The organism is uncultured Chloroflexus sp., assembly GCF_937129525.1.
Classification (GTDB): domain Bacteria; phylum Chloroflexota; class Chloroflexia; order Chloroflexales; family Chloroflexaceae; genus Chloroflexus.
The window spans coordinates 1-57,671 of the sequence record NZ_CAKZNK010000083.1; the positions used below are offsets into that span (position 1 = coordinate 1).

General features: G+C 58.4%; 52 protein-coding genes (1 of these 52 running past the window's edge). 17 read left to right on the forward strand and 35 right to left on the reverse strand.

What is annotated here, in order from left to right:
* Positions 1-275: 275 nt before the first annotated feature.
* On the reverse strand, positions 276-569 hold the full coding sequence (locus Q0650_RS10330; RefSeq protein WP_298818642.1) for a hypothetical protein: 294 nt from the start codon (positions 567-569) through the stop codon (positions 276-278).
* Between the two features lie 26 nt (positions 570-595).
* A complete protein-coding gene (locus Q0650_RS10335) occupies positions 596-3,730 on the reverse strand; it encodes a histidine kinase N-terminal 7TM domain-containing protein (protein ID WP_298818643.1) in 3,135 nt (1,044 codons plus the stop codon).
* A 298-nt stretch (positions 3,731-4,028) separates the two neighbouring features.
* Between Q0650_RS10335 and Q0650_RS10340 the strand changes: the two genes are divergently transcribed.
* On the forward strand, positions 4,029-4,571 hold the full coding sequence (locus Q0650_RS10340; protein WP_298818644.1) for an OsmC family protein: 543 nt from the start codon (positions 4,029-4,031) through the stop codon (positions 4,569-4,571).
* A 39-nt stretch (positions 4,572-4,610) separates the two neighbouring features.
* Entirely contained in the window at positions 4,611-5,438 is an 828-nt protein-coding gene (locus tag Q0650_RS10345; RefSeq protein ID WP_298818645.1) for a cyclase family protein, read from the forward strand.
* A gap of 45 nt (positions 5,439-5,483) precedes the next feature.
* Here the strand turns inward: Q0650_RS10345 and Q0650_RS10350 are convergent, their stop codons facing one another.
* From Q0650_RS10350 to Q0650_RS10365, 4 genes are all read right to left on the reverse strand, one after another.
* Positions 5,484-6,401, reverse strand: coding sequence for a prenyltransferase (locus Q0650_RS10350; protein ID WP_298818647.1), 918 nt, complete (start codon positions 6,399-6,401; stop codon positions 5,484-5,486).
* 42 nt (positions 6,402-6,443) lie between these two features.
* Positions 6,444-7,340, reverse strand: coding sequence for a homogentisate phytyltransferase (locus Q0650_RS10355; protein WP_298818648.1), 897 nt, complete (start codon positions 7,338-7,340; stop codon positions 6,444-6,446).
* Positions 7,341-7,509: 169 nt separating this feature from the next.
* Complete coding sequence (locus Q0650_RS10360; protein ID WP_298818650.1) at positions 7,510-8,727, reverse strand: aminotransferase class I/II-fold pyridoxal phosphate-dependent enzyme; 1,218 nt, start codon at positions 8,725-8,727, stop codon at positions 7,510-7,512.
* Between the two features lie 60 nt (positions 8,728-8,787).
* Positions 8,788-9,729 (reverse strand): NAD-dependent epimerase/dehydratase family protein, encoded by a 942-nt coding sequence (locus Q0650_RS10365; RefSeq protein ID WP_298818652.1) that lies wholly within the window; start codon positions 9,727-9,729, stop codon positions 8,788-8,790.
* Positions 9,730-10,025: 296 nt separating this feature from the next.
* On the opposite strand from Q0650_RS10365, the gene Q0650_RS10370 reads away from it, so the two are divergent.
* The 3 genes from Q0650_RS10370 to Q0650_RS10380 all read left to right on the forward strand — a co-directional run bounded on the left by Q0650_RS10370 (position 10,026) and on the right by Q0650_RS10380 (position 12,646).
* On the forward strand, positions 10,026-10,397 hold the full coding sequence (locus tag Q0650_RS10370) for a hypothetical protein (protein WP_298818654.1): 372 nt from the start codon (positions 10,026-10,028) through the stop codon (positions 10,395-10,397).
* Between the two features lie 156 nt (positions 10,398-10,553).
* Entirely contained in the window at positions 10,554-12,287 is a 1,734-nt protein-coding gene (locus Q0650_RS10375) for a signal peptidase I (RefSeq protein ID WP_298818656.1), read from the forward strand.
* A complete protein-coding gene (locus Q0650_RS10380; protein WP_298818658.1) occupies positions 12,284-12,646 on the forward strand; it encodes a hypothetical protein in 363 nt (120 codons plus the stop codon). Before Q0650_RS10375 ends, Q0650_RS10380 begins: the two co-directional genes overlap by 4 nt.
* Positions 12,647-12,650: 4 nt before the next feature.
* Here the strand turns inward: Q0650_RS10380 and Q0650_RS10385 are convergent, their stop codons facing one another.
* From Q0650_RS10385 to Q0650_RS10415, 7 genes are all read right to left on the reverse strand, one after another.
* Complete coding sequence (locus tag Q0650_RS10385; RefSeq protein ID WP_298818660.1) at positions 12,651-13,088, reverse strand: CBS domain-containing protein; 438 nt, start codon at positions 13,086-13,088, stop codon at positions 12,651-12,653.
* A gap of 78 nt (positions 13,089-13,166) precedes the next feature.
* Positions 13,167-14,285 (reverse strand): sodium ion-translocating decarboxylase subunit beta, encoded by a 1,119-nt coding sequence (locus tag Q0650_RS10390; protein ID WP_298818661.1) that lies wholly within the window; start codon positions 14,283-14,285, stop codon positions 13,167-13,169.
* A gap of 79 nt (positions 14,286-14,364) precedes the next feature.
* On the reverse strand, positions 14,365-14,829 hold the full coding sequence (locus Q0650_RS10395) for a biotin/lipoyl-containing protein (protein WP_298818664.1): 465 nt from the start codon (positions 14,827-14,829) through the stop codon (positions 14,365-14,367).
* A 7-nt stretch (positions 14,830-14,836) separates the two neighbouring features.
* Complete coding sequence (locus tag Q0650_RS10400; protein WP_298818666.1) at positions 14,837-15,190, reverse strand: OadG family protein; 354 nt, start codon at positions 15,188-15,190, stop codon at positions 14,837-14,839.
* A gap of 18 nt (positions 15,191-15,208) precedes the next feature.
* Positions 15,209-16,753, reverse strand: coding sequence for an acyl-CoA carboxylase subunit beta (locus Q0650_RS10405; RefSeq protein ID WP_298818668.1), 1,545 nt, complete (start codon positions 16,751-16,753; stop codon positions 15,209-15,211).
* 204 nt (positions 16,754-16,957) lie between these two features.
* On the reverse strand, positions 16,958-17,704 hold the full coding sequence (locus Q0650_RS10410; protein ID WP_298818670.1) for a CPBP family intramembrane glutamic endopeptidase: 747 nt from the start codon (positions 17,702-17,704) through the stop codon (positions 16,958-16,960).
* Positions 17,697-18,755, reverse strand: coding sequence for a histone deacetylase family protein (locus tag Q0650_RS10415; RefSeq protein ID WP_298818672.1), 1,059 nt, complete (start codon positions 18,753-18,755; stop codon positions 17,697-17,699). Before Q0650_RS10415 ends, Q0650_RS10410 begins: the two co-directional genes overlap by 8 nt.
* Positions 18,756-18,902: 147 nt before the next feature.
* On the opposite strand from Q0650_RS10415, the gene Q0650_RS10420 reads away from it, so the two are divergent.
* Complete coding sequence (locus Q0650_RS10420) at positions 18,903-19,928, forward strand: GHMP kinase (RefSeq protein WP_298818674.1); 1,026 nt, start codon at positions 18,903-18,905, stop codon at positions 19,926-19,928.
* A gap of 377 nt (positions 19,929-20,305) precedes the next feature.
* Here Q0650_RS10420 and Q0650_RS10425 read toward each other — a convergent pair whose 3' ends face one another.
* The 13 genes from Q0650_RS10425 to Q0650_RS10485 all read right to left on the reverse strand — a co-directional run bounded on the left by Q0650_RS10425 (position 20,306) and on the right by Q0650_RS10485 (position 35,401).
* Positions 20,306-21,331: a branched-chain amino acid ABC transporter permease gene (locus tag Q0650_RS10425; protein ID WP_298818678.1), complete on the reverse strand. Its 1,026-nt coding sequence runs from the start codon at positions 21,329-21,331 to the stop codon at positions 20,306-20,308.
* A gap of 3 nt (positions 21,332-21,334) precedes the next feature.
* A complete protein-coding gene (locus tag Q0650_RS10430; RefSeq protein ID WP_298818680.1) occupies positions 21,335-22,813 on the reverse strand; it encodes a branched-chain amino acid ABC transporter permease in 1,479 nt (492 codons plus the stop codon).
* 132 nt (positions 22,814-22,945) lie between these two features.
* Positions 22,946-23,653: an ABC transporter ATP-binding protein gene (locus tag Q0650_RS10435; protein ID WP_298818682.1), complete on the reverse strand. Its 708-nt coding sequence runs from the start codon at positions 23,651-23,653 to the stop codon at positions 22,946-22,948.
* The gene (locus Q0650_RS10440; protein ID WP_298818684.1) at positions 23,650-24,420 is read right to left on the reverse strand and encodes an ABC transporter ATP-binding protein; all 771 of its coding nucleotides are present in this window, start codon (positions 24,418-24,420) and stop codon (positions 23,650-23,652) included. The genes Q0650_RS10435 and Q0650_RS10440 overlap by 4 nt, the downstream gene beginning before the upstream one ends.
* Before the next feature lie 109 nt (positions 24,421-24,529).
* On the reverse strand, positions 24,530-25,891 hold the full coding sequence (locus Q0650_RS10445; protein ID WP_298818686.1) for a substrate-binding domain-containing protein: 1,362 nt from the start codon (positions 25,889-25,891) through the stop codon (positions 24,530-24,532).
* A gap of 69 nt (positions 25,892-25,960) precedes the next feature.
* Positions 25,961-26,317 (reverse strand): hypothetical protein, encoded by a 357-nt coding sequence (locus Q0650_RS10450; RefSeq protein WP_298818688.1) that lies wholly within the window; start codon positions 26,315-26,317, stop codon positions 25,961-25,963.
* Positions 26,314-27,105, reverse strand: a complete 792-nt coding sequence (locus Q0650_RS10455) for an enoyl-CoA hydratase/isomerase family protein (RefSeq protein ID WP_298818689.1) — start codon at positions 27,103-27,105, stop codon at positions 26,314-26,316. The genes Q0650_RS10450 and Q0650_RS10455 overlap by 4 nt, the downstream gene beginning before the upstream one ends.
* Positions 27,098-27,490, reverse strand: coding sequence for a MaoC/PaaZ C-terminal domain-containing protein (locus Q0650_RS10460; protein ID WP_298818690.1), 393 nt, complete (start codon positions 27,488-27,490; stop codon positions 27,098-27,100). Before Q0650_RS10460 ends, Q0650_RS10455 begins: the two co-directional genes overlap by 8 nt.
* 55 nt (positions 27,491-27,545) lie before the next feature.
* Positions 27,546-28,313, reverse strand: coding sequence for an alpha/beta fold hydrolase (locus Q0650_RS10465; RefSeq protein WP_298818691.1), 768 nt, complete (start codon positions 28,311-28,313; stop codon positions 27,546-27,548).
* 27 nt (positions 28,314-28,340) lie between these two features.
* Positions 28,341-29,411, reverse strand: a complete 1,071-nt coding sequence (locus Q0650_RS10470; RefSeq protein WP_298818693.1) for an alpha/beta hydrolase — start codon at positions 29,409-29,411, stop codon at positions 28,341-28,343.
* A 74-nt stretch (positions 29,412-29,485) separates the two neighbouring features.
* On the reverse strand, positions 29,486-31,024 hold the full coding sequence (locus Q0650_RS10475; RefSeq protein WP_367280812.1) for a long-chain fatty acid--CoA ligase: 1,539 nt from the start codon (positions 31,022-31,024) through the stop codon (positions 29,486-29,488).
* 96 nt (positions 31,025-31,120) lie between these two features.
* Positions 31,121-34,402, reverse strand: coding sequence for a BTAD domain-containing putative transcriptional regulator (locus Q0650_RS10480; RefSeq protein ID WP_298818697.1), 3,282 nt, complete (start codon positions 34,400-34,402; stop codon positions 31,121-31,123).
* A 261-nt stretch (positions 34,403-34,663) separates the two neighbouring features.
* A complete protein-coding gene (locus tag Q0650_RS10485) occupies positions 34,664-35,401 on the reverse strand; it encodes a thermonuclease family protein (RefSeq protein WP_298818699.1) in 738 nt (245 codons plus the stop codon).
* A gap of 191 nt (positions 35,402-35,592) precedes the next feature.
* Between Q0650_RS10485 and mtnP the strand changes: the two genes are divergently transcribed.
* The 4 genes from mtnP (at position 35,593) to Q0650_RS10505 (ending at position 39,891) form a co-directional block, all read left to right on the forward strand.
* The gene (gene mtnP, locus Q0650_RS10490; RefSeq protein WP_298818702.1) at positions 35,593-36,459 is read left to right on the forward strand and encodes an S-methyl-5'-thioadenosine phosphorylase; all 867 of its coding nucleotides are present in this window, start codon (positions 35,593-35,595) and stop codon (positions 36,457-36,459) included.
* 58 nt (positions 36,460-36,517) lie between these two features.
* The gene (gene cofE / locus Q0650_RS10495) at positions 36,518-37,276 is read left to right on the forward strand and encodes a coenzyme F420-0:L-glutamate ligase (RefSeq protein ID WP_298818705.1); all 759 of its coding nucleotides are present in this window, start codon (positions 36,518-36,520) and stop codon (positions 37,274-37,276) included.
* Positions 37,277-37,353: 77 nt separating this feature from the next.
* Entirely contained in the window at positions 37,354-37,956 is a 603-nt protein-coding gene (locus Q0650_RS10500) for a nitroreductase family protein (protein ID WP_298818707.1), read from the forward strand.
* Positions 37,957-37,977: 21 nt separating this feature from the next.
* Positions 37,978-39,891, forward strand: coding sequence for a monovalent cation:proton antiporter family protein (locus Q0650_RS10505; RefSeq protein ID WP_298818709.1), 1,914 nt, complete (start codon positions 37,978-37,980; stop codon positions 39,889-39,891).
* A 2-nt stretch (positions 39,892-39,893) separates the two neighbouring features.
* Here Q0650_RS10505 and Q0650_RS10510 read toward each other — a convergent pair whose 3' ends face one another.
* The 7 genes from Q0650_RS10510 to Q0650_RS10540 all read right to left on the reverse strand — a co-directional run bounded on the left by Q0650_RS10510 (position 39,894) and on the right by Q0650_RS10540 (position 48,748).
* Positions 39,894-40,811: an ABC transporter permease subunit gene (locus Q0650_RS10510; RefSeq protein ID WP_298818711.1), complete on the reverse strand. Its 918-nt coding sequence runs from the start codon at positions 40,809-40,811 to the stop codon at positions 39,894-39,896.
* Between the two features lie 37 nt (positions 40,812-40,848).
* On the reverse strand, positions 40,849-41,751 hold the full coding sequence (locus Q0650_RS10515) for an ABC transporter ATP-binding protein (RefSeq protein ID WP_298818713.1): 903 nt from the start codon (positions 41,749-41,751) through the stop codon (positions 40,849-40,851).
* Positions 41,752-41,844: 93 nt separating this feature from the next.
* The gene (locus Q0650_RS10520) at positions 41,845-42,825 is read right to left on the reverse strand and encodes an FAD-binding oxidoreductase (protein WP_298818715.1); all 981 of its coding nucleotides are present in this window, start codon (positions 42,823-42,825) and stop codon (positions 41,845-41,847) included.
* Positions 42,806-42,976: a hypothetical protein gene (locus tag Q0650_RS10525; protein WP_298818718.1), complete on the reverse strand. Its 171-nt coding sequence runs from the start codon at positions 42,974-42,976 to the stop codon at positions 42,806-42,808. The genes Q0650_RS10520 and Q0650_RS10525 overlap by 20 nt, the downstream gene beginning before the upstream one ends.
* 38 nt (positions 42,977-43,014) lie before the next feature.
* Positions 43,015-43,659, reverse strand: a complete 645-nt coding sequence (locus Q0650_RS10530) for a TetR/AcrR family transcriptional regulator (RefSeq protein ID WP_298818720.1) — start codon at positions 43,657-43,659, stop codon at positions 43,015-43,017.
* A gap of 117 nt (positions 43,660-43,776) precedes the next feature.
* Entirely contained in the window at positions 43,777-45,333 is a 1,557-nt protein-coding gene (locus Q0650_RS10535; RefSeq protein WP_298818722.1) for an HlyD family secretion protein, read from the reverse strand.
* A 106-nt stretch (positions 45,334-45,439) separates the two neighbouring features.
* Positions 45,440-48,748 (reverse strand): efflux RND transporter permease subunit, encoded by a 3,309-nt coding sequence (locus Q0650_RS10540; protein ID WP_298818724.1) that lies wholly within the window; start codon positions 48,746-48,748, stop codon positions 45,440-45,442.
* 92 nt (positions 48,749-48,840) lie between these two features.
* On the opposite strand from Q0650_RS10540, the gene Q0650_RS10545 reads away from it, so the two are divergent.
* The 6 genes from Q0650_RS10545 to Q0650_RS10570 all read left to right on the forward strand — a co-directional run bounded on the left by Q0650_RS10545 (position 48,841) and on the right by Q0650_RS10570 (position 54,273).
* Positions 48,841-49,824: a DUF4129 domain-containing protein gene (locus Q0650_RS10545; protein ID WP_298818726.1), complete on the forward strand. Its 984-nt coding sequence runs from the start codon at positions 48,841-48,843 to the stop codon at positions 49,822-49,824.
* A complete protein-coding gene (locus Q0650_RS10550) occupies positions 49,808-50,953 on the forward strand; it encodes a DUF4350 domain-containing protein (RefSeq protein WP_298818728.1) in 1,146 nt (381 codons plus the stop codon). The genes Q0650_RS10545 and Q0650_RS10550 overlap by 17 nt, the downstream gene beginning before the upstream one ends.
* Complete coding sequence (locus Q0650_RS10555) at positions 50,946-51,935, forward strand: hypothetical protein (protein WP_298818730.1); 990 nt, start codon at positions 50,946-50,948, stop codon at positions 51,933-51,935. Before Q0650_RS10550 ends, Q0650_RS10555 begins: the two co-directional genes overlap by 8 nt.
* A 105-nt stretch (positions 51,936-52,040) precedes the next feature.
* Entirely contained in the window at positions 52,041-52,805 is a 765-nt protein-coding gene (gene argB, locus Q0650_RS10560; protein ID WP_298818732.1) for an acetylglutamate kinase, read from the forward strand.
* The gene (locus Q0650_RS10565; protein ID WP_298818734.1) at positions 52,802-53,461 is read left to right on the forward strand and encodes a Crp/Fnr family transcriptional regulator; all 660 of its coding nucleotides are present in this window, start codon (positions 52,802-52,804) and stop codon (positions 53,459-53,461) included. Before argB ends, Q0650_RS10565 begins: the two co-directional genes overlap by 4 nt.
* Positions 53,462-53,646: 185 nt before the next feature.
* Positions 53,647-54,273 (forward strand): hypothetical protein, encoded by a 627-nt coding sequence (locus Q0650_RS10570; protein ID WP_298818736.1) that lies wholly within the window; start codon positions 53,647-53,649, stop codon positions 54,271-54,273.
* Positions 54,274-54,458: 185 nt separating this feature from the next.
* On the opposite strand, the gene Q0650_RS10575 is transcribed toward Q0650_RS10570, so the two are convergent.
* Complete coding sequence (locus Q0650_RS10575; RefSeq protein ID WP_298818738.1) at positions 54,459-55,169, reverse strand: hypothetical protein; 711 nt, start codon at positions 55,167-55,169, stop codon at positions 54,459-54,461.
* Between the two features lie 99 nt (positions 55,170-55,268).
* Positions 55,269-56,504 (reverse strand): hypothetical protein, encoded by a 1,236-nt coding sequence (locus Q0650_RS10580; protein ID WP_298818739.1) that lies wholly within the window; start codon positions 56,502-56,504, stop codon positions 55,269-55,271.
* Positions 56,505-56,605: 101 nt separating this feature from the next.
* Between Q0650_RS10580 and Q0650_RS10585 the strand changes: the two genes are divergently transcribed.
* A protein-coding gene (locus Q0650_RS10585; RefSeq protein ID WP_298818741.1) for an STAS domain-containing protein crosses the window boundary here: on the forward strand, positions 56,606-57,671 show its 5' portion. Its footprint extends 53 nt past the window's final position; 1,066 of the gene's 1,119 nt are visible here — the first part of the coding sequence; its start codon is at positions 56,606-56,608; its stop codon lies off the right edge, out of view.

Sequence of the window (57,671 nt, forward strand, 5' to 3'; positions counted from 1 at the left end):
GGGATGACGGAATGGCCGGATGGCGGGATGACGGAATGGTGGGATGGTGGATGGCGGGATGGCGGGATGGCGGGATGGCGTCCCGGCGTCCCGGCGTCCCGTAGGGGCGAATAATTATTCGCCCCTACGGGACGTTATCGATAATGCAACGTTCGCGGCAACGGGACGTTATCGGTAATGCAACGTTCGCGACAACGGGACGTTCGCGGCAACGGGACATTGCCGCATCGTTTCGTCACGATTGTCGTCACGGTCATTGACGCCAACGATACGGGTCATCGGGATCGATCCCGTAAACGATCACCGGTGGAATGGGGACGGCGGCGCATATTCCGTCCACGTTGAACCATTATCCGCCACGCTTCATCAGGATCAATCCCGGAACGAAGACGCTGATCGCTGATCCGGTTGGCCTGTCGGTCATTGAGCTCGGCAATTTCGCGCATCAATTCTTCGTCCTCAGGCGAAATATTAACCTGCTCGCGCCAGTAGCGCCAGGCTGCAAAGCCGATCATCCCCAACAGTAGGGTGACCAGTATAGCTATCAGCACACCGCCGAGTTGTTCCATAGGTTGCCTCCAGCCGTCATCACAGGTTACCGTTCGTTTGAATTTGGTAATGGTTGATTAATCACCTTCCGAATCGCTCCTAACAGTTGATACCGTGTAAACGGTTTACTCAATATCGGATAGGGTGACTCATCTCCATTTGCCAGAATCCGTTGCACATAGCCTGACATCAAAATGACGCGCACGTGTGGCAGTAATTGCTGTAACTGCCGGCCCAGTGAAATACCATCGGTGTGAGGCAAAACCACATCGCTGATGAGCAGACGCAGATCGTCGCCATAACTTAATGCCAGATCAATCGCCTCTTGCGCATGGGTTGCTTCCAAAACAGTATAACCCTGTTCACGCAACAACCGTGCCGCTGATTGCCTCACCTCAGGTTCATCTTCAACCAGCAAGATAGTCTCGTGACCGGTATAATCGACATTCTGAGCGACGGTTGGTTGCTCATCGTCGAGCGGGATCGCTTCGCGGGCAATCGCCGGCAGCGCGACAGTAAAGCAACTGCCAGCATTAGGCTGACTTTCCACTGCAAAAAAACCACCATGCTGGGTCACTATCCCATCGCAGATGGCCAGACCGAGGCCACTACCCTTACCGATCGGCTTGGTTGTAAAGTATGGTTCGAAGAGATGGGGGAGTATTGCAGCATCGATCCCGATACCGGTATCACACACCGACAGAAGCACATACTTACCCGCTTGCGCTTTGCTAAAGGATGGGATCTCGCTGGCAGAAAGGTATGTCATCGCTGTGCGAATGATCAAGTCACCTCCATCAGGCATCGCATCGCGCGCATTGACCACCAGGTTAATTAACACCTGTTCAAATTGATGCGGATCGATCATCACCTGGTCAATTGGCTCACTCAATTCTAACCGCAGACGAATATGTTCTCCGATCAATCGCCGCATCATATTCATCGTATCATTAATCTGGCGATTCACATCAATCGGTCGAGGCTGTCCGGGCTGGCGGCGAGCAAAGGTGAGCAACTGGCGCACCAGCTCACTGGCGCGGGCTGCGCTCTGACGGATCAGCTCAAGCTCAGCATGGATGGGATGATCTGGCTCGATCTCGAGCATGGCCAGCTCAACATTTCCGGTAATGACGGTCAAAATGTTGTTAAAATCATGCGCAATACCGCCAGCCAGTTGACCAATCGCCTCCATCTTCTGCGCCTGCAACAACTGCTGCTGCAATTTAGCCTGCTGCTGTTCAGCAAGTTTGCGTTCGGCAATCTCGCGCTGGGCAGCAGTGTACAGATTCGAATTGTCGAGCACGAGCGCAGCCAGTTGCGTTAGCAGCATCGCATGCTGAATTTCATCAGGCGTAAATGGCGCGCCATCCTGATCACGCGCCATTCCCAACACACCCAAACATTCATCGCCAACCACAATCGGCAAAACCATGGCCGGCCCAAAGTTGAGCTGCGCATAATCGGGGGGGTGATCCGGCCACTGCGTATAATTGAGCACGATTGCAGGCTGGCGGGTCTGAAAGGCGCGCCAGGAGAGCGGCGCGCTGGCCGGCGTTTCAGAACGCAACAGATGATCGGGTAGTGATGGCGTACATGCGCGCACAACCAGGGTATGCTCGCCTTCAGCCATCAAAAGTTCGGTATAGCTGACGTTGAGCAGACGATAGGCACTATCGGTAATCGCTTGCAACAAATCCTTCATCTCGCGGCGATTGAGCCAGTCGAACGTGAGCCGATGAAGCGCTGCCAGTTGATCGTGTTGACGACGCAGATTCTCTTCGGCGCGGCGGATGTCGGTGATGTCAACATCCATGCAGACAACGTCGGTCACCTGCCCGCGCATAAACAGCGGGAACATAGCCGAGTAGAGCCAGCGTTGCTCGCCAGTTTTGGTGTGGATCTGCCACGCGCGTGGTGGCAATGCCTGTCCGGTTGTCCAGATTTGCTCAAGCTCATGTTCAAACTCAACCACTTCATCGCCGCTCAGAATGAGATCCTGGATGCGGCGACCGCAAGCTTCAGCGGCGGTATAGCCGTAAAACTGCTCGCAGACCCGGTTCCATTCCAGCACAATACCGTTGCGGTCAAAGCGCTGGATCGCCACAAGCGGCGTTTGCTCAATAATATCGGTGAAGCGCCGAAGAGCTTCTTGCAGTTGTCGCTCAGCCTGTTTGCGTTCGGTAATTTCACGAAAGACCAGGATCCGACCACTTGATCGGCCACTACGATCGAAGATGAGATCGAGAGTAATATCGAAGAAACGCTCAGGATGCTCAGGGCAATTCAGCTCGATACGTTGCGACTGCGCGATTTGTAACGCGGACAGTAATGCAGGCCATTTGAGCGTGTCTGACAATAGTCGGTTGCGTTCGAGCAACCGACCGAAGAGACGTTGCGCAGCAGGATTGAAATCAACGATGCGATCCTGGCGGTCGGTCACAATCATTGCATCCGCCATTGCTTCAATGACGCGATCGCGGGCAACAGGCACCAGATTGAGAAACTGGTGGCGGTATAGCCCTGCAATGATGAATGGAGCTGAGAGCAAAAAAGAGATGGGAGTAAAATCGATACCCAGCGCAGTAACCTGACTCAAGAATGCGCCATTCGAGAGAAAAGGAAACAGGAAACCTGCACCGATCAACAAAGCCTGACGCCGAAAGAGCGGCGATGCCTGCCAGAAAGCGCCGACAATCAGAGCCAGTCCGACCGTGAGACAGATGTATGAATAGCCGATATGTACCCAAAACCAGCGACCGGGCACAATTTCGAGCTGGCTGTTCGGTGGCTGACTGAGACGCAGTTCCTGGAAGAAAAGATGATGCCAGTCATTCGTTAGCGCAAGTAGCAATGTTGTCGCCGGGAGCGCGAAGAGTAACCAGCGCGCGCGTGAGCGACTCCACGGTTGAAAATCAAGATAAGATACCGCGAAGAGGAGCCAGCCTGGCGGTAGTACCACAATCCCAACCTGTTGGGCAAGACGCCAAAAGACCTTGGCTTCGAGCGTTGTCACCAGTAGTTCGATTGCGTCAGCCCCGGCCCAAACCGTGATGGACACCAACATCAGGATAAATTCGGCCCCGCTTGGCACAGTTCGGCGCGGCCAGAGGTATATGGCTACGCCAGCAGCCACAAGGCAGACGACAATTAGCGAGCCGACCAGTATTTCAATCGTCAGCATGGTTTTTCCTCCGGCGCAGTGAACGACAGCGTGAGTGATGTTGCGCCGACTGCTATTGTATGTCGATATTGTAGCCGGAAATGGACAGTTTCGGATAGCATTAGTATAGCTTGACAGAAAAAGCAATCCGTTTAATATATAGATTACGTTCCCGATAAATAAAATCACAGTTGAAAGATTGCGCGGCAAAGGCTGCCGCAAATGTTCATGGCAGCGCGGTTGCGCTTATCGGTGGCGTACCGGGTACATTTGTTCAGCGACGTTACGCGAGTGTATCTCGCGACGCGGGGAGACAGGTATGGCGCCTATTTGGGGTTTGCGCGAATTTTTGCGCCGCAAGCGGCAGGCACTGGCCTCGTTTCGCGCTCGCCTGCGCGAACAACCACCGACGCCAGTTGCGTTGCGCGCTACGGTAACTGTGGCAGCCGGCACCGGTTTGCGTCCAGTGCGGGTGCGTGAGCATAGCGTATTGAGTGATTCAGGCCCTGCTCTCGGCGGCTATGATCTGGGACCGAATGCGCCAGAGCTGTTGCTCGCGGCAATGGCGAGCTGCATTGCCCATTCGGCGCTGGCGCTGGCCGCCGATCGCGAGCTGGAACTTGACGATTTGCGTGTTGAAGTGACCGGCCAGATCGACTATCGTGGCGCAATGGGAGTGAGCGCTGATGCGCCGGTTGCGCCAACCGGCCTTAGCTACACCCTGCACTACCGCGGTGAGGTGAGTGATAGCGAGATGGCTGCGCTGCAAGCCGATCTGGAACGTTTGTGCCCGGTATTGCTGGCGGTATTGCAGCCGCAACCGTTGCGCGGTCGCGTTGAGCGGTTGCCGGAACATACATAACAGGATCCGCCTGATTGCAATTGTGAAGGAGTGCTGTCTATGTGTCCACCACGCTTCATCGACTCGCTGCAGTCACCTGAGATCAGCCGGCGTAGCCTGCTCAAATTCGGTCTTGGCGCAGCAGTTGCTGCCGTCGCGGCGCCGTTCACAGCCGAGGCTGCAACTACCAGCCGGGTGAGCTTCAACAATGTCGCCGATCTCACGCACCTCCTTGGAACGCAATTTCCACTCTTCCCCGGCGCGGCGCCATTTCAGATCACGCCGGTCGTCTTCCACGACCGTGATGGCTACTATGGAAGCATTCTCAACTACTGGGAACATTCAGGCACTCATATGGATGCGCCAGTACACTTTGCTCCCAACGGTCTCTTCGTTGACCAGATACCGGCGCGGTCGCTGGTTGTGCCGGCAGTGGTAATCAATATCACCGAGCGGGCAGCGCGCGATCCCGATACGGTGGTGACGCCAGACGATATTCGAGCCTGGGAGCGACGCTATGGGCGGATTCCAAACAATGCGGCTGTCTTAATGGCGAGCGGTTGGGGAGCGCGGGCACACTCGGTTGAGCTGTTTCGCAATACCGATTCTAGTGGCGTGATGCATTTTCTAGGTTTTGGCAAAGATGCAATCGATTTCCTGTTGACTGAGCGCAGTATCAGTGGAATTGGCGTCGATACGCTGAGTCTCGATCACGGTCCTTCGACCTCGTTTGCTGTGCATTATACGTTGTTGCCAACCAATCGCTGGGGACTGGAAAATCTGGCCAATCTCGAATCGATCCCGCCGAGTGGGGCAACTCTGGTGGTCGGTGCGCCGAAGATTGCTGCCGGTTCAGGCGGGCCGAGCCGGGTGTTTGCTTTGTGGTGATAGCGTAATGCCAGGGCGTACATTCGCGCGCCCTGGCAATATTTGTTAATTTATCGCCAGAAACGCCAGTAACATCATGCCGGCGCTTCCAACTAATTGCCCAATACTCCAGAAACCCAAAACATCCCAACTGGAGGGATCGGCCCATGCCCCCTTCCGTAGCCGGTTGATCAGCCAGATACCGATGGGAGCGGTTGTGAGCGGCGCGACGGCGACCAGCCAAGGCACTCCACCGGCAGTGATAAGCGGCAGTGAGGTGAAAGCCGCCACAATCGCGCCAATCTGCCACTGCACGACCCGCTGCGGGCCAACGATGACGGCCAGTGTGCGCTTTCCGACTGCTCGATCACCGGTAACATCCGGCAAGCTAACCGCAACCAGCATGGCAAATTGCAGGCAGCAGAGGGGAATAACGGCCAGGACGATGATTGGCTGGATCGTGCCGGTCTGGAGCGTAAATCCGGCAATCGCTGTCATTCCCGGCACTAGTAGCGCGCCGATGACCTCACCCCAACCGCGTCGGTGCAGATAGAGCGGCGGCCCGCTGTAGACCCACGCCAGCGCAATGGCGATGCCAAACACGCCAATACTTAGCGTCGGATCAGGTGAGCGCACTGCGCTCAGCAGCGCCAAAAGGAGGGCCAGTCCACCCCAGCCTAACGCCGCCACCAGCGCTACCTGTGCCGGCAAGCGACCTGCGGGCAAGACACGACTCCCGCCTGACCAGCGAGTTGGCGTCGTGTTGGCACAGTCGGCATCACGATCAAAATAATCGTTACTGTAATGGTTCATAAGCTGCGCGCTCAAGGTAGTTAACAGACCGAGCAGCGCCAGCCCGCTGTCGCGTGGCGCGACTCCTGCTGCAGCAACGCCGACGCCATAAAAGATGGCGCCGCCGAGCAAGTGTAGCGGACGACCGAGCCGAATGAGATCGATTGAGGTCTGCAACCAGTTGGCGTGCATAGCCAGAAACCCGCTATTCCGCTTCGCTTTACCGCGCGCCGGTCAATTGGTCAGTTGATAGATACTGAGCAAAGCAAACTCAGTATAGAAAATACCCCACAGAAACATGTAAAAATTTGTAATCGACTGTTGTTGCCGTAGATCGACCCGTAGACTCACCAGCCAGAAGAGTGCGATCACTATCGTGTGGCTTAAGGCCAGGAAACCGGCGGCAAAAGCGGGCAGCGACCAGATCCCAACCCCGATTGGCAACAGATAACACATCGTCAACAATAGCCGGCCAAGTTGCAACACCCGTTGTGGCCCCAACCGGGTGGTCAACGTCTCGATCTGGTAGAGACGGTCGCCGCGGTCGTCAGGCAAATCTTTGTAGAGCGCAATCACCAGCGCGAAGCCGAAGAAGAAGACGCCGGCCAGAATAAGGGTAGTCAGTGGCAGTTCGACTTGCAGCCAATGCTGATAATGGAGCGCCAGACCGATATTGGCAATCACTCCGCGCGCGCTGGCGATACTCAACGCAGCGGCAAACGGTCGTCGCTTCAGCCGCAGCGGGGGTAGCGAGTAGAGTGAACCGATCAGCGCAATGATCGCCACCGTCCACCACAAGGGAGGACTCAGGAAGAGCGCGCCGATGAGCGCAATCGTTAGCGCTACAGCAACAATGCGCATACCAGCACGCGCGCTCAGCCTGCCGGCGGCTATCGGCAACCATGGCTTGTTAATGCGGTCAATTGCCACATCGGTCAACTGGTTGATCCCAACCACGTAAAGATTCAGGGCCAGACAGACGATCAGAGTCGCAAATGCTAATCCGATCAGATCAGGCGAGAGTAGACGCCACCCGGCGACGATAATCAACATGGTCACAACTTGCACGCTGGTGGCAATGATAGTATGTGGGCGAGCAAAATCGTAGAGCAGGCGCAGTTGCTGCGTCATGAGAAATGACCTGTACATTCAGTTGATATAATCGATTGCAGATAAAGGTGAAGATTTAATTATTGATATTTGTATCATACGTTGGAGGCTGAGGCGTTGTCAATAGAAGATCGGGGAACAGAGACGCAGCGACACCATCGACCCGTTCACGCTGCGTCTCCGCAAGAAGTTAACGCGCGTTCTGCAAAGCCGCCAGTGCCTCGTCGATGTCGGCGGCAGTATGTTCAGCGCTAATCTGAAAACGAATGCTATCATCACCGCGGGGCACGACCGGGTACATAATGGCGGTGGCGAGCACGCCGCGAGCGAAGAGCTGATCGACCAGCGCCGCTGTTGCTGCTGGATCACGCACAAAGAGCGGCGCTACCGGATGGTCACCGGGTAGCGTCTCGAAACCGTTGTCGCGCAATCCCTGCCGGAAACGCGCTGTCATTGCGCGGAGATGGGCCAGACGCTCTTGCCCCTCAGCGCTATCGAGAATAGCAAGCGCGGTAATTGCCGCGCTCGCTTCAGCCGCCGTAATCGGATTGGAATAGATGTACGTTGGGCTGGTTTCACGCAGACTATCGATCAACACCTGTGGGCCGGTGACATAACCACCGTTAGCGCCAAACGCTTTGCCAAGCGTGCCGATCAGCAGATCGGCTTGCGCGCCGCAGTATTCCTCACAACCGCGACCGGTTGCGCCGAACGCTCCCACTCCGTGCGAGTCATCAACGATCAGAAGCACATTTTCGGCAAAAGCGACATCGTGGCGGGCCACAATGTCGGCGATGCGGTCGAGCGGCGCATGCACACCGCGCATCGAGAAGATGCCATCGGTGATCACGATGGCGCGCCGGCACGAACGGGATGCCTGCGCCAATGCCGCATCAAGCTGATCGAGATCGAGATGGCGGTAGACCAGTTTCTCGCGCGGACGAGCCAGCCGGATGGCGTTAATGATGCAGTTGTGGTTTAGTTCATCGCTGATGATAGCTGTATCGGGCGTGGTCAGTGATGTGATGACGCTCAAAACTGTCGCATAGGCGCTGGAGAAGAGCATAGCAGACTCGCGATGGTGAAAAGCCGCCAAACGTTGTTCTAGCTCGACGTGCGGCGCAAGTGTGCCACTGATAAAGCGGACAGCGCCAGGCCCGACACCGAAGCGGTGGGTGGCCGATTCGGCGGCTTCAATCAGGCGCGGATCGCTGGCTAACCCCAGGTAGCTGTTTGAATTCATGCGAATAAACACCTGATCGTAGCCGGCGACACGGTAGCGCGGCCCGCGGATGCCATCACCTGGAATTCGCTCAGTGATGACGCGCTCAAACCCTTTGCGCCGCCGTTCGGCGCTCAACTGGTCAAGCTGGCGTTGCAGCAGATCGGTAAGGCGGTCGTATGGCATGGCAGTCTCCATCTCGCTCTGGCCTGACAACAAGCTGGTAACAATCTACACCCCAACGGGCTACGTATGCTGGCAACGGATCGCGTTCAACATCTCATCGACCGTCGCTTCCAGATCATATTGCGGTCGCCAACCCCAATCTTCGCGGGCGGCGCTATCATCGAGCGCGCGCGGCCACGAGTCGGCGATGGCCTGCCGGTCGGGCTGAATATCGTAGGTAATTTGTGCATGAGGGATCCGCCGGGCAATTGCGGCGGCGAGTTCGGCAGGCGTGGCGCTAAAACCCTGGATATTGTAAGCGCTTGCATAGCGCAGGCGCGATCGGTCGGCGGCCATTAATTCCAGGATAGCGCGAATACCATCGGCCATATACATCAAGGGTAGGCGAGTGTCTGGTCGCAGATAACAGGTATAAGCGCCGGTTTCGAGCGCTGCATGAAAGATCTCAACCGCGTAATCGGTAGTGCCTCCACCGGGCGGGGCTGTGGCTGAAATGAGACCGGGGAAGCGCAGGCCGCGCGCATCGACGTTGTAGCGGGTTGCGTAGTACGCGCAGAGTAGCTCACCGATCACCTTACTGATGCCGTATATGGTGGTTGGACGCTGGATCGTGATTTGTGGCGTGGGATCGCGTGGTGTCTCTGGACCGAAAGCGGCAATGCTGCTGGGAACGAAAATCTGACACTGATGGATTCGAGCCACTTCCAGCACGGTATACAGACCGTCAACGTTTAGACGCCATGCCTGTTGGGGATCCTTTTCGGCAGTAGCTGACAGCATAGCGGCGAGATGGTAGATTACCTTCACTCGCGAGCGGCGTACCAATTCGGCCAGGGAAGCGCCGTCGGTGCAATCCTGCATCACATACGGCCCTTCATCGTCGCGCGCCGGTTTCACATCGCTCGCTATGACCCGGCTGGCGCCGTACAAGCGGCGCAGCGCTGGCACCAGATCGGAGCCGATTTGCCCCAACGCACCGATCACCAGGATCTGTTGCTCCATTGCATCTCCTTTTTGTGAGTGGTGATGTGCGGTACCGGTATGTGTTGTTATACACGATAACGACTGATTCCGCCAGGGGTAACGTCGTCTCGCTGTCGTTGATCTACGGCAACGATGATACGATTTATCGCGTGATTTTTCACGATATTGGATAGTACTTTGGTCATATGGCTCGCCACAGAACGATAAATAATAGGAGCATACTTTTATGTGATTGTAATAAGCCAACGTAGCGCCTATCATCAAATCTGAAGAAACGGTTAACGAACCGTTTCAAGACCGCAAGGAGGCGTGATATGGCTACCATCCTGCATCCCAAAACCCTGATCGCCGCTGTTCTGGCTCTGGCCCTGGCTGCTGCTGCTTACGGCTTCGCTGCTACCAACTCGTTTGGTAGCGCGGTTGTGGTGGCTGGCGATGGCTCGCTGACAATCAGCGGCTACACGGTCGGCAGCCTGACCTATGTCTACGATGCCGCCGATCCGACAATGATCGACAAAGTCACTTTCACCCTGACCGGCGCGGCTGCGCCAACGACCGTTCTTGTTCAGCTTGATGGCTCAAACTGGGTGACCGCAACCGAGTCGGGTGGCACCTGGACGGCAGACCCAACGCCGAATGTCGCGATTGCGTCTCACACCACGCTGCGCATCGTGGCGCACAACTAGTCTGATTTGCAGCGCGGGAGGAATGGGCAGGGAGACGAGCAAGAATCGTCTTCTTGCCCGTTCTGGATAGTGAGCGAGGTGGAAGGGAAGTTGATGTGAAATGAGAAATTGCCCACTGTCTGCGTGAGAATACAAATACTTTCATGAGGCAGAAGAATGCAACGATCTCTCCCTGGCATATGGTTACGCAGACTGGCAATCCTGGTGGGATTGGCGCTCATCTGGTGGTGGTTTGCCCCCATCTCGCTCGGTGGCCCAACTCGTTTTGTGGTGATTAACGGCAATAGTATGGCGCCGCTCTACCTTCGCGGCGATCTGGTCATTACTCGCGCGGCAACCGATTACGCAGTTGGCGATATTGTCACCTATCGTCATCCCGAGATTGGGCTGGTCATTCATCGCATTATTGGTCAGAACGGTGAACGGTGGCTGTTAAAGGGTGATCACAATGATTTTATTGATCCCTATCAGCCGCTGCCGGAAGAGATCGAAGGGCGAGCCTGGTTGCACATTCCACGTTTAGGAAGTGTTTTCGTGCTGGCGCGGCAATACTGGTTTTTGATCCTTGCTGTGCTGGTGGGAGGCACGCTGATGACCCGGCAATATCAACATGCAGGCCGACAGCGTCGGCAGCGCTGGCCAGATGCGCAGCCGGTTGAGTTTAAACTGGCCCTGGTGACACTCAGCGCTATGGGGGCGCTCATTGTGGCGGCACTGACCGGCTATGCCTTTCTCCAACCGACCAGTCGGGTGATTACCGAGTCGGTCGGTTATCGCCAGCAAGGGACGTTTACCTATGTTGCCGATGCGCCAGACGGTATTTACGATACGACGCAAGCGCAGACTGGGGATCCTGTCTACTTTCAACTCTCATCGACGCTGATCGTTGATTTTCGTTACGAATTGCGTGATGTGACGGCGGCTGATGGCACTATCGGCATGGATGCCGAAGTGAGCGCGGCCAACGGTTGGCGGCGGCGGTTGACATTGATGCCGGCGATGACCTTCAACGGACCGGTCGCAATGGCGCGTGGCGTCATCAATCTGGCCGAGCTGCGCGCGCTGATTGTTCAGCTTGAACAACAGACCGGATTGAGTCATCAATATTATCTGCTCGCTATCATCCCCACCGTGATGATGAACGGTGAGATTGAAGGGCTGGCCTTGAACGACACCTTTGCGCCACAGTTGCTGTTTCGGTTTGATAAAGCGCAGTTGACGCTGGTCAATCCGAACGATAGCCAGCAGGGGCTTGCGCCCTGGACTGATGGAAATCTGACCCGGATGCGCGTCGAGCCGGCGCAGATCACGCTCTTTTTTTACAGTCTCGGCGTGCAGGAATTGCGGTTGTGGGGATCGATTATTGCCGGTGGGTTGACGATCATTACCCTTGCCGTTGGCTGGCCTTTGTGGCGTCGCTGGCAACACGATGAAGCGTTTCGGATTCAGGTCTGGTACGGCAATCTGATCATCAGCGGAGCCGCGCCGACCGTTGATCTGCCGCGCGTGGAAGTGGCAACCATTGCCGATCTGGCCCGGCTGACGCAACGCTCCGGCGGATTGATGATGCGTGACCTGAGTCGAACGCCGGTTGAATACCTGTTGATCGATCACGATACCGTGTACGTGTATCGTTCGCCAGCGTCAGCGACCGATCACGCAAATACCCAGACGCTCCCGGCGCCGGTACCGCGTGTGACGCTGTCGGAAGACTGGCGCGACCGGTTTCTTGCTGCGCTGCGGCAGCGTGGTTTGATCGGTGAAGCCTGTCAGGCTGCCGGGATCGATCCGTTTACCGCCTATCGCGAACGGAGCGTGAACCCGGCATTTGCCCGCGCCTGGCAGGAAGCGCGTCAGCTCAGGTGGGACAGGGAACGAGGTGAGGCATGACCCGCATCATCGTTCTGGGACTGATTGGTGTGCTAATTGGCGCCACGGCGCTGGCTGCGGCGGCCACGATTGTCATCCCCGCAGCCGCGATGGATGACATCAATGTCGCTGTGAGTCCACAGGATATAGCGCCGCCAGCCTGCGCCGGGATGGGGCTCAGCGCCATCATCACCGGCGCCGGGACGATCCAGGGGACAGCCGGCAATGATCTCATCGTGGGCAGCGCTGGCAATGACACCATCGATGGGCTGGGTGGCAATGACTGTCTCATTGGTGGTCAGGGCAGCGATGCCCTCATTGGCGGCGCTGGGTTCGATGTATGCATTGGCACTGGCGCTGATCCAACCTGTGAGCGATAGGCAGCTATGCGGTCTCTTCGGCTGCCCAGGTTGTGGCGACCAGGCGGAAGATGTCCGATTCGGTGATGATCCCAACCAGCCGTCCGTCGTCCACGACCGGCAGGCCACTGACGCGCGCTCGCACCATGATGGCGGCAGCTTTGCCGATGGAGTCGCTGGATGCGACGGTCAGTGGGTTCGGTGTCATCAATTCAGCGACGGTCTGGCCAGCCAGGTTGAACCGTGCCAGGCGGCGCTCTTCGTCGTCACGCGGATGGCTCATCGCTTGCTCGATGTCGCTCCGGGTGATGATCCCGACCAGATTCCCCTGTTTATCTACGACCGGCATTCGCCGCACCCCGCGCGCTCGCATGCGCTCGTAAGCAGCCAGCGCTGAGAAATCGGGTGACACGCAAATCGGATTTTCGGTCATCCATTCCGCTACGCGCTCAGTCTTTGCCATAGATAGCTCCTCTGCCATCATTCGTTGCTCTCTTCTCATTGTACGCCGCCGGTTACAGCTTCCGGTTCGGCTGCGCGTTTACGATGCTCCCATGAGCGCCAGGACTACGCCGCCAGCCACGACGCTTGCCACCTGGCCGGCAGCGTTGGCGCCCATTGCATGCATGAGCAGAAAGTTCTCGAAGTCTTCGTCATGGGCAATCTTTTGCACGACTCGCGCTGCCATCGGGAAGGCGCTGATGCCGGCAGCGCCGATGATGGGGTTGAATTGACCGCGGCTGAGCAAGTTCAGGAATTTGCCGAAGATGAGACCGGCTGCTGTGTCGAGTACGAAGGCCAGGATGCCAAGCGCAAGGATGGCCAGCGTGGCCGGTTGCAAAAAGCGGACTCCTTCCATTGTCGAGCCGATTGCCAGCCCGAGAAAGAGGGTGACGATATTGGCCAGCTCGCGCGATGAGGTGTTGGTGAGCCGCTCAACGACTCCTGACTCGCGCATGAGATTGCCTAGCATCAGCATACCGATCAGCGGGATGGCAAATGGCACCAGCGTGCCAACCACGATGGTGGTGACAATCGGGAAGAGGATGCGGGTGCGGCGACTGATCGGACGACTGGTGTATGCCATGCGAATCTTTCGCTCGGCTGGCGTGGTGAGAGCGCGAATGACCGGCGGCATGATGACCGGTACCAGCGACATATAACTGTACGCTGCGACCGTGATCGGCCCAAGCAGTTGCGGCGCGAGCAGGCTGGAAACATAGATTGAGGTAGGGCCGTCGATGGCGCCGATAATGCCGATTGAAGCCGCCTCTTCGCGGCTAAAACCAAGCGCCAGCGCCGCCAGCAGGGTGCCGAAGATGCCGAATTGACCGGCAGCGCCGAGTAAGACCATGCGCGGGTTGGAAAGCAGCGGGCTGAAGTCGGTGAGCGCGCCGATGCCGATAAAGATCAAGAGTGGAAAGAGTTCGTTGCCGACCCCGGCGTTATAGAGGATGGTGAGCATCCCGTCTTCACCAAGCAGTGGCGAAAGTGGCAGGTTGGCCAGCAACGCGCCGGCGCCAATGGGCAAAAGAAGCAATGGTTCGTAGTCGCGCACAATCGCGAGATAGAACAAGAGCGCTGATACTCCGATCATCACCAGCGATTGCCAGGTGATGGAGGTGATTCCCTGTGCGAGTCGGATCGCGATGTCATCCATATGTTTATCGCTTTGTCATGCAACATTCGGTGTGTGCCTCTACGCCGGCAAGGTCATACTTGCCTCTAACCGGTTCAGCTCAGGCATCCGCCAGTTGGGCCAGTGGTTCGCCATACCCGACGCTCTGGCCGGTTTTGACCAGAATTGCCGCAACTACGCCATCGCGCGGGGCGCCGATGCTATTGTTCATCTTCATCGCTTCGAGCACGATGATCGGCTGGCCACGCTTGACTCTGGCGCCAGGTGAGACGACAATTTGCAAGATGGTGCCCGGCATCGGCGCCCGAATCAGGTTGTCACCAACCGTTGTTGGCGGGGGTAGGGGTTTGGCTGTCGGTGGCGCAGCGGGCGCGGTGGTCGGTGGCGGCGTGATCGCGACCGGCGCCGGCGCGGCGCGCGGCACAATCTCACTCACCTCGCCGCTCTCGCTCAATTGCACTTCAAATTCACGGCCATTGAGCTGCACGGCGAAGCGGTCGTTACTCAGTTCGGCAATATCGACGGTGTAGGTCTGACCATTGATAGTCAGGTGATAGCGGCGCATTGCAGATTTATCTCCTTCGTTGCCAGCTCTGGTTTTGGCGGGCGCGACCGGCGGCTACCCAGCGGCTGGCGAACAGTAGACTGCCTGGCCAGTAGCTGCGCACTGCCGGCGCAGCTTCTCGACGCAGCATCGTTGCATGGAAGCTGACTGCAACCGCAATCGCTGCCAGCTCCTCGGCGGTAAGTTGTTCGGTAGCGGTTGACGCACTCTCATCTGCGGGCACACTCTCATTGACCGATGACGCCTCAGGGCGATCAAAGCGGGTCAGCAGGGTTAGCATCCCCCACAAGAGAGCCAGCACGCCAAACACCAGCCCCATGCCGAGCGCAGTCATCATTAAGCCGAAACCTGGATTCTCCATTGCGCCTCCAGCTTTGCCTCATGACGGATACAGGCCGTGTTTGCGCGGCGGATTCTGCTGCACTTTGGTGCGCAGGATTTCGAGCGCGCGAATCAGACGTGGCCGGGTCTCAGCCGGTTCGATCACCTCGTCGATCTGGCCCAGATCGGCGGCATGGTATGGATTGAAGAACTTTCGTCGATACTCGGCGACAAACTGCTCCATCAGCTTGCCCGGATCGGCGGCGGCGCGCAATTCGTCGCGCTGCAGGATGCGGACTGCGCCCTCGGCGCCCATCACGGCAATCTGGGCTGACGGCCAGGCGAAGTTGAGGTCGCAGCGCAGTTGCTTGCTTGACATCGCCACGTAGGCGCCACCGATAGCTTTCCGCAATACGACCGAGATTTTAGGTACTGTGGCTTCGCTGTAGGCGTAAATGATTTTAGCGCCGTGCCGAATCACGCCACCGTACTCTTGTTCGATGCCGGGAAGAAATCCTGGTGTATCGACAAAGGTGATGACCGGGATATTGAACGCATCGCAGATCCGCACAAAGCGAGCAATTTTGTCGCTGGCGTCGATGTCGAGTGCGCCGGCCATCATTGCGGGCTGGTTTGCGACAACGCCAACGGCGTAGCCGTCAAGCCGGGCAAAACCGACCACCGCATTCTGCGCAAAGAGCGGCTGGATTTCGAGAAAGCTATCGTAATCGAAGACCAGATCAATCAGGGTATGAATGTCGTACCCCTGCCGTTCGTCAGCCGGCACCAGCGCATTCAATGCCGGTTCCTGGCGGTCGGCGCGGTCGTAAGGCATGATCTGGGGCGGATCTTCGTTGTTGTTCTGCGGCAGATAACTGAGCAGGCGCTTGATCAGTTCGATCACCGCCTGGTCGTCAGGGGCCGAGAGATGCGCCACGCCGCTGCGAGCGCAATGCACTGCCGCGCCGCCCAGTTCCTGGGTCGAGATGTCGCGTCCCGAGACGGCTTTGATGACATCGGGGCCGGTCAGGAACATGTAGCCGGTTGATTCCGACATGATGACAAAATCGGTCAATGCCGGCGAGTAGACGGCGCCGCCAGCGCAGGGGCCAAGGATGGCGGAAATCTGCGGCACCACGCCTGAGGCCAGCACGTTGCGGACAAAGACCTCTCCGTAGGCGGCCAGGGAACGCACGCCCTCCTGAATGCGCGCTCCCCCCGAGTCGTTCAACCCGATGATCGGGATCCCGCTCTCGATGGCGAGGTCTTGCATGCGGCAGATCTTGTTGGCCTGCACCGCCGAAAATGATCCGCCCATGACGGTGAAATCTTGGGCGAAGACTGCCACTCGCCGCCCATTGATCTTACCGAAGCCGGTGACGGTGCCATCGCCGGGAATGCGTTGCCCCTCATCCTCGGTGATACTGGTCGCCAGCGCGCCGATCTCTTGAAACGAACCGGGATCGAGCAGCAATCCTAACCGTTCGCGTGCCGTCAGTTTGCCGCGCGCGTGCTGTTGCGCAATTCGTTCCTGACCGCCGCCCTGCAATGCTCGTTCCCGGAGCCGGCGCAGGGTTTCGAGTTGTGATTCGGGGGTTTCCACTGCCTCACCTCGTTACTGTTGGTTTTGAAGGCAATGGCAGTATAGTATGCCCGGCAACGGTTGTGCAGAAAAGAATTCACTACTGTGCGCAAATGTTTGGTGAAGGCCGGGTGAGGGGATGAGGCTGCGAGCGCTAGCGGTCTCGAGTGCGTGACCGGCACTCGCAGCTCTGGCGATGAGCATGTCAGAGGAAACCGGCGTTAGTTATGCTCCACCTGCTGCCAGTACCAGCGCCATTGCCAGTAGCGCCAGCGTGTTTTGCAGCATGTGGAAGATCACACCCGGCCAGATCGAGCCGCTCTGCTCGCGTAGATAGCCGAGGCACAATCCGGCAACGAACAGTCCGGGCACCAGCATGGGAATGAAGTGAACGATGGCAAAGATCGCTGCGCCTACCACGATAGTGAGTGTCGCGCTGAGATGGCGGCGGAGCAGGTGATGAAGCGCGCCACGAAAGAAGAGTTCTTCGACTACAGGCACGATCCCACCGATCAGCAACCATAACACGACCAGCTCGCCACCGCCGAATGGTTGCCCACCGGAGATCGCCTCGATTTGGGGGTTTTCCATTTCACCCAACAGGGTCATAACGGCGATGTTGGTCAGCCACATCATGCCCATGCCGAAGATGAACACAGGTGGTACCAGGGCCAGGTGTAGAAAGGACGGCCATTGCAGACCAAGGTCGCGCCAGCCGGCGCGTGGGCCGATAATGGCAAGAATAGCGCCGCCAATAATCAGATAGAGTAATGTGCCGGCAATGTAGACCGGCGGACTGATAAAGCCGCGCGATGTGTCCCAGTCGGTTAAAGTAGCCAGGAGGCGCACCGCGCCGACAATGAGCGCGCCACTAAAACCGATGACCAGCAGGGTGATGACAAAATCGCGCCAACCCCACGTCGGCGCGATAGGCGCCGGCGTCTGCGGCGGATCGAGCGAATGATCAAGCATACGAAAGTGCTCCCTGTAGTAAAGCGACGACGTTGATTCCTAATGCATCGATGGCGTAGCCACCCTCTTGCACGAAGAGCGTGGGCAGCCCGAGCTGCGCAATCGCGGCGCCGATTGCGCGGTAGGCTGCGGTTGTCAGGGCAAAATCACCGAGAGGATCGTCGTAGAAGGTGTCAAAGCCTGCCGCGACGATCAGGTAACGCGGTCCGTAATCAGCAATGGCTTGCAGCGCTTGCGCAAGCGCCGAAAGATAGTCGCGATCCGCGACTCCCGCCGGAAGTGGCAGGTTGAGATTGAAACCTTCACCCGCGCCGGCGCCCCGCTCATCAGCATAACCGAGAAAGTAGGGGTACTCGCGGGATGGATCGGCGTGAAGCGATACGGTCAGCACATCATTGCGCTCGTAAAAGATGCTCTGCGTGCCATTGCCGTGATGATAATCTATATCAAGCACAGCTACCGCCGGCGCGCGTAATGTCCAAGTCGCATCACTACCGGTCACACTGCGCGCCAGTCGATCGGCTGCAAGCGCCGCATTGTTGATGTAACAATAGCCGCCGGCCATGCTGGCGGCAGCGTGGTGACCGGGTGGACGACAGAGAGCATAGGCGTAGCGTTCTCCCTGCAAGAGCGCCTCTGCGCTGGCCAGCGCCGTTCCGGCAGATGAGAGCGCGGCGGTGAGCGTTCCGGTCATAATCGGCGCGCTAAGGTCGAACGTATAGCGACCGGCAGCCGCCTGTGGGCAATCGCTGCGCAGTCGCAGGCCGGGCAACGGCCACGCTGACGGCAGTACTGGCTCGCTCAGGCCGGCGGCCTGCCAGCGCGCGACAGCCTGGGCAAGGTAGTCGAGATAGTCGGGAGTATGCACCGCCGTCAGATCGGATAGCGTTGCCGGTGAGGCGGCAATTGGCGAGGCAAAGCCGGCGGCAGCCAGGGCTGCAAGAATGATTGCTACCCGTCTTGGTGTCTCGAAGTAGGGCACACTGCGCCCATCCAGCACTTCAAACGGTGGATCGTGATGATGATGATCGACGCTGTAAAAAATCTTCATAATAATATTGTACTGTAGTCTGAACGTGAAGCAAAGATCTGCGTTCCAAAGAACTTGCTCGCATGCAGCGGTGGCGCGCGCTTGAGAAGAGCGTGCCATTTTCTGGTATACTGGCGCCGCGGCACTGCGCAATGGCCGGAGGAACGCATGAAGATCTACAAAGCCCGCGCGCCGATGCGAATCGGCTTTTTTGGCGGCGGCACCGATGTAAGCCCCTATGCCGAAGAATACGGCGGTAAAGTGCTCAATTGCACGATCAATCTCTATGTGCGTTGCATGCTCACGACCAGCAATACGCCGGGCATTCTGATTCGCTCGCTCGATCTGCAAGAGGTGAGCCGGCAGGTGAGCGACCGCGAATGGGATGGCAAGCTGGCGCTACCCCAGGCAGTGCTCGATGCGCTGCCGCAGTTACGGCCAGCTACCGCCGGTTACAAGATTACGATGTTCAGCGATGCCCCACCCGGCTCTGGCCTCGGATCATCGTCGGCGCTGGTAGTTAGCATGCTTAAGCTGCTCTATGCAGTGGCAGGACAGAACGCCGATCCACACCAGCTTGCCGAGCTGGCGTATCGAATCGAGCGCGTGGATCTCGGCATCCCCGGCGGTCGGCAAGATCAGTATTCAGCCGTCTTCGGCGGCATGTGCGTCTACCACTTCGGGAGCGATCGGGTTATTGTCGAGCCGGTGTTGAGCGATCCAACAGCGTTGCTCGAATTAGAGAGCTGCCTGATCCTGGGTTATATCGGCGATCGCCAGCTACTCACCCGCCACCTGATGACCGATCAGGTGCAGCGCCTGGTCAAAGGTGACACATTGCGGCTGCACCATGAAACCAAAGCCTTTGTCGATACGGCGGCGCGCTTGCTCCGCGAACAGCGAATTGCCGATTTTGGCCGGCTGTTGCACGATGCCTGGGAGGTGAAGAAGGCTTTCTCGCCCCATATTGCACCCCCTATCGTCGAAGAGGTCTATGCGCTGGCGCGCAAACATGGCGCCTGGGGCGGAAAGATCTCCGGCGCCGGCGGCGGCGGTTTTATGGTGTTTGCCTGCCCCTTCGACCGTCGTCTGGCCATCGAGCGCGCGCTCACCGAAGCCGGCGTGGTGGTGCGTCCCTTCTCGTTTGTGACCCACGGCGTACAGTCATGGGTAGTCGAGGAACCGGATGCCTGATCTCGCGTGTTGAGGCCCGGTAGTGTCATAGCCGCGCCCGCAATGCGCGCAACGGCGGCTTGATAGCACTTTCCTGCCCTTTCGACCGTCGTCTGGCTATCGAGCGCGCGCTCACCGGAGCCGGCGTGGTGGTGCACTCCTTCTCGTTATGGGTAGTGGAAGAACCGGATGCCTGATCTCGCGTGTTGAGGCCCGGTAGTGTCATAGCCGCGCCCGCAATGCGCGCAACGGCGGCTTGATAGCATTTGCCTGCCCTTTCGACCGTCGTCTGGCCATCGAGTGCGCGCTCACCGAAGCCGGCGCGGTGGTGCACTCCTTCTCGTTATGGGTAGTGGAAGAACCGGATGCCTGATCTCGCGTGTTGAGACCCGGCAGTGTCATAGCCGCGCCCGCAATTCTTGCAACCGTTTGCGCCATAGCGCCATCCAGCTTGCGCCGCGCAGTCGCCACGTGCCGATAATGCCGTAGGGTAAAAAGAGCACAATCAGAATGTAGATGATACCAAACAGGAGCGGCCAGCTCGGCCCGAAAAAGACGTTCAACCAGTAGCCGAGTAACTGGATCACGCCGGCCCCCAGCATTGGCCCGATGAGCGAACCAACACCGCCGATAATCGTCATCAACAGAGCGTTAATCGTGGTACCAACGCCGAGTACTGCCGGATTGGCATTGAGATTCCAGAGCGCGTTGAATGCGCCGGCCAGCGCCGCCATGATACCACTCACCGTGATTGCGATCAGCTTGAAGGTGAGCGCGTGATAGCCTAATACCTTCGCCCGCGTCTCGTTGTCGCGAATCGCCATCATCACTTTACCCGTCGGTGAGTTGACAACTTGTCGCGCTAACAGGTACATCACGATTGTGAAACCTAATGTGACATAATAAAACCGCAGTCGTTCATTTGTCGGGCTGATCCATGCCGGTACCGGAATGCTCTGCAACCCGTCTTCAGCGCCCGTCCACTGACGAAAGTCGGTCGCTTCGGCCAGCAGGAAGGCCATCTGGGCGAAGGCAAGCGTGACCATTGCGAAGTAGACGCCGCTAACCCGCAGTGAGAGCAGGCCGATAATCAGGCTCTGGACGAGGGCGATGACAATCACGGCCAGCAGCGCCGCGCCGAGATCCCAACCGGCGTGCTTGAGCAGAATCCCGACGGTATACGCGCCGGTGCCGAAAAAGAGGGCATGGCCGAACGATAGAATACCGGTATAACCCATCAGGATGTCGTAGCTCATAGCGAAGACGGCCAGAATGAAGACCTGGATCAGCATCCCCTGCCAGAACTTGGGCACACCGGCATCGACCGGCTGTCCGGTCAGTAGCGCAATCACAAACGGAAAGATAACCAGGCCGCCGATCAAGCCGAGGCCGGCCCACTGCGATGATTTCAGACGCTCCCGCATCACTTACTCCTTTTTGCCAAACAGGCCGGCTGGGCGCAATAGCAACACCAGTGCCATAATCAAGACGGTTGAGGCGCGCGCGATTGAAGGTGAAAAGGTCATTGCTTCGCTCATCCAGGGTAGTTGAATGCCGGTCAGCACAATCTGGTCGCCGAACGCGCGCGCCAGTCCTACCAGCAATGATCCGATTGCTGCGCCGGTGAAGCTGCCCATACCACCGATGACGACGGCGATGAAGGCCTGTAACTGAAACTCCTGGCCGAGGCCAGGACTGATGCCGAGGAAGGGCGCGGCAGCCACGCCACCCAGCGCGGCCAGACCGGCGCCGAGCGCAAAGACGAGGGTAAAGACGCGACGAACGTTAATGCCCAATGCCTGCACCATTTCGCCATCTTGCACGCCGGCACGGATGATCATCCCCAGCCGGGTGTAGCGCAAGAGAACGGCAATCCCGACAAACATCAAGATGCCGAGCGCAATGATGAAGATGCGATAACTGGGGAATGGGCGGCCCAATACGTCAATGCTGGCGCAGTTGTCTTGCAACCATGCAATCAGGTTAGGTGACGGACAGTTCGGTCCGCGCTGGCTGAACCATGCCGGTAATTCCATGAAGTAGCCACCTGGCCCCCAGACCCCTTTGACCAGTTCGGTGCCGACGAAGACCAGGCCGAGCGTGACCAGTACCTGATAGATCGGGCGGCTGTAGAGGGGACGAATCAGGCTCCATTCCATCAAGCCGCCCAACGCGGCGCCGCCGCCGGCTCCGATGAGCAGCGCCAGCAAAAAGCGCGTGTTCGAGTCAAGACTGAGCAGCCACTCTTCCAGGGTGAGGCGGAGAGGAGCGATGAGCAAAGCAAGCGCGAGTAGTATGATCGGTACGATCAGATCGCGCCGTTCTGGTCGGCGGGTGTGCTCTCTACCGGCCAGAAAAGCGGCTCCGGCAATGACGCCGGCAACTGCCAGCCCCAGCGCGCGGGCAATAAAGATCGGCGTTGGCGCTTGCGCCTGCTCAGTTGGCACTCGTCCACCCGAACTGAGGGCAGTGGTCGCCAGTGGAGCCAGCTCGAAATTCCAGATGGCGAAGAGACCAACCAGCACTGCGGCAACCCAGAGTGGTCGCCGATGACCAGATGGCAGACTGTTTGCCGGCAACCATCGCGCCAGGATCCAGCCCGCGACCAGCGCCAGCCCAAACGGCAGCGTATTGAGCAGCAGCCGTGGGTTGGCATAGAGGGTAAAACCGATGTAGGCGCCGATCATGAAAAGGGTGCCGTGGGCAAAGTTGAGCACGTCCATCAGGCCGAAGATGAGTGAAAGGCCAGATGTAACCAGAAAGTAGAGCGCGCCTAGTGTGAGGCCAGAGAGCAAGATGCTGGCCAGCACACGCGGTTCGTACTGGGTTGATGCCCACATGCCAAAGAGAATGATCGCGATAATGCCGGCAATCAAGCCACGCCGGCGCTGGATCAGTTCGATCATGGAAGTCCCTCGTGAGTGATAAATGATCTGGTTGTCAGAACGGCGCTGAACGCTCACAATGCCATTGGTTCACGCCGTTCACTGCCCTGCGCAATGTATAGATGTCATCTTCGTTCCACACCCTGGTCTTTTTCACCCCGCGCCGAGATATTTGTCGATGGTGGCGTGATCGCGCGTCAGGTCTGCCATCCGTCCATGTTGCACACTGCGCCCATCGTCGAGGATGTAGTACTCGTCGGCCAACTGCGCAGCCAGGGCAAAATTTTGCTCGACCAGCAAGATGGTCGTTTCAGTCGCCATCTGGCGTAGCGCGGCCACAATTTGCTCCACGATGATCGGCGCCAGTCCTTCACTTGGTTCGTCGATCAGCAACAAGCGATTGTCAGGCACCAGCGCCCGGGCAATCGCCAGCATTTGTTGCTGACCTCCTGATAGCTTGCCGCCGGGATGACGGTAAAACCGCTTCAGATCGGGGAAGAGCGACATGATGAAGTCACTGCGTCTGGCCAGATCTCCCCGTTTGCGCTCTGCCAGCCGGAGATTCTCTTCAACGGTCAGATCGCGAAAGATGGCGCGATGTTCGGGCACATAGCCAACACCGAGATACGCGATTTCGTAAGCTGGCCGTCCATTGATCGCCTCGCCGCCGAGCCGGATGCTCCCGCTGCGCGGTGGGTTGAGGCCCATGATCGAGCGCAGTGTCGTTGTCTTGCCGGCGCCATTTCGACCAAGCAGGGCAGTGATACTCCCGGCGCGTACCTTGAGTGAGACACCTTCCAAAATGTGAAACTGACCGATAAAGGTATGGATGGTATCAACCTCGAGCAGCACCTCATTCATAGCTGCCCTCCAGCAAAGGCTGTGCCTAGATAGGCTTCACGCACCGCCTGATTGGCGCTAATCTCGGCTGGACTGCCTTCGGCCAGCACGCGACCCTGATGCATGACGGTAATAGTGTCGGCCAGACTCATCACGACTGACATGTTGTGTTCCACAATCAAAATCGTTTTGTTTGTTCCTTGCCGAATGCCACGCAAGAGGTCAAGCAGCATCGGCACTTGTTCGGTGGCCATACCGGCAGTTGGTTCGTCGAGCAGCAGGATGTCGGCATCACCGGCCAGCAGGATAGCCAGCTCAAGTCGGCGTTTGTCGCCGTGTGGCAGGGTGGCGGCGATCTGCGCGGCTCGTTCGTGCAGACCGACCTGGCGCAGGGCAGTGTACGCTCGTTCGATGTAGGCGGTTAACTTGCCGGCATTGCGCCAGAGGCGCAGATTGTCGGCGCCGCGCGCCTGCGCCGCCAGTCGCACATTTTCCAGGACAGTCAGCGTAGGGAAAATATTGGTGATCTGGAATGAGCGTCCGATGCCGAGATGAGCCATCCGGTGCAGCGGAACCCGGGTGATGTCGCGCCCACGCAGCAATACCCGACCTGAGGTTGGCTTGATGTAGCCGCTGATCAGGTTGAACAAAGTGGTCTTGCCGGCGCCATTCGGGCCGATGATAGCGTGGATACTGCCAGCGCGCACCTGGAGATCGACGTGATCAACGGCGCGCAGACTGCCGAAGTCGCGGGTAAGCGCTTGCGTTGTGAGGATCCAATCGCTCACATGCACTCCTTCAGGTTGACGTAATAATAGTGATTGCGCATTGCGCGGGCGGCGCAGCAATCGCATCCGTTGGCGCTGCTTCCCACCCGCGCAATGATTGCCGGACTAACTACTTACATCGATTCAATTCCGCCGGCACTGCGCACGGCGGCGCAGTCTGCTCTGGTGTAAAGAGTGTCACCAGCTCGAAGAACTTGAAGTCGGGGTCATTGGTGTTGAGCAGGCGCACCAGAGTCATCGGTTGCAGCAAGACGTGATCCTCGGCGCGCACGGTGTACGTTCCTTTCGGCCCCTCAAAGGTCATGCCCTCAAGCGCGGCAATCAACCCATCCGCCGCCGGGTCGCCATTCGTTTGCTCGAGCGCCTTAACCAGCATAATGGCTGCATTGAAGCCGCTCTCGGTGAAGAGATCTGGTGGAACGCCATATTCGGCCTTGTGTCGCTCGATCAGCCAGTTGTTGACCGGGTTGTCAAACAGGCTGTAGTGGTAGACACTCACACCCACCGAGCCAATCGCGTCGGCGTAACCGTTCACCATCGTCTGGTTGTCGCCAAAGCCGGTTGCAACCGTCATCACATCAAACACACCCAGTTGCTGCATCTGCTGGAACATCGGCACGAAACCGGTGCCCGACCAGGTTACGATCAACACTTCCGCACCCGAGTCGAGCAATTGGTTGATGTACGGAGTGAAGTCGGTTGTATCCGGCGGCGCGAAGACGGTACCCGCGCCTTCGGCAGTGTCGTTGAGGACAAATTCGCCCCCCAGCGCTTTGACGGTTGCGTAGAATGCGCCAGCGGAACCGCGCCCGAAGGCATTGTCTTGCGCAATCTGAATAAACTTTTTGCCTGTCTGCAAGAGCGCAGCGCTCATCGTCAGCGCATCCTGAACGCTGGTGCGACCGGCGCGGAATGTGTAGATGTTGAAGTTGTCACCGGTCAACGCCGGAGTGGCAGCCGGAGCGGCGATGTACACGATCTTATTCTCGGCAGCGACAGCCGAGATAGCCAGCGCTACGGGTGAGCTGGGTGAACCAACCAGCACATCAGCGCCATCGCTCTCGATAGCCTCACGCGCCAGCGAAACTCCGGTTTCCGGGTTGCTGGCAGTGTCCTTGACGACCACTCGAATCTCGCGGCCTGCCACCTGATTGGTTCCGTTGGTAGCGTACTCTAGCCCCAGCGTAAAGCCTCGCTCAAGCATAGGCCCATAGATCGCAAGCAAGCCCGAGTTGTCGGTCATCAGGCCAACCACAATCGGTTCACCGGCAGGCGCAGTGGTCGGTTGCGGCGCTGCCGTGGGTTGCGGCGCAGCCGTTGGTTGTGGCGCAGCCGTGGGTTGCGGCGCAGCCGTTGGTTGCGGCGCAGCCGTTGGTTGTGCGGTCTGACCGCTGCCACAGGCGCTGAGCGCCATGGCGAGGATAACCAGCAGGGTGATGATTAACCGGCGAATAAGACAGTTACTCTGCATTGAACGGTCTCCTTTGACTAACCTCTTCCCTATGCCAGCGGGATTGTCTCCCGAACGAGATGACCGGTATTAGCGGGGCGCCATTACCAGCGCTTCGCCATCAGCAATGACTTGACCATCGGCGCCAGTGCAAAGAGTGCGTAACGTTATCAGCGGTTTGTCGGCGCGGATGTGTGTGATCGTTACCGTGGCGGTGAGTAGCTCGCCGATACGGGCAGTATCGGCAAAAGTGAAATCTTGTTTGAGGTAGACTGATCCAGAGCCGGGTAGTTCCACACCAAGCAGGTACGAAAAGAGCGCGCCGATCAGCGGTTCGGGCACCGTCTCACCTACCTGGTCACCGCAGAGTTCGGCATAGGCGTTGACCAGGTTGTGGTCATATACACGCTGTACAGAAGCCTGCATCCCAACAGCAAGCTGGTTCACGGTTCTGCCTCCATTTGGCTCAGGGCGCGTTGCCGGTCAAGAAACGCTTTAAGGCCGATGTCCGCTTCAATCGATTGGATCTGGACGCAAAACGTTTCTCGCTCGCATCGTAGCGCCTCAGCTAATTGATCGCGTTCCCGCCAGAGCAGACGGCGGGCGCAGGCGACACTACCGGGAAACTGCGCCGCAATCTGATGAGCGATTGCCTGCGCTTCCTCGGTGAGATGACTGGTCGGGATCAACCGGTTAGCCAGCCCCCATGCCACGGCTTCGGCGGCGCTGATCGAACGTTCGAGTAGCAGGGTTTCAGCAGCGCGTCGCTGACCGATCAGGCGTGGCAAGAGCGTTGCCCAACCTCCTTCTGGTCCCAGGCCAAGGGTGGTGGCATAGGCAGTAAACGTCGCTTCCGGCGTCACCAGTACGACATCTGCGACCAGCACAAAACCTATTGCGCTCCCGTTAACTGGTCCCTGCACTGCGACGATCAGCGGCGCCGGTAAATCGATCAGTTCGAGAATGACGCGATGCAAGCAATCCAGGAGATGCGCTGCGTAGGTAGCGCGATCGGCCTGGCTGACTAGCGCCGTAATGTCGCTCCCGCGCGAAAACGTTTGACCGGCGGCTTGTAACACTACGGCGCGCAGGCCGCGATACTGGCGCGCAACGGCAATCGCGTCAAGCAACGCTGTCAGCAGTTCCGGTGTTAAACTGTTGCCCTGTTCTGGCCGGTTGAGCGTTAAGATTACGACCGGCCCATCAGGATGAATGGTGACCATAGGGTTATGCATGCCTGATCTCTAGAACCGTTTCACCGCTGCACGCCACTTTGCCATCGTTACGAGTCACGATCACAGCGCATCGGATCTGGTTGCGGTTGCTTTCCAACACCTCAACTCTGATCTCAATCTCATCGCCGGCAAAGACAGGATTGGTGAAGCTCAGCGTTTGTTGCCGCTGCGCTGCGGCTGGCGCAAGCGCGCGCAGCGCCGTTCGCAGGTAGCCGTAAAGCAGCATGCCGTGGGCAATGGTGCGACCGAAACGGGTTGTTGCCGCGACAGCGGGATCGATATGGATCGGGTTGGTGTCACCGCTCACCTCGGCAAAGCGGTCGATGTCCGCTTGTGTGACAATGTGAGAACGGTTGTACCGCGTGCCAACTGGAATAGGTGTCATACAGGTGCTTCCTGGTATGATCGGCGCTCCGGTAAAGACCGACGCGCAACAGATGTCATCGCGCGCGCCAATGCGGCACTAACAAGGCAAGCAGTTGGTCAGGCGCTTCAAGATTGGCCGAATGCCCCACACCGGGGATGATATGCGCTTCGACCCCGAGCGCTGCGGCGGCGCGTTTGACCGTCTCGGCGGTCACCAATGGATCGAGTTCACCACCCATGACCAGCGCCGGCGCGCCGATTGCGCGCAATTGATCGCCGGGTTTCCATTCGCGCAGAGCGTTAATCGCGCCATTGGCTGCGCTCAACCGCTGACTGTGGCCGATGGCAACCAGTTCGCGCCAGCGGTCATCGTCGGGCGCAGTTGGCGCCATTGCTTTGATCGCCTGGGCAAAGAAGTCAGGGTTGTCTTTCAATAGCTGCTGTCGCTCTGGCTGATAGACCTCATCCGGCATGCCATCAACCCATGGCGGCGCCAGTACTGCGATCGTTGCCACTCGTTCGGGATGTTCGAGCGCTGCCTGCAAGACGACCGCCGCTCCCAGGGAATGCCCGACCAGATGGCAGCGCGACAGCCCAAGCGCATCGGCGAAATGCCAGAGATCGGCAGCCATTGACGACAGCCGGTAGTCGTGGTCTGGCCCCTGGGTTGAGCCTCGTCCGCGCAAGTCGGGAGCAAGACCGCGGTAGCCGGCTGGGAGCCGTTCGAGCACACGCAACCACCAGCCACAACTGGCCCAGTTGCCATGCACGAAGATGATCGGTTCACCCTGCCCGTAGTCAAGATAGTGAATCTCAAGATCTCCTGCCTGGATGGTGGGCATAAGCCCTCCTTTTGCGCGTAGTGCCAATTACCCTGCCTGCTGCAAATGAGCATGGAATGCCTGATTAAACTGCTCCGGATACTCGAGATACGGCGTATGGCCGCAATTCTCGAAGAGCACTTCACGGAATTGACCACCGTCGGCAGCGTAACGCTCAAGTACCGCCCGAGTCTGACTGACCATAGGTTGCGGCGGATGCGCCTCTGCGCCAGGCCAGTCAGGCAACACGCCAAGCTGACCGAGCGTGCCAACATCGAAGAGTGACATGTCGCTCACAATCTGATCGTCGGCGCCGCGCACCCAGAGGATGGGAGGTTTGGGTTGAGCGGCAATGAAACGAGTGACCGAGTCGCCGACGTAGAGTGGCGAGATGGCATTGATCGGCCCCCAGACTCCAGGGGCGATACCCGGCCAGTTGGGCGAGACCTTGAAGTCGCCAGGGTAACGCTGCGGCCCGATCTTTTCGCTGAGCATCGATGCGAGCAGCGCCTCTTCGCGAGCCGGACGAAATGGAGGTTTCCAGTAATAGGTATTCATCACCACGCGCGGCGCGGCTGGGCCGGCCTCTTCGGTCGTATCACCCGCTGCCATCCGTTCAACAAACGCCTGATTGACTGTTCCGCCACCCGATCCGGCTCCGTCGGGCCAGCACAGTTCGCCGTTTAACCCTTTACACCCCCCAAAGCCGTAAGGCGAACCGGGCGCGACCAGGGTCGCGGTGATGATCCGTTGCGGCGCAGCAGCAATGAGGTTAAAGAGGACGACGCCGCCGAGTGAGTGACCAGCCGCGTGACAACGATCGATACCGAGCGTATCGAGTAATGCCAGCAGGTCATCGACCCAATCACCGCAGCCGCGGGTAGCATCAATGAGCGCGTCTTCAGTCTCGCCGTAGCCGCGCAGATCGGGCGCGATGGCCCGAAAGCCTGCCGGCAGCGCCAGCATCGTCTCTTCCCAGAAGGTCGCCGATGAGGCATTCCCGTGGATGAAGAGCACTGGCGTGCCATCGGTTGGGCCGCTGCTGAGGACGTGCATGTGTAGGCGTGGCGTTTGCACCATCGTCGAGGTGACGCCGGGCAAAGTCGGGATTTTGCTCATATTGTTCTCCAGTCTTTGCTAAACATTGCCGCCAGTGCGCCAGAGCGCCTCAATGGCGCTCTGACTTCCGTCGTCTACTCCTGCTGAAACATGCGTTTTAGCGCCTGTTTATCGATCTTGCCGGCGCCGGTTTTGGGGAGTTCGGGCAACATGATGATCCGTTTGGGCAGCTTGTAACGGGCCAAACGAGTGCTGGCGAACGCGAGCAAGTCTTGCTCCGAGAGTTCGCTCCCGGGACGCACCACCACGGCGGCCCAGCCGACTTCGCCCCAGTGCGGATCGGGCATGCCGACCAGCGCCACTTCTGCAACCGCGGGGTATCCGGCCAGGACACTCTCAACCTCGGCGGGATAGATATTTTCGCCGCCCGAAATGATCACATCTTTCAACCGGCCAACAATCCGATAGCAGCCATCGGCATCAAAACAGGCGAGATCGCCGGTGCGCAGCCAGCCATCAACAAAGGTGGCAGCAGTTTCCGCCGGTCGCCGCCAATAGCCGGCGCAGACATGGGGGCCGCGAATTTGCAATTCGCCGATTTCATCTGGGCCACAGAGATGACCGTCAGCAGCTACCACTCGCAGATCAACGAACATGAGCGGGTAACCGACCGCGCCGGGTTTGACTCGCACCAGCTCCGGTGGCAACCAGAAGGTATTGGGGCCGGCTTCGGTGAGGCCGTAACCGGTCTTGAAGTCGATGCCGCGCTCCCAGAAGGCATGAAAGACCGGTTCAGGACAGGGAGCGCCGCCGCTGATCACGATCCGCATGCGGCTGAAATCGACTTCAGGCCAGCGGGGATGTTGCTGCATCGCGATGAACATCGTCGGCACACCAAAGAAGAGGGTGGCCGGGCCGTGATCGATGAGATCGAAGACTTGATCGACATTGAAGCTGCGGCAAACGATGGAGGTACCGCCGATCTGTACCAGCGGCGCGGTAAAGACATTCATCCCGCCGGTGTGGAAGAGGGGCGCATTCAAAATGGCAACATCGTCGGGGCGCAATCCCCAGCTCATGACCGTGTTGACCGCATTCGCGGCGATGCTGCGGTAGGTGAGAATGGCCCCTTTCGGCAAACCGGTGCTGCCGCCGGTGTAGCAGATCACCCAGGGATCTTCCCAGCGCAGGGTAACCGAAGCAAAGCCAGCCGGGAGCGTATCGCGTTGGGTCATGACCGGATCGGCGGGGACGGCGGGAGACGCGCCATCGATGGCCAGCCAGTGAGTGACGGTTGGCGCCTGATCGCGCAAAGTGAGCGTCAAGGCAGCGTATTCAGGGCCATAGGCTAACACTTTCGGTTCGCCATCGGCAATGAGCTGACTCAATTCGACCGCCGTCAGCCGCCAGTTGAGCGGCTGCAAAATTGCGCCGATCTTGGCGCAAGCAAACCAGAGATCGAGCAGATCAACACAATTCTGAGCCAGCGTTGCCACTCGATCGCCGCGTTCGACTCCTAATGAGCGGAGGAGGTGAGCGGTACGGTTAACCGCCACATTCCACTCGCCGTAGGTGATCGGTCGCATCTCGTGTTGGGCGTCGAACAACGCCACCTTGTGCGGTGACAGTTGCGCGCGTCGGCCAAGCCAGTCGCCAAGGTACATCTCGTCCATGAGTTGTGTGCGGCGTCGCCGCCGCGGTATGCGCACATGCGCAGCTTGCAGCCGGGGATTTGCTGGCGAGAGTAGCAGATGCAGGTTGCGTCGTGGTTACAAATCGGTAACAGGAGGCACGATGAGATCGCCGTGGCGAAGCTGTTCGGCCAGCGCGAGCGTGTTCGGGGCCGGTTCGACATCGAGTTCACGGGCCAGCGTGTCGGCGCAACGCTGGAAAACGCGCAGAGCGGCAGCCCGATTGCCCTGGCGGGCATAGGCCAGCATCAAAAAGCGATAAGCGCGCTCCCAGCAATTATCACAGGCGAGAATGCGCTCAGACAGGGCGATCAGCTCTTCATCACGCCGCTGCTCAGCATACACCTGAGCCAGCCGATCAGCGCTGCGCAGGAAGGTATTGCGCAACCGTTCGCGTTCGGCTTCGGCCCAACTCTCGTACAGCGCATCGGGCAAGAAATCGCCCTGATAGAGTTGCAGTGCCGCATGCAGTCGCTGCATACCGGCTTCAGTCTGGCCTTGATCGAGCAGGCGCACACCGGCGGCGCAGCCAGTCTGGAACTCGGCGCAATCAAGCCAAATGTCGGCATTAGGCCGCAATCGATAGGCGCTGCCGTCGCGAGCGATAAACGAGGAAGTCGCCTCAGCCCGAGCCGGTTCGAGCGCGCGGTAAAGCGCGCTTAGCGCAACTTTGAAATCGCGAACTGCCGCATCTGGACTGAGGTGCGGCCAAAGCATTTCGGCCAGCTCCTCGCGTTGCAGCCATCGTCCCCGATAGGTTATCAGCGCTTGAAAGAGCTGGCGCGCCTTGTCGCGTTGCCATTCGCGGGTTTCAATCTCGCGGTCGCCGCGCCAGACTCGAAATGCGCCCAGGGTTTGCACACGCAACTGATAGCCAGGGTGGACTTCCAGGCCGCGCAAACCGAGCGTCGTGAGCAATCGTTCGATGTAATCGCGGTGCTGATTGCGCGCGCGCGCAGCCAGCATCATCGGCAACGCGCGCCGCGGATCGGGCAATCCCAGAAAGGTGGGACGGGTGAAGAGATAGTCGTAACCATGGGTGGCGCTCAATTCCAGCGCTTCACCGATAGCTGCCGTAGCCGCTGCATCCTGACGCTGTTCGTGATAACAGACGGCCAGCCAGAGAGCGGCGACGGCCTGACCGAACCGGTCGCTACAGGCGCGCAAATCGGCGCGGGTCGTTAACAACAATTCTTGCGCTTGCTCGAGCTGGCCGGCAATCAGGTGACTGACACCGCGCTGGAGCTGGATCATCGCCCCCAACCAGAGATCGCCGGCCCAGCGACAGAAGGCCTGACCTTCGGCGGCAGCGCTTTCAGCAGCGGCCAGATCGCCGGTCAATCCGTAGAGACGGGTCAACCCCCAGAGCGGTTCTACCCGCAACCGCTCGACACCAAGCGCCTGACCTTCAGCCAGGGCTTTGCGATAATATTCAAGCGCGCAATGACGGGCGGCAACGCCCTCGGTGGCACTCTTGAGCAGCCAGGCATGTCCAAGACGGGCATACGCGACTGAGGTGATAAAACGGGAATGGCGCTCAATGCCGACCTGCACCCCCTCGTTAGCCAGGGCCAGCGCCTGATCCGCGTCGCCTTCAAAGGCTGCAATTAAAGCCAGTACCAACACCGCCTCGCGATGTCCACGCGGAGTCGGCGTTGCGCCGCGGGCTGTCGCCAGTCGTTCCTGATCGCGCCATGCCTGCAACAATGCCCGCGCAGCCATCAGTTGACCGGTGCGCAACTTCACCCGCGCGCTGAGCAGATCGGCAGCGGGACTGGCGGCGCGTAACTGGCTTGCCTGCTGCTGTAAGGCTTCAGCTTCGGCTGGCTGGCCCATATTGAGCTTATTTTCCGCTAGCAGCTCAAGCACGCGAGCGCGCGCTACCTGATCTTCTAACCCTTCGCTCACCCGCAACGCCTCTTGCAAAACGCTCTCGGCCTGAGCCGGCTGCACTTGATCAATATACACCTGCGCCTGACCGTAGAGTGCGCGCGCTAGCTCGGCGCGGTCGCCACGCTGCCGGCTGGTCGTCTCGGCCTGCGCATACCAGTTCCGCGCTTCTTCGAAACGCGCGCGCAAGCGGTAAAGATCGCCAAGGTAACACTGTAAACGCGGGCGAGTGGCAATGAGTTCAGCCGGCAGCGCATCGATCCAACCGGCCAGCGTATCAAGCCGGCCATTGCGCAACGCCTCTTCGCCGGCAGACACAATGGCATCAGCGGCAGTGGTCACTTCACCAGCGGCAAACCAGTGGTAGATGGCTTCCTCGGCAGCGCCGGCGGCAGCATAGTGCTGCGCGGCGCGTCGATGACGCGCCGGTAGATCGGGATCGTGACGGGTCTGCTGGCGCAAGAAGTCGCTGAAGAGGTGGTGATAGCGATAATGATTGGCGTCAAGTTCAACCAGAAAGAGATCGCGATCGCGCACCTGCGCAAGCAGTTCGGCGCTATCATTCGCCTGGCGCACGGCATCGCAAGCCGCTGCTGTCAGCAGGCGCAAAGGCGCAGTGGCGCGCAAAAAGCCGGCAATCTCAGGCGGCTGACGGTCAAGTACGTCAGAAGCGAGGAAATCGAACAGCGCTCCCAGCGATGCCGGGCCATTAGCCAGCAACTCAGCGACGCTCCGGGCCTGTCCGCTGCGCAAGCCTTGCCAGACGAGCTGTAACGCAATCGGCCAGCCTTCGGTATGGTGGCTGAGCAGATCCACATCGGCGGCGCTCAGCGGCATACCAAAGATATTGGCAAAGAGTGCAGCTATCTCATCGCGAGTGAAAGCCAGCGCCTCGCGTTGCAATTCCAACACTTCACCGCGAGCGCGCCAACGCACCAGCTCAGCGCTGATGATCGGGTACCGGGTAGCGATCAGCAGGCTCAACCACTGCGGCGCATATGTAATCAGGCGCTCGGTCAAGGCCCGAATCTCGGCTGAAGCGGTTACAAAGTGATAGTCGTCAAGAATGAGCAACGTTGGGCGCGGCGGCGCATCGGCCAGCGCATTGAGCAGACCGTCAAGCGCCTGCGTCCAGGCAGTGCGGTCAGCGGGACTGGCATGCAGCGCAGCCAGCGCTTCCGGCGCGCCTCGGGGCAAGACCGGCGCGCAAGCCGCAGTCAGGTAGGTCAGAAACGTCACCGGATCGCGGTCGTTTTCGCCAATCGTATACCAGCAAACGGTTGCTGCGCTTGCCGCCAGTTCAGCCAGCGCGGTTGTTTTGCCATAACCGGCGCCGGCCTGCACGAGGGTTACCCGATAGTCAAACGCTTCGCGCAAACGCGCGGTTAAGGCCGGGCGCACCAGCCGATGGCGGTGCGGTCGCGGCGGCGCGACTTTAGCCTGTAACAACACTGTCCTCTCGCTTGACATAAGGGTATTTATGTTTTCTGAACAATGAATAGCGGAATAATTATAACAGGATTGAGCGGTTCTCATTCGCAACATCACCGAAACGAGAGAGAAGGGAAGGGGCTTCACTGTTGTGTCCCCTTCCCTACGTTCACCCATTCCACTTTTGCAGCGGCATTGGCGCGCGCTCGCAGTGACACCGAACTGCTGTCACTGCCTTCAGCTTAATCGCGAATGCGTTTATGAGGAACTCCTGCATTCATATGCTGCTGTCAAATCGCCTCACCGTTCGCAACCAACACCGTCACTGTCGCCATCGAAGCGATGAGGATCGCCGTACTGTTGTAACACGCGGAAACGGCGATAAGGAATATCGTCACAATCGAGATCAGGTGGCGGCGGTGGGATGCAGGCATCCGGGTAAGATGGGTGACAACTCTGGCGCGACGTGAATCCTGATCCCGGTCGCGTTGCATCCGTTCGCTCCCACAGCCCGACACCGTTCTGCAGAGCCTCGCGTTGAGCGGCAAGGAATGTTTCGACGCAACGCACGTCGGGCGGGTAAGTGGCGACCTGGGCCATACCCTGTTCAACCAGCGCCAGATTGACAAACCGGTCATCAGCGACAACATAGCGCAGCAAGCGATTATAGCGGTCGCGATCGCTTACATCGCGAGCAAGTCTGATTGGTTTACCTTCCAGCAGAGTGGCATTTGCGTTCGTTGCCTCGCGGTAAAATGGCTGACCGCGCTCTGGGGTATTGACGCCGATATAGCGCACGCGCTCAACGCGCCCGCCAATCACTACTTCAATGGTGTCACCGTCAATAACCTTCCGTAGCGTCGCTTCCTCCCACTTCAGGTCGTTCAGGCACTCTACGTTCGCTGAGTGTGAGCCGTTCGCTAATACGGTAGTTGCGACGCGATAGACCAGATAACCGGCTCCGATCAGCGCCATCAGCACAAGGATCAACAACAGCCTGGTCAGGTTGTCTGGTTTGGTGTTGGTGGATTGGTTCATGGTTGGGTGTTGCTCCGGGTTGTGTTTTGGACCTGATAGCGATATTTTATCTAAAGTTCCTGAACTGAACCAACTGAGTTTTGATGAGGAATCGGTTGCGTAGAACCTGCTCCCCTTTTTGCTCATCTTTTTTCTTAATATACGGTATACTGCATATTGGCGTAGCCTTCTGTAGCAAGGAGCATGCAGCTATGAGCAGCGCAATGATCGGTGTGATCGGCGGCAGTGGTCTCTACGCAATGCCAGATCTGAAAAACCCGGAAGAGGTGCGCCTGACGACGCCTTTTGGCGATCCGAGTGATGCCTTTATCGTTGGTGAACTGGAGGGCCGCCGGGTAGCGTTCTTGCCGCGACATGGTCGCGGCCACCGCCTCAATCCCAGTGAAGTGCCGGCGCGGGCCAATATCTACGCTTTTAAACTCCTGGGGGTGCGAGCCTTAATCTCGGTCAGCGCGGTTGGTTCGTTGCGCGAGGATTACGCTCCCGGTCACGCTGTCATCCCCGATCAGATTTTCGACCGCACAAAAGGGATCCGTCCGGCAACGTTCTTCGAGGGTGGTATCGTTGCGCACGTGGCTTTTGATCGTCCCTTCTGCCCGCATTTGAGCAACATCCTCCTGCACGCAGCGCAAGCGGCAGGCGCAGTAGTGCATCAAGGCGGGACGCTGGTGGTGATGGAGGGGCCACAGTTTTCGACCAAAGCTGAGAGCGAGGAAAATCGCCGCCGCGGCCACAGCTTGATCGGTATGACGGCTTTGCCTGAAGCGAAACTGGCGCGTGAGGCAGAGATCGCTTACGCGACGCTTGCCATGGTTACCGATTACGATGTCTGGCATCCCGAACATGATGCCGTGACTGCCGAGCAGGTGATCAAGGTGTTGAGCGCGAATGTTGCGCTCTCACAGCAAATTGTGCGGCTGGCGGTGGCGCAGATCGACGAGAGCTTTACCAGTCCGGCTCACGATGCGCTCCGGCATGCAATTGTGACCCATCCTGATTATATTCCGGCAGCGGTGAAAGAACGTCTGGCGCCAATTGCAGGTCGCTACTGGTCGTGATCCACCTCTAGCCATGGGGTAACGCTCTCCGTTACCCCTGCATAGCCGAACGAGATATATGACACAAGGTGAAATTCGCATTCTCCCGCTTCATGGCATCGGCGAAGTGCAGCCGGGTGATGATCTAGCCGCCATTCTTGCCGCGGCAATCGATCGCGCTGGCGGGTTGACGCCGGGTGACATCCTGGTTGTGACGCAAAAGATCGTCTCAAAGGCCGAGGGACGGTTGATCGATCCGGCAACGGTCGAACCATCGCCATTTGCGTATCAGATTGCCCGCGCCGGCAAGAAAGATGCTCGCTATCAAGAAGTTGTGTTGCGTGAGAGCAAGCGGATCGTTAAAATGGCCAATGGGGTGCTGATTACCGAAACCCACCACGGTTTTGTGTGCGCGAACAGCGGGGTCGATGAGTCGAATGTTGATGGCGGCAGACGGCTGTCGTTGCTGCCGGTTGATCCCGATGCCAGCGCAGCGCGGCTGCGCGAGGCGTTGGCGGCTCGTTACCATCACGCGCCGGCAGTGATTATCACCGATACGTTTGGCCGTCCATGGCGGGAAGGGCAGGTCAATGTTGCGATCGGTGTGGCCGGCATGGCGCCGCTGCGCGACTTTGCCGGGATTGAAGACCACTACGGTTATACGATGCAGGCCACGTTGATTGCGGTTGCCGACGAGGTGGCCGCTGCCGCTGAATTGGTGATGGGTAAGATTGACCGGGTACCGGCGGCAATCTTGCGCGGTTACCAGTATGAACCGGTTGAGACGGGAACTGCCCGCCAGTTGATCCGTGATCCGCGGTTCGATCTGTTCCGGTGATCTGTGCTCTTGCCGGATGTACCCCGGTTTCCTCTCGGTGTTGCGCTCGTTCCCTTATTCCTTTGTGTGTCATGGATATGGATTTCTTCACTCTGGTTCAAACACGTCGCACTGTGCGCGCTTTTCGGCCTGATTCACCACCGCGTGAGGCTATTGAGCAAATCATCGCCGCTGCAAGTTGGGCGCCATCACCGCACGGGCGGCAGCCGTGGCGGTTTGTAGTGGTCGAAGCGCCAGAACGTAAACTGGCATTGGCGAATGCAATGGCCGAGGCATGGCGTTACCATCTGGCGCTCGATGGTCTCGATCCGTCAACGATTGAGTATCGCCTGTGCCGTTCGCGCGAGCGGGTGGTGACCGCGCCGGTGATCATTATTCCCTGTCTGTATCTCAACGATCTTGACCGGTATCCTGATCCGGAGCGGCAGGCTGCCGAGACTACAATGGCCATTCAGAGTCTGGGCTGCGCAGTGCAAAACATGTTGCTGGCAGCATTTGCGCTCGATCTGGCCGCGGGCTGGATGTGCGCGCCACTCTTCGCGCCGGCAGCCGCGCGCGCTGCGCTTGGATTAGCCGAAGATTTGCATCCGCATGCCCTCATTCCGATTGGCTATCTGGCCCAAGAGCCAAAGCGCCGCCCCCGTCGCCCGCTGAGCGATCTGATCGTTCAGTGGCAGTAGCGCCTGGAAAAGGAGAGTAGCTTGCAGACATTGATCTATCTGGCCGGTTTTTCGGTGATCTGTCTGGCTTCGCATCGAATTGGACAATGGTTTTCCCACCTCCGACTTCCTTACATTACCGGCTATCTTTTCACCGGTGTGCTGGTTGGTTCCTTCGGTCTGCAACTCATCCCCTCAAGCGTGAGCGAACATCTGCGCTTTGTTGACCAGATTGCGCTAGCAGTCATTGCATTTGTTGCCGGTAGCGAGCTGTATTACAAGGATTTGATCAATCGGCTGCGCTCAATCCTCTGGTCGGTTGCGCTGATCGTTGTGAGTGCCTTCGGACTGATTGGCCTTGCTCTCTTCAGTTTGCTCGATCTGATTCCGTTTACCCAAGGCCTGGATACCGGCGAAAAGGTTGCTATCGCGATCCTTGGCGCAACGATCTTGCTGGCACTTTCGCCGCCATCAACCATTGCTGTGATCAAAGAGTTGCGCGCCCGTGGCCCGGCTACGCGCCTGATTCTAGGTGTCACTATCGCCATGGACGTGGCGATTATCGTCATCTTCGCGATCGGCTCATCGGTGGCAGTAACCCTGGTCGAGGGCAGTGCCCTGAATCTGGCCTTTCTCGGTTTGCTTGGGCTTGATCTGGTATTGTCGTTCCTGGTCGGTCTGGGGGTGGGGTGGCTGCTACGACGCTTGTTGAGCCTGAGCTGGCCACACTGGCTGAAGCTTGGCCTGATTCTTGCTATCGGCTATAGCATCTTTGCCGGCACTGCCTGGCTCAAAAGCTTTTCCGCTGACTACTGGCCGATCAAGATCGTGATCGAACCGTTGCTGGTGACGCTGATCGGTGGATTTCTGATCACCAACTTTTCGCCGTTCCGCGATGAATTTGCTGAGTTATTGCACGACATTGGCCCGGTCGTGTACGTCGCGTTCTTCACTATTACCGGTTTGAGCTTAAAACTCGATATCCTGTTAACTGCGCTCATCTTTGCCGCAGCGCTGTTTTTTGTGCGTATTCTGGCCATTTTTATCGGCAGCAGCCTTGCGCTCACCATTGTCGGTGAACCGAGCCGGCTTCGTCGCCTGGTCTGGTTAGGATTGATCACGCAGGCCGGCATTGCGCTCGGCCTGGCGCGCGAAGCTTCGTTGTTGCTGCCGGCTCAAGGCGAGGCGTTTGCGACCCTGATCATTGCCGTGATCGTGCTCAATGAGATCTTTGGCCCGCTCACCCTGCGGTTTGCCTTGCAGCGGCTGGGTGAGTCCAATTTGCCCGAGCCGGGCATTCGCGACGATGTGCGCGATGTGCTGATCCTGGGAATCGAACAGCAATCGATTGCGCTGGCCCGCCAGTTGAGCGCGCGGGGCTGGCGGGTGCGAGTAGCCGATACCGATCCTGAACACGTGCGCCGTATGGCGACTGAGGATGTCGATGAGCGATATATTCCAGAGATCAGTCTGCAAACCCTGTCGGGCTTGATCGACCGCTCTACCGATGCGGTAGTAGCGCTGCTGGAAAAAGATGAAGACAATCTGCGCGCCTGTCAGATTGCGCTGGAGAAATTTGGCGTGCCTCGCCTGATCGCGCGCCCCAATCGCATGGATCAGCGAGAACAGTTCCGTGAATTAGGCGCAATTATCATCGATCCGGCTACGGCAATGGTCAATCTGCTCGAGCAGGCAGTGCGCGCGCCGCAATCACTCTCATTGCTGCTCCATACCGATCCGGTCTACGATGTTGTGCAGATGACGGTGACGAACCAGGAGATCGATGGTCGATTGGTGCGCGACCTGCGATTGCCGTCGGATGTGTTGTTGCTCGAAATCAGCCGCAGTGGGCAGGCGATCGTGCCCCACGGATACACGCGGCTTCGCCATGGCGACGAGATTACCGTTGTCGGCAAGCCCGAAAGCTTACGCGAGGTGAGTCTGCGGATTGGCTGAAATCAATTCGCCCCGCCAATGTCTTGCCGGCTGAGAGTACGATAGGCGCTGTAGCCGAAGATCGCGCTATAAATGACGATCAGGCCAATTGCCTGCCACGACGATGGTAGCAGGTTGAGATCGAGCGCCGGAGTTAACACGCTCTGGTTAAGACCGAACATCTGACTGTTGTCAACGATCAGGCGATTGATATTCGGCTGCAAGAGGAGATTTACCAGAGCGCGAATCAGCGGATCGACAGCGCCGATGGTATTGAGCGAGCCGGCGCTGACATCAAAAGCGAGAAAGATTAAACCGCCGCCAACGCCGGCAATGACCGAGCGGCCAACAATGGCGCTGGCCGCAGCGATCAGCGTGTACGGCAACATAACCAGGAGCGCGCGCAGCATGCCAACTGGCAAGAGCAGAAATGCTATCGCGTCAATCTGCTGTGACAAGCCGAGAATAGAGCCAAACATCAGCGAAAGCAGCGTGCCGACAACGATGGTAATAACCATCGCCACCAGCAGCGCCAGTTGCAACGCTGCCAGTTTGGCCAGCAAATAGATGCCACGATGCGGCGCGCGCGTCAGCAAGACACGCAATGTTCCCCAGTTGAAATCACTCCCGAAGAAGCCGGCGGTCAAGATGATGGCGAGTATCCCACCGGTGCCGTTGATTGCGCTAAGCATTGCTCCAAAGACGCCGGGCAGACTCAACTGGCGTTTGACCTGTTCAATCGCCGCTTCGCTGAGAATGGTAAAGGTAACGTTGCTGCTGCTGAAGGTACCCTCTTGCAACGCCACCACCAAAAACCAGAGGGTCTGCTGGAGCGCTGTCAAAGCTAAAAAGATACCGAGCAGCAACAGCGCCATTGGCCGACGCGAGATCTTCATCCACTCGGCAGCAAGGAGGTTGGTAAACATTGCGCGTGTATCCATTGCCCGGCTACCTCTCAGAAGCGCAACCTGATCGGCGTCATGTGTCAGATCGCGTTACCGTCAGGAAAAACTCTTCTAACGAACTATTGCTGGCTCCAATTTCAGTCACCACAATATCGGCCTTGATCAAGAGCTTATTGATTTCGGCAGTGCGTTCGACCGGCGCATCGATGAGGATGGTATCACCCTGCACGGTGACGCTCGCCACCCAGTTCAGCGCTTTCAGCAGTCTGACTGCCGGCCCGGGATCGCCTTGCACTCGCGCGCGCACGCCTTGCCCGCGCCGAAGCAGATGCGCTACATCGCCAGCAGCGATCAGTTTGCCTTCTTTCATAATCGCCACCCGCTGGCAAAGCTGCTCGACTTCGTGCAACAGGTGGCTGCAAAGCAGAATGGTGCGCCCTCCGGCAGCCAGGTTGCGGATCAGATTACGGATCTCGACCGTGCCGGCTGGATCGAGACCGTTGGTCGGTTCGTCGAGCATAATCAGCTCGGGATCGGGCAGAAGGGCGGCAGCGATTGCCAGTCGCTGCTTCATCCCCTGTGAGTAAGTGGCGACTTTGTCGCGCGCCCGATCGCGCAGCTCAACGATGTCGAGCACCTGCGCTACCCGCTCAGTTGCAATGCCGCCGGCGCGGGCCAGGACGCGCAGATTGTCGGCGCCACTCAGGTAGGGATAGAAGGCCGGCGCTTCGATCATTGCCCCCACCCGGCGCAGCGCCAGGCTCGGTTCGTGTTGCACATCGTGACCGAGCACAAGAGCGCGACCTTTGGTCGGCTTGACCAGGCCGAGCAGCATCGCAATGGTAGTGGTTTTGCCGGCGCCATTGGGGCCGAGAAAGCCAAACACCTCGCCCTTGCCGACGGTTAAACTGAGCTGATCGACGACCACTCGTTTACCGTAGCGTTTGGTGAGTTCAATCGTTTCGATCACATTCATAGCACATTCCGCCGCAATTGCGATCCGTGCCTTATGATACCACAGTGGCGAAGTTGACACAGATGAGGGGAGGGATGGCAGCTATCGGCGATGCTACCCATCGAGCAGACGCAAGAGGGTCAGATCACCGCGCGCTACCGCCCGCGCAGCAGCCCGTCCACACAGAGCACCGATCACATTGCCGGTGCCGTTGTAAGCGCCGATCGCCCACACCTGCGGTCGAATCTGGCGCGCGATGGGCAGAATGCTGTCGCGGCGGTAGGCTACCTGCGTGGCCCAGCGCCGTTCAACCGGTGCCTGGCTGCCGACCCGCTCGCGCAAGATCTGTTCGAGCGCGGCCTGCACTGGCGCCGATGGATGCGGTGGCGCGTCCCATTCTTCGGCTGCGAAACGGTCTCGGCACCCACCCAGCGCAATCCGGTGATCGGGTAATTGTTGCCAGTAGTCGTAACCCCAACGGGTATATACCGGACACGGGAGCGCGAGCGTCGGGTCGGGCGCGGTTGCCAGCATCTGAAGTCGAGTCGATCGAACGGTATGGCGTAGTTCCGGTACCAGTCGCTCAAGTCCCCCATCCACGGCGATAATGACGTGGCGGGCAAGGATGCGTCCGCGCGGGCAATGCACAGTTGTGCCCTCGATTGCAAGCGCTGGCGTATGGGTGAAGAGGAATGCTCCATTGCGGCAGGCTGCTTCGGCCATCAACCGGCAGCGTTGGAGCGGTTGAAACACGCCATCGGTAGGCAACAGCAGACCTTCGCCTTCCGGGCCGCGGTATGGTTCAACCGGCAGACCATCGGCGCGCATTGCCTGTAGTTGCGCCTCACAATCGGCAACCTCGCGCGCAGAAGCGGCGATACGAAGCGAACCGACCTGACGCACTATCCCGGGCAACGCTGTAGCCATCCGCTCAATCTCGGCCATGGTCTGGCGATAGATGGTTGCGGCACGCTCGCGGCCAATCGCCCTGACCGCCTCGTGATAAAAAGCGGCCAGACCTGCCAGCAAAAACCCACCGTTGCGTCCGGCAGCGCCACCGCCAACGGTTGTAGCATCAATTCCGACCACGCGCACACCCAAATCGAGTAGGCTCGTGGATGCAGGTCAGGCCCGAACCACCCAACCCGATCACACAGACATCGACGGCAATCGTCTCAGTGAGAACGGGATAGACAGGATCGGGCGAGTCGTGCCAGATCGGGTAGGATGGTGGTAATGAAGACATGGCGCAGTGTGATGATACATCAGGTCGCGCAAAGGATCTTACTGCGATTCTGGCAACGATAGTGACACACCCTGATCGCGTGCCGGCACCTGCAACCCCTGGCGAAAGATACGCACTACCAGTTCAGCCGTTGCTTCCGGGTCAGCAGCCGGTGGCAGGTTGCGTCCACCAACAAACGGGAAGCAGAGGAGCGACGAAAAGGTGCGAATAACATCTACCGGCTGTAAATCGGGAGCTACTTCGCCAGATTCAATTGCTGCGGCGGCCAGACGCATCACCCGCGCCTGGGCCTTCAGCAGCTCATCGCGCGAATGAGGATGTTTTTCCAGCAGCTCAGCTACCTCTGGCAACCACAACTGAAATGCGGCAGCGTGATGCTGAATCTGGAATACCACGCTCGCCCGCAACAGATCACAAAGCTGTTCGAGCGGCGAACGGTCACCTGGTTCGCCGATAGCAGCCGCAGCAAAGAGATCGCGAATGAGGCGGGCGATCATTGCGGCCAGCAAGTCTTCACGGGTGGGAAACTGATTGTACAGCGTTGGTTTTGAGATTCCAACGCGGGCCGCCAGCTCATCCATCACAAGGGCAGCAAACCCACGTTCGGCAATAAATTGCTGCGCTGCGGCGAGGATCTCGTCGCGCAGCATCTGGCGGCGGCGTTCGCGGAGCGTCGTGCTCATAGGAGTTTCAATCAACCGGCCAACAACATCGTTGATAGCCGGCACTATACCACAAATCAGACAACTATGCCGCAGCCGGCATGACTGTCACGGCTGCGGCAACCATCGATACCCGTCTTAGCGATCGGTGAGGATCGTAATCCGAACGCTCATGCCGGCGCGCAATCCTTCCTGCTCATTCAGCTTGACCCGCACGGTAAAGGTGCGCACATTGCCGACGACATTGGCAATGGGAGCAATAAAGTCAACAGTACCCTGGAAGACCGTGCCGGGCAACGCATCAACCCGCACTTCAACCGACTGACCTTCGCGCACACGCGATACATCGGTATCACTGATTGCAGCTTCAACGTGCAATTCACTCATATCGACAATCTGGACGGCGGGAAGCGCGCCGGTACCGGCCAGATCGCCGGGATCAACATTCACTCTGGCTACAATTCCATCAAACGGCGCGCGCAATACTGCCTTTTCGAGGTTCAATCTGGCAGCATTGAGGGCCGCTTCTGCGATCTTGACGGCGGCCTCGGCTGCGATGAGGTTTTGGCGCGTCGGTGGAGCGGTAATCCGTTCAAGATTGGCCTGGGCCGCGGCGACACCAGCCTGCGCTGCCGCCAGCGCGCCTTCCCGCTGCTCGCCGCGCAAGCGTTCGAGCGTGGCCTGGGCCTGCGCCACTGCCGCATCAGCCGCCGCGATCAGATCGGCGGTAGGCCCATCGAGCAGGCGCTGCAAATTGCTACGCGCCGCGCGCACCTGCGCTTCCGCCGCTGCAATTCCGTCGATCTCGTTCTGACGGGCCTGTTCGTAAGCCAGTTGCGCCTGCTTATACCGCGCCTCTGCCGACTCAACGGCGCGTAACAGTTGCTCTTCAGCGTCCTTCGCTTCTTTCGGCAGTTCAAGGCCAAACTTTGCCAGTTGCTGCTCGCGTTCGCGATTATCCCAGTACAGATCAGAGTACGCCTGTTGAGCGTCGCGCAACGCATTGGCCGCCTGAAGCATCTGCAATTCTGCATTTGACTTCGCCGCCGAGAGATTGGTGCGCTGAATGTTCAGGTTTGCTTCCGCCTGCTCAACAGTGGCTCGCGCTGCCGTCAGGTCGGCATCGCTCGGCCCATCGAGCAGATCGTTACGCCGCGCAACGGCCTGTGCCAGCGCGGCTTCGGCAGCAGCAAGATCGGCGTCGGTCACGCTACCGCGCGCTTGTCGCAACGCAGCCTGCGCCTGCGCCACCTGCGCGCGTACTGCCGCAATCTCTTCTGGCGTAGCGCCCTCGATCAACCGTTCGTAGTTGGCCTGAGCCTGGGCCAGACTGGCTTCAGCCTGCGCAACCTGCAATTCCAGTTCACGGGCATCAAGGGCAACCAGCGGATCGCCGGCCTTCACCCGATCACCCTCCTCGACGAAAACCTCGGCCACCACACCGGGGATGCGGAAGCTCAGATCGGCACTGCTGCGAGCAACGACTTCGCCGCTAGCGGTAACGCCGAGGCTGATGGCGGGCGCGCCCGCCAAATCGATGGTAGTGACCGGCGCGGTAGTGGGTAAAGGAACCGCCGTTGGGCGCGTCTCAGCCGCAGCCGTGGGGACGGCAGTCGGCGCAGGGGCCGGAGCAGCGCAGGCGGCCAGTAGCGCCAGAGCGCCGCCGATCACTGTTGATGCAACCACTCTTCGCATTGTGCGTTTACTCCTGTCACAAAATGGCTGGCAAATTACAGATAATCAGGAAAAGGGGGAAGGAGCGACCGGCAAACGGCGTACTCCCACCCCTTTTTCTTCTACGCTAGTCTGCCGATGGTTCACTGGCGGGTGTTGCCGGCGTAGTTGGCGGGCTTGCTGGCGCCGGTCGGGTCAGCGCCGATCCGCCGGTCGGAGCCGATGTAATCGTCACGCCGGGGCCAGGAGCCGGCAACTCGAACCCTTCGTGGGCTTGCGCGCCGCTAAAGCGCCGCTTCAACCACGTCACTGCCGCATCCATCAGGCTATACACCGTCGGCACCACCAGCAATGTCAGCAGCGTCGAGGTCAACATACCGCCGATCAAGACCCATGCCAGCCCTTTACGGAACTCATTCCCTTCACCGGTTGCCAGCAAGTGAATGCCCAGCGCTGTCGGCATTGCGCCAGCTACTAGCGAGAGCGCCGTCATCAAGATTGGGCGCAACCGGATCGCGCCGGCGAGCTTGAGGGCCGAATGCTTATCGAGGCCGAGATCGCGCAACCGGTTAGTAAAGTCAACCAGCAGAATCGAGTTTTTCACCACGAGACCGAGCAACATGATCAGACCGATCATGCCGGTGATGTCAAGATCGATGCCGACCAGGCGCAAGGCCAGGAACGCGCCGATGAAGCTGAACGGCATTGCCATCATAATCACCAGCGGCTGGGTGAAGCTGCCGAACTGTGAGGCCAGTACCATGTAGACGAAGAGTACCGACAAACCCATCGCGAGGTATAGCGACGAGAAGCCTTCATTGGTCTGGGCAAAGGTACCGACATAGCTGACGATCACATCAGCCGGAATATTCAGCGCATCGAGTCGGGCCTGCACGGCTGCCTGGGCATCGGTCAGATTGACCCCTTCGAGATTGGCGCCGATCAGCACCTGGTTGAGTCGGTCGTAGCGGCGGATCGAGACCTGACTCGAAGCCAGCTCAACTGTGCCGAGCGAGCTAAGCGGCACCACACCGGCGCGCGTGGGAATGCTAATCGCGCCGAGCGTCTCAACCCCTGTCCGATCTTGAGGTGCCAGTCGCACAACCACATCGGTATCGCTACCGTTATTGCGCAGTACCGTCGCGCGGTCACCGTTGATTAGCGCGCGCACCGACGTGGCAATATCCTCATTTGTAATACCCAGTTCGCCAATGCGAGCCGGATCGGCGCGCAGGCGCAACTCGGGCTTGCCAACCTGCAAATTACTATCAATATCGACTAACCCCGGCACCGATGCCATCTCGCGCTTAATTGCCTCGACGAGCGGCGCCAGCTCAGTAGCAGGTCGTGTCGTCTGAAGACTGACCTGCAGTTCGCGCCCTTCCACACCGGCGCTAGAGGGCTGGAAGCTCGGCACCGAGAAGCTCAGACGCGGCAAAAAGTCCAATTGGTCGCGCAAACGCTCCTGCGTCGGCAATGTCGGCGTGCGACCCACCAGGGTCACGGAAAACTCAGCTCGCTCCGGGAAGCCGGCTGCGCCAACACGGGCAATGACATTCTCAACTGCCGGATCGCTCAACAGGATTTGCTCGGCCTGGCGGGCCAGACGGTCGGTTTCAGCGAGAGTCGTTCCTGGCGCAGCTTCAAACCGCATCACAAACTCGTGCGGATCCTGTTCGGGGAAGAAAGTCAGCTTGAGACCGCTGGCGACCCAGACACTCAGCGCCAGCACACCAATTGCGACACCAACAACGATGAACTGGTTGCGCAAACTGGCCAGTGTCCAGGCGAGCAGTTTACCATACCAGCGTCCTAGCCGACCGGGATCTTCGTTCGCCTCTTGTAACAGGCCGATGTCGCGTTCACTCACTTCATCAGAGATTGGCACTTCGACAATCGGCTCATGCTTCCCATGATGAGGCTTGGGCTTGATCTTGATATTGGGGAAGAGGTTGGCCGACATCATCGGCGCGAACGTAAATGCTTCGGCCAGCGAGAGCAGGATAGCAATCGAGACCACGAGGCCGAACGACTTGAAAACAATGCCGGCCACGCCTTCGGCAAATGTGACCGGAACGAAGACGGCCACGATGGTAAGAGTCATTGCCACCACTGAGAGCGCAACTTCCCACGTGCCGCGTGATGAGGCGACTCGCGGACTTTCACCCCGTTCGAGGTGGCGGAAAATATTCTCACGCACAACAATCGCATCATCGATCACCAGACCGACGCAGAGCGAGAGGGCCAGCAGGGTGACGAGATTGATCGTTAAGCCAAAGATCGGCATAAAGATGAACGTGCCGATCAGAATGACCGGTAGACCGGCCATCGTGATGATCGTACTGCGCAAATTGCCGAAGAAGAACCACACTACGAGAAACGCCGCAATCGATGCAAACATCAACTCTTCGAGCGATGAAAGCACCGATGAGCGCACCGCTTCCGAAGTGTCGAGCGGAATGGTATAGGTCAGTTCGGGGAAGGCGGCAAAGGCCTGATCGAGCGCTTCATACACGTTATCGGCCACTGTGACAGTATTGGCACCCGACTGTTTGAGCACGTTCAGGATAATTGCCTCATTGCCGTTCAAGCGTGAGATAGTTGTAACATCGGCAACACCCTCCTCAACCACTGCCACATCGCTGACCCGGTAGGGAGTGCCTGAAATTTGCACATTGGCAATATCTTCAACGCTTCGCAGCAACGATGGCACGCGCAAACTGATCTCTGTATTATTCTCGACCAGCGTACCAAGACCGAGATCGGCGTTAGCCTGCTGCAATGACCGACTCACCTGCGCCGGCAACAAACCGTAGGCCTGCAACTTTGTCAGATCGAGCCAGACATTGATCTGGCGTTGCTGTCCACCACTCACCGTTACCGATCCCACGCCGGGCGCGCGCTGAATCCGGGGCACAATCTCGTCTTCGATCAGGGTACGCAGCTCGAGCGGAGTCCGACCACCTGTATCGGCAACAGCGATCTGCATGATCGGCGATTGGTTGGGGTCAAAGCGCTGGAAGACCGGCTGGCGCACATCGCGCGGCAATTGCGGTAAGATACTATTGACGCGCTGTCGCACATCCTCTTCAAGCTGTCTGGCATCATTGCCGGCTTCGAACTCAAGGATGATCAAGGCCGAGCCTTCATTGGCCTGCGCAGTGATGTGCTGCAAACCGGCCAGGGTATTGACCGCGTTCTCGATCGGCCGCACGACCTGGTCAACCACGCTTTCCGGGCCGGCGCCAGGGTACGTCACGCTGACCGCGATAATGGGAACATCAATTTCCGGTAACAGGTTGACGGGGGTGGAGCGGAATGAGAGAATACCGAACGTGATGAACGCCAGCATCACCATGGTGATGAAGACTGGCTGGCGAATAGAGACATCAGAGATCCAGATGCCGTTTAGCTTTTCCCGACGTTGCGGGCCCATGGGTGATCCTCCCACAAGACGTTGTTGCACAGCTTTTGTCACGTACTTGTTTTTACTATAACGTAAAGTTTTCTGACGGTCAAGGATGAAAAATGCGAATCCATCTGTGGTTTATCATCCTCTTCGTCGCCTGGTGTGGATGGACGACGCCGGTGGCGGCACAGCCGGCTGAGGTTTCTCTGGCCGATTACGACCGTCTGCTGCGGGCAACCTATGCTGCGGCGCAACGTGGCGATCTTCTCGATCTTCAGGTCCTGGCGCGCGAACTGATCCCGATCAATCGGGTACAGATGCCTGACGGCCAGATCGCGCGTGTCGATCAGCGCTGGCTGGCAGAGGCATTGGCGCAACGCGATCCCGATCTGCCGGCCATTGCGGCGCGATTAGGCGCGTTGATCGATGCGCTTGCTATGCCCGAACACGGAGTCCCGGCAACGGCATTGCAACAATGGGAGCAGGTGTTGAATGAGCCTCCCTTTAACCAGACCCGTGATGAGAGCTGGCTGACTCATTTCTTAAACTGGCTGCTCGAGTGGTTCGCCCAATTGATGCCTGAAGTGCCGGAAGTGCCTGTTGCTAACGAACCGGAAGCGATCTCCGGTCTTACCCCACTCGTCCAGATCGGATTGATCGTTGCCGCAATGCTGCTTGGTGGAGTGATCATCTTTTGGGCGCGCGGCGCGCGCCGGGTGTTGCGCGCGCCGGTCAAGGCTCCTGCTGAGGCGACGGACGATCCGGTCACAGTTAGCGAAGCGCAGCGCCTGGCTGCGGCAGCGCGTCAGGCCAGCGATCGGCGCAGCGCAGTGCGCTATCTCTATCTCGCTGCCTTGCTCTGGCTCAATGAACAGGGTGTATTGCGCTATGACCGTTCGCTTACCAATCGCGAATACTTGCAACGGCTGCGGTCTTCGTCGCCAGCGCGTGACCTGCTCGAACCGGTTATCGCAACTTTTGACGCCGTATGGTATGGTTTTCGACCAATCGACGATCAGGCGTTTGCGCGTTACGAAGAACAGGTAGCGGCGGTTCAATCGTTAACCAGGCAGGCGGGAACAAGCAATGAAGCTGCGACTTGAATTGATCGTGCTTGGCCTCCTTTTCGTCGGATTGGCGCTGTTTGCCGCCTTCAATGTCGAGCAGAAGAGCGGTCAGCGCTTCTTCGACGCGCGCGCGACATCGTTTAGTAGCGACGACAATGGTACCCTGGCCCTTTACCGTTGGCTGAATCGGGTGTACGAAGAGGTGGAACGACTGGCTTATCGGCCATTTACTCTGAACGCGCGTGATGGGATGCTCTTTGTGTTAGGGCCGAGTGAGCGCTACGAACCGGATCAGGTTGCCCAGGTAACGACATGGGTGGCAGCGGGTGGTGTGCTGGTGGTTGCCGATAATGTGCCTGACCCGCGCAGCAATGTATCGCCATTACTGGCTGCATTTGATCTCAAGCTTGAGCGGATGGGACGGTTTGTGACCACCGCTGAAGTATTGCATCCCGCTCTTGGCGCGCCACCCATTGAGCAGGTTTCCGTGCAGACAGGAGTGGCGGTAGCATCATTAGCGCCGCTGCCGGCCTTTGCGCCGCTGGCAGTGGCCGATGCGCAGCCGATCATTGTCGGTCAGCGCTACGGAGATGGCTACGTCATCGCCGTCGCGAGCCTCTATCCGTTCACAAATGAAGGGTTGCGCGAGCCAGAATCGGCGGCCCTGATTCTCAATCTGCTGCGTCGATTACCTGCCGGGAAACAGATCGTGTTTGACGAATTTCATCATGGCTTTGGATCAACAGCCGATCTGCGCGCGTTGCTGCTGAGTCATCCGGCAGGTTGGGCTATCATCTATAGCGTGGTAGTGGTTGGTTTGTTTATCCTGGCCGGTAGTCGCCGTTTTGCTCGTCCTCTGCCGTTGCGCAGCGAAGCGGCTCGCCGTAGCAGCATCGAATACATCGACAGCGTCGCCGGCATGCTGCGTCGGGCCGGGCATCTCTCGTATGCTGCGGAACACTATCGGCAGACGCTACGACGGCGGCTTGGCCAGCCGTATGGACTGGCGACGACGCTTGACGATCAGGCTTTTGTCTCTGCGCTGGCTGCCGTTCGCCCCGTCGATCAGGAAGCGTTACTCCGGATGTTGACGGAATTGCGCCGCACCGATCTGCGTGAAGCGGAATTGCTGCGCCTGATCGGCGAAGCAGATCGGCTTGCTTGAATCCATTGAATACGGAGATCACGGGATGCGCCAGGCGTTTCGCACAACCCTACAGGAGGTCTTCAGCCTGCTTGATACCGGCGTGAGCCTCTACCGTCGCCACCTGATCGTCTTTGCCGGGCTGGCAGGTTTGTTCAGTTTGCCGGCTATGCTGGTCACGTTCAGTCTGCTTTTCTCAATTGGCGATCTAAGCGACGCCACGTTCACCGATTTCCTGCTGGTCGTATTTGGCTTGCTCTTAACCTCGTTGCTCATGATCCCGCCACTGACGCAAGCGACTAGCGTTGCGCTCGCCGGTCAACCACTATCAATAGCTGGAATTATCTGGCGTTGGCCCCGGATCGGGCGCTGGCTGATAGCGTTTGGGTATGGCAGCGTTCTAACATTCATCTGGGGCTTTATTGTTTTGACGGCAGGCGGTGTATTGTTCAGCGTTATTGGCTGTATGGTGTTCTTTTCGCTGGCTGTTATCACCAGTACTACAAGTAGCCTCACTGCGTTCGTCTTGCTCTTTCCACTGGTTATTGTGGCAGCGATACTGACATACTACCTGTACCTGGTGCTGTGTGGTTCCAGCCTGATCGCGGCGCTCTATGCCGTCCAACCGGTGCTCGATGATTCTATTTCCCTGACTCAGGCAATCGGGCTATCGTGGAGTCTACTCTTTCGTCGTTTCGCCTATAATATGCTTGTTTTTCTCTGCGCTGCGCTGATTTTTAGCGTAGTGGCAACGATTGTCACGTTAACAGTTGGCGTTTTGTTACCGGCTCCCTTCGGTCTGCTACTGGGTGCCGAACATCCGCTGACCCGCGGTCTCAGCGCTGTTGCCTGGGTGATCGGCCTTGCCGCCGCGATGCCGCTAATCCCAATCTGGAGCACGCTGCATTACCAGCAGGCGCTGGCCGAGCGCAACGGAGCCGATCTGGCGCTGCGTATACAGCAGTTGCAGTATCTGGTTACCGGGCATGCATCGATGAGGTAATCTTGCCGGTGGTCATCCAGCTTCGCCAATCCGAAAAAGCGTTAGAGGCGCGAAAATAGTGCGAATCGCTATATTGCAGTCTGTCCAGGCAAGCAAGGTGAAGCAATGAATGCAGTCAGTGTTATCAAGGTCAGCGGGCACGAACTCGACGATCCCGCATTTTTGACCGGCATCGCCGCAGCGCTGCGAGCAATGAGCCAACCGGTTGTGCTGGTGCATGGCGGAGGCAAAGAGATCAACGAAGCCGTTTTGCAGGCTGGCCTGGCGGTAGAATTTGTTGATGGTTTGCGCGTGACCTCACCCGAAGTGATGAATATTATGCAGATGGTTGTCTGCGGTACGATCAACAAGCGTATCGTGACGACTTTCGTCAATGCCGGAATGCGCGCAATCGGCCTGAGCGGACTGGATCTCGGTTTGCTGCGCTGTGAGCCGTACCGTCCTAATGGCCGCGATCTGGGCCGGGTCGGGGTCGTGACTGCTGTTGATAGCGAGGTCTTGCGCCATCTCCTTGCAGCAGGTTGGCTGCCGGTCATTGCGCCGGTTGCCATGGGACAGGCCGACGGTCTGAGTTACAACGTCAATGCCGATATGGTAGCTGAAGCGATCGCCGGAGCGTTGCCCGGCGCCGAATTGGTCTTTGTCAGCAATGTGCCAGGGGTATTCATTGATGGTCAGATCGCGCCGATCCTGACTCCTGCGGCGGTCGAAGCGCATATCGCGCGGGGTACGATCACCGGCGGAATGATCCCAAAGGTGCGCTCGGCGCTGGCCGCTCTCAGCCGGGGCGCAACAAGCGCGCGCATTGTGAATCTGGCCGGTTTGCGCGATGGTGGGACGCGCTTTGTGGCTGAGGAAGCACGATCATGACCGGTTTACACGCTCTTTTCCCCGATCTCGATCCGGCGGCACACGCTGATCTGGAGGCGTTCCTGCAAACCGACTCGTATCCTGCCGGTCACATTTTTCATATGCCGAATGAGATTGGCAGGTATGTGTTTTTCTTGCAGCAGGGTCGTGTGCGGATCTATAAACTCTCGCCAGAGGGTCGGGCGCTGACCTTACTGGTACTGCATCCTCCCAGTCTGTTTGGCGAGATGGCCCTGATCGGTGATGGCATCCATGATACGTGCGCTGAAGCAATGACCGATTGCGTGGTGGCACGTATCGACCGCGAAGTATTGCGATCCTTTCTCGGTCGTCAACCCCGCGCCGCTATCGATCTGATGGAACTGATGGGTACGCGCCTGCGCGCGATGGAGCAGCGACTGGCCGACATTGCCTTCAAGAGTGTGCCACAACGTCTGGCCGCGCTCTTGCTCGATCTGGCCGGTGATCCTGTTGATGGCGCAGCGCCGGCAACGCTCGTGCGCTATACGCATCAACAATTGGCCGAAATGATCGGCGCCTATCGCGAAACGGTTACCAAAGCGTTGGGTGATATGCGCGAAGCCAATCTCATCCGTATCGCTGATGATGCTATCATTTTGGTTGATCCGGTACAATTGCGCCGCCTGGCTTCTTAAGTCGCATTGTTGTCAGCCGCGTCGTCCAGCGCGGCAGGTAATGATTCTTCACGGAATTATGGCGCAACAACGAAATTCTCGTGCTACAGTAATATCAGAAACTGTCCTCCAAATGGAGGTTGCTATCGTTGACAGAGTGGGGTACAATCGAACGGTTATAATACCGTTTCTAAGGAGTGGATTTGATGGTAACGTATGACGATCTCGTGCTGGCGCTGGAAGATGCATGGCTGAGCGCAGGTCTTCACGAACATGCGCTGATAGAGAGCGTCATTCCGGCCACGCACGATCGTACCTGCAAGATTGAACTCTTCCCCGAACACGGCGAGCCGCTGACGCTGGCCACGATGCCGCCGTGGCTAGAGATACATTTTACCTGGTCGCCAGTGCATCAGTTGATCAGCGAAGGTCGTGATTTGCCCGCCGATCCGCTCGAGTTGACCATGACCTATACCGTCACGCTGACCAATCATCGCGAACGTAGCGATATTGAGCTGGTGCGCATGTTTCAGCGCGCGGTATATCATGCTTTCGAGCGCCATTTCCCGACAGAGATCAACGATGTTGAACCGGTAGCTGTTGAAGTGCGTCGGATCTATCAGCCGGCGGGACAGCGCGTGGAATTGGAGACAGTGCAGTTGGTTAGCTCAACGATGGTCGATCTCTTCGAGCAGTGGGAAGATCGTGACTCGCAGAGTTTGCGCCGCCTGTTACGCTCAGAGCTGAGTCTGGCGCGCACGATCATCGCTAATTTGAGTGAAACCTTCCATCCCCACGGCAACGGTGGCTACCGTTCAGTTGATGCCGCGTGAGACAAGGCTCGTTTCCCCTACCTGGTGATCCTCCCCGCCAAATGCTTCCCGCTTGATCCTCTTCCCGGCAGAGTCAGGGAGCTATTGATTTGTGATTGGGGGTCAGCGGCACACAATGGCTATCGGGGAGCGGGGGCCTCAGCGCGCAAAGCAAGCCCTCGCGTCGTTCCGGTTTCATGGAGCGATCAACGCATCTCGACTGCTGCCACACCAGCCGACACCAGCGCCAGACCTGCTAGAAGCTGCACTGCCCATTCAGGTAAACGACCGGCGCCGATCAAGGCGCCAGTAGCAATGCAGACAGCGAGTGCTGCAATCAGCCAGGCTGGCGCAGAGTCGGCGAGCGGTGTGGCGTTGAGTGCAGCGATAAGGGGTAGCGTGCCGATTAACATCAATCCCAGGCCACTACAGACCATGGCTGCATCAGGCGATGGCGGCGCAATGCGCGGCACGGCGACGATCCATGCGGCGGCGCCAAGCAATAATGTCGCCTGCCGGGTTGGTTCTGCCGGCCAGCGCAGTAGACCGCCGAGATCGAATGTTGCGGTGGCGCTGGACAGCGCGATACCTCCCAGAACAAGGGGAAGATACACGCTTAGTTGATGCGCAGAGTGACGTTCAGTAGCCGCGCGGCGCAACCCAGGCCAGATGAGCAGAGTCAGCGCAGTTGGCAGATCGAGACTGTACGGGAAAGTAGTTGCTAGCGGCAGGGGGAGCAGGCTGATCGCCCCAAGAGGCAAGATCAGGTCGATGAGCCTGTTTGCCGACGGAGGGTCAATCAGACGAACACCGCGCAATCGCGCCAGCAGCAGCGCCGCCAGCGCTGCGCTGACGCCACCGGGATAGCACAGCAGGCGCGGCCATGCCTGACCGATTGCGCCGAGGAGATCGCTCATAGTTTTACAACTCGTTCCGTTCGGGAAGCATAATGATAGCCTGTGGAAAGAAGTCTTTGTTTCCGAAAATTGCTCAAATCAGCCAGTCTAAGCCATCACTTAGATCCATTTGCGCCAGCGACTCAGTACCCAGGCCAGCGCGCCGATCACGATCATCAATCCCAACAAAGCCAGGCCAGGAGCGGTCGCTGTGGTGCGCGATGCAGCGTTGAGCGCCAGCAATCCGGCCCATCCCCACGGTTCGATGGCGCCATATGGGGTGAGGCCACCTTGCAAATGATCGCTGAGCGGACGGAGCATCCAGCGGGTCAGTATCGGCGCAAGGAGGCCAAGAGCCAGCCCAACCAGCGCGCCTGTTGTGCTACGCCATCGACCGGAGCCGGTAATCTGGCGGCCAGCCGCCAGCATGAGCAACAACGCTGCTGCCCACACCCCCATTGCCAGCGCCGCCACGCCAGCCGTCATCGCGGCAGCGCTGACCGACCAGAGAGCGACGAATCCCAGACTTCCCGGCACAGCGCCGGCCAGCAACCAGCCGGCCCAGGCATTCGTACCGGCAGCAGGTTGGGCCAGCCGACGCAAGCTAACGTGCCACAGCAACAGGCCAGCGGCCACCACGCCAGCCGGTGACGCGCAGCCAGTAGCGGCTAGAATCAGTCCGCCAATGCTGCGCTGTATCCACTCTTCAGCGGACGATGGTTCAAGAGCATTCACTGCACGCCATGCTGCGCTAAGTGCCAGCGCCACACCGACCAGCAATGTTGCCAGTTGCCAGCCCAGATTCCATGGCCCGACGCTAAACAGTCGCAGCAAGGCAGCAAACCCCGCCAGCGCTACCAGCGGATCTAATGTCACCGGTTGATCCGATGGCAGATCGAGCGCTCCGCTTGCAAGCGCTGCTCCGGTCAATAGTAAGAGGAAACTGACGCTATTCAGTCCATCACCACTGAACGGCAGACGCCACGATGAAGCAAACCAGCCAATCAGCAGGTATCCGCTGGCCAATCCTATGCCGGCTAAACGATTCCATATATGTTCGGACAGAAAGCATACCAGCAACAAACCTAACGCTAACCCGCCGAGGTGTCCGCTTACGATCGCAACGCCTAATGCGAAGAGCTGGCCTATCCGTCTCGCATGAACCGGCGCCGCCACAACCAGCAATCCGGCAGTGCCAAGCGCAAGACAGCTTAAACCATCAACGAGGATCAAACCGTTGGCGGTTGTGAATGGCTGGCGTTGGACAGGAATAAGCAGCAATATCCCACTGATTGCCAGCGCTATTCCGATCAGGCGCGTGAGAGCGAGGAGCGGATCGAATGGTAACAGGCGCATACATGATTGGAAAGGTAAATGATTTGTCAAAAAACTGCCATGCCATTATAATTTGTAGCCAGTCACTTTTGCAACCGTCATTCTCAACTACAATGATAATGATGCAAACCTTTATCAACAACCTGCTCGACGTTCGCTCTACCGATGAAGAGATCCGCCAGCGTGGGCGCAATATTATCATTATTGCGCTGGGTTTAATTGTTATTAATGTGCTGGTGTTTTTTAATGTGTTATTATCGTTCTCCTTTCTGTTTGAACTTCTGATTCCTGTCCTACTTGCGGTAGTTTTGTATGGTAGCACTATCCTCATAGCCCGTCAAGGGCGGGTTGATCTGGCTGGATGGATAGTCGTTATTGCTTCATTGATAGGGACAATTGGGGCTTCGGTGATTAATCCGCAACGCCCTGTAACTATGTTTTTGGCTATACCGGTATTGTTGGCGGTCACTATTTTGCGGTTATACCATCTTGTCATTGTATTTGGTATCGTATCGCTCGGTTTATTGACATTTTGGTTGAGAGGAGCGCCAACGCCAACCGGGTTAACCGCGCGTGATCTCATTCAAACAGCTATTGTGCTGAATAGTTTTGTGGCTGTGATTGGTTTTGTTCAGAGCGCCGGCAACGAAGCGTTACATCGCCGCTTACGCGCAGCACTGGAATCGGCCAGGCAAACAGCCGGACAATTGCAGGCACTCAATACCGATCTTGACGCGCGGGTGCGGATGCAGACAGAAGCCTTACAGGAGGCGATGCAGGAATTGGAAGCGCGCGCCATGCAGCAAGATCGCTTGCTGGCCGAAGTGATTGCTCAGCGTGACGTGATTCGCCAGCTTAGCGTGCCGGTCTTGCCGGTCGGAAAAGATGCGCTGGTGATGCCACTGGTGGGTGTCATCGATCACGACCGGCTGCGTATGATTGTGCAACAAGCCCTTGAGCAGATCGAACGTCAACGAGCGCGCTGGCTCATTCTCGATGTGACCGGGGTGCCGGTGATCGATACCGAGATCGCTGCCGGCCTGGTGCAACTGGTACAGAGTGTGCGCTTGTTGGGGGCCGAAGTAGCGTTGGTTGGCGTGCGGCCAGAAGTTGCCCAAACAATGGTGAGCCTTGGCGTTGAGTTGCCGATTTCGCGCGTCTACAGCGATCTGGCGGCTGCCATCGATT

What these genes read in the sequence shown, in the direction of transcription:
- Q0650_RS10475 (WP_367280812.1), bottom strand. Translation starts at nt 31,024, where the DNA reads ATGGACGAGATGTACCTTGGCGACTGGCTTGGCCGACGCGCGCAACTG.
- Q0650_RS10410 (WP_298818670.1), bottom strand. Translation starts at nt 17,704, where the DNA reads ATGCTTGATCATTCGCTCGATCCGCCGCAGACGCCGGCGCCTATCGCG.
- Q0650_RS10445 (WP_298818686.1), bottom strand. Translation starts at nt 25,891, where the DNA reads ATGCAGAGTAACTGTCTTATTCGCCGGTTAATCATCACCCTGCTGGTT.
- Q0650_RS10525 (WP_298818718.1), bottom strand. Translation starts at nt 42,976, where the DNA reads ATGTCTTCATTACCACCATCCTACCCGATCTGGCACGACTCGCCCGAT.
- Q0650_RS10540 (WP_298818724.1), bottom strand. Translation starts at nt 48,748, where the DNA reads ATGGGCCCGCAACGTCGGGAAAAGCTAAACGGCATCTGGATCTCTGAT.
- Q0650_RS10545 (WP_298818726.1), top strand. Translation starts at nt 48,841, where the DNA reads ATGCGAATCCATCTGTGGTTTATCATCCTCTTCGTCGCCTGGTGTGGA.
- Q0650_RS10345 (WP_298818645.1), top strand. Translation starts at nt 4,611, where the DNA reads ATGTGTCCACCACGCTTCATCGACTCGCTGCAGTCACCTGAGATCAGC.
- Q0650_RS10375 (WP_298818656.1), top strand. Translation starts at nt 10,554, where the DNA reads ATGCAACGATCTCTCCCTGGCATATGGTTACGCAGACTGGCAATCCTG.
- Q0650_RS10400 (WP_298818666.1), bottom strand. Translation starts at nt 15,190, where the DNA reads ATGGAGAATCCAGGTTTCGGCTTAATGATGACTGCGCTCGGCATGGGG.
- Q0650_RS10365 (WP_298818652.1), bottom strand. Translation starts at nt 9,729, where the DNA reads ATGGAGCAACAGATCCTGGTGATCGGTGCGTTGGGGCAAATCGGCTCC.
- cofE (WP_298818705.1), top strand. Translation starts at nt 36,518, where the DNA reads ATGACACAAGGTGAAATTCGCATTCTCCCGCTTCATGGCATCGGCGAA.
- Q0650_RS10395 (WP_298818664.1), bottom strand. Translation starts at nt 14,829, where the DNA reads ATGCGCCGCTATCACCTGACTATCAATGGTCAGACCTACACCGTCGAT.
- Q0650_RS10435 (WP_298818682.1), bottom strand. Translation starts at nt 23,653, where the DNA reads ATGAATGAGGTGCTGCTCGAGGTTGATACCATCCATACCTTTATCGGT.
- Q0650_RS10380 (WP_298818658.1), top strand. Translation starts at nt 12,284, where the DNA reads ATGACCCGCATCATCGTTCTGGGACTGATTGGTGTGCTAATTGGCGCC.
- Q0650_RS10385 (WP_298818660.1), bottom strand. Translation starts at nt 13,088, where the DNA reads ATGGCAAAGACTGAGCGCGTAGCGGAATGGATGACCGAAAATCCGATT.
- Q0650_RS10415 (WP_298818672.1), bottom strand. Translation starts at nt 18,755, where the DNA reads ATGAAGATTTTTTACAGCGTCGATCATCATCATCACGATCCACCGTTT.
- Q0650_RS10335 (WP_298818643.1), bottom strand. Translation starts at nt 3,730, where the DNA reads ATGCTGACGATTGAAATACTGGTCGGCTCGCTAATTGTCGTCTGCCTT.
- Q0650_RS10430 (WP_298818680.1), bottom strand. Translation starts at nt 22,813, where the DNA reads ATGATCGAACTGATCCAGCGCCGGCGTGGCTTGATTGCCGGCATTATC.
- Q0650_RS10500 (WP_298818707.1), top strand. Translation starts at nt 37,354, where the DNA reads ATGGATTTCTTCACTCTGGTTCAAACACGTCGCACTGTGCGCGCTTTT.
- Q0650_RS10355 (WP_298818648.1), bottom strand. Translation starts at nt 7,340, where the DNA reads ATGACGCAGCAACTGCGCCTGCTCTACGATTTTGCTCGCCCACATACT.
- Q0650_RS10550 (WP_298818728.1), top strand. Translation starts at nt 49,808, where the DNA reads ATGAAGCTGCGACTTGAATTGATCGTGCTTGGCCTCCTTTTCGTCGGA.
- Q0650_RS10340 (WP_298818644.1), top strand. Translation starts at nt 4,029, where the DNA reads ATGGCGCCTATTTGGGGTTTGCGCGAATTTTTGCGCCGCAAGCGGCAG.
- Q0650_RS10480 (WP_298818697.1), bottom strand. Translation starts at nt 34,402, where the DNA reads ATGTCAAGCGAGAGGACAGTGTTGTTACAGGCTAAAGTCGCGCCGCCG.
- Q0650_RS10465 (WP_298818691.1), bottom strand. Translation starts at nt 28,313, where the DNA reads ATGCCCACCATCCAGGCAGGAGATCTTGAGATTCACTATCTTGACTAC.
- Q0650_RS10350 (WP_298818647.1), bottom strand. Translation starts at nt 6,401, where the DNA reads ATGCACGCCAACTGGTTGCAGACCTCAATCGATCTCATTCGGCTCGGT.
- Q0650_RS10530 (WP_298818720.1), bottom strand. Translation starts at nt 43,659, where the DNA reads ATGAGCACGACGCTCCGCGAACGCCGCCGCCAGATGCTGCGCGACGAG.
- Q0650_RS10575 (WP_298818738.1), bottom strand. Translation starts at nt 55,169, where the DNA reads ATGAGCGATCTCCTCGGCGCAATCGGTCAGGCATGGCCGCGCCTGCTG.
- Q0650_RS10485 (WP_298818699.1), bottom strand. Translation starts at nt 35,401, where the DNA reads ATGAACCAATCCACCAACACCAAACCAGACAACCTGACCAGGCTGTTG.
- Q0650_RS10390 (WP_298818661.1), bottom strand. Translation starts at nt 14,285, where the DNA reads ATGGATGACATCGCGATCCGACTCGCACAGGGAATCACCTCCATCACC.
- Q0650_RS10535 (WP_298818722.1), bottom strand. Translation starts at nt 45,333, where the DNA reads ATGCGAAGAGTGGTTGCATCAACAGTGATCGGCGGCGCTCTGGCGCTA.
- Q0650_RS10460 (WP_298818690.1), bottom strand. Translation starts at nt 27,490, where the DNA reads ATGACACCTATTCCAGTTGGCACGCGGTACAACCGTTCTCACATTGTC.
- mtnP (WP_298818702.1), top strand. Translation starts at nt 35,593, where the DNA reads ATGAGCAGCGCAATGATCGGTGTGATCGGCGGCAGTGGTCTCTACGCA.
- Q0650_RS10420 (WP_298818674.1), top strand. Translation starts at nt 18,903, where the DNA reads ATGAAGATCTACAAAGCCCGCGCGCCGATGCGAATCGGCTTTTTTGGC.
- Q0650_RS10370 (WP_298818654.1), top strand. Translation starts at nt 10,026, where the DNA reads ATGGCTACCATCCTGCATCCCAAAACCCTGATCGCCGCTGTTCTGGCT.
- Q0650_RS10565 (WP_298818734.1), top strand. Translation starts at nt 52,802, where the DNA reads ATGACCGGTTTACACGCTCTTTTCCCCGATCTCGATCCGGCGGCACAC.
- Q0650_RS10425 (WP_298818678.1), bottom strand. Translation starts at nt 21,331, where the DNA reads ATGCGGGAGCGTCTGAAATCATCGCAGTGGGCCGGCCTCGGCTTGATC.
- Q0650_RS10360 (WP_298818650.1), bottom strand. Translation starts at nt 8,727, where the DNA reads ATGCCATACGACCGCCTTACCGATCTGCTGCAACGCCAGCTTGACCAG.
- Q0650_RS10515 (WP_298818713.1), bottom strand. Translation starts at nt 41,751, where the DNA reads ATGAATGTGATCGAAACGATTGAACTCACCAAACGCTACGGTAAACGA.
- Q0650_RS10570 (WP_298818736.1), top strand. Translation starts at nt 53,647, where the DNA reads ATGGTAACGTATGACGATCTCGTGCTGGCGCTGGAAGATGCATGGCTG.
- Q0650_RS10510 (WP_298818711.1), bottom strand. Translation starts at nt 40,811, where the DNA reads ATGGATACACGCGCAATGTTTACCAACCTCCTTGCTGCCGAGTGGATG.
- Q0650_RS10330 (WP_298818642.1), bottom strand. Translation starts at nt 569, where the DNA reads ATGGAACAACTCGGCGGTGTGCTGATAGCTATACTGGTCACCCTACTG.
- Q0650_RS10470 (WP_298818693.1), bottom strand. Translation starts at nt 29,411, where the DNA reads ATGAGCAAAATCCCGACTTTGCCCGGCGTCACCTCGACGATGGTGCAA.
- Q0650_RS10455 (WP_298818689.1), bottom strand. Translation starts at nt 27,105, where the DNA reads ATGCATAACCCTATGGTCACCATTCATCCTGATGGGCCGGTCGTAATC.
- argB (WP_298818732.1), top strand. Translation starts at nt 52,041, where the DNA reads ATGAATGCAGTCAGTGTTATCAAGGTCAGCGGGCACGAACTCGACGAT.
- Q0650_RS10580 (WP_298818739.1), bottom strand. Translation starts at nt 56,504, where the DNA reads ATGCGCCTGTTACCATTCGATCCGCTCCTCGCTCTCACGCGCCTGATC.